Origin of the sequence: Actinacidiphila yeochonensis CN732 (genome assembly GCF_000745345.1) — a bacterium.
GTDB classification, from domain to species: Bacteria; Actinomycetota; Actinomycetes; order Streptomycetales; family Streptomycetaceae; genus Actinacidiphila; species Actinacidiphila yeochonensis.
Map to the genome: position 1 here is coordinate 4,773,498 of NZ_JQNR01000005.1, position 52,152 is coordinate 4,825,649.

At 72.1% G+C, this 52,152-nt stretch carries 32 protein-coding genes; 19 read left to right on the forward strand and 13 right to left on the reverse strand.

From position 1 onward, the window contains the following. Positions 1-833: 833 nt before the first annotated feature. A complete protein-coding gene (locus BS72_RS36925) occupies positions 834-2,054 on the reverse strand; it encodes a hypothetical protein (RefSeq protein WP_157856379.1) in 1,221 nt (406 codons plus the stop codon). On the opposite strand from BS72_RS36925, the gene BS72_RS36930 reads away from it, so the two are divergent. The 6 genes from BS72_RS36930 (at position 2,044) to BS72_RS31515 (ending at position 9,354) form a co-directional block, all read left to right on the forward strand. Then, positions 2,044-2,349, forward strand: coding sequence for a hypothetical protein (locus tag BS72_RS36930; RefSeq protein ID WP_037915387.1), 306 nt, complete (start codon positions 2,044-2,046; stop codon positions 2,347-2,349). The two genes, BS72_RS36925 and BS72_RS36930, sit on opposite strands and share 11 nt — an antisense overlap. A gap of 461 nt (positions 2,350-2,810) precedes the next feature. Continuing rightward, positions 2,811-3,014: a cold-shock protein gene (locus BS72_RS31495; RefSeq protein WP_037915390.1), complete on the forward strand. Its 204-nt coding sequence runs from the start codon at positions 2,811-2,813 to the stop codon at positions 3,012-3,014. Positions 3,015-3,372: 358 nt separating this feature from the next. Continuing rightward, the gene (locus BS72_RS31500) at positions 3,373-4,926 is read left to right on the forward strand and encodes a DEAD/DEAH box helicase (protein ID WP_037915392.1); all 1,554 of its coding nucleotides are present in this window, start codon (positions 3,373-3,375) and stop codon (positions 4,924-4,926) included. 70 nt (positions 4,927-4,996) lie between these two features. Further along, positions 4,997-5,293, forward strand: a complete 297-nt coding sequence (locus tag BS72_RS31505) for an SCO5918 family protein (RefSeq protein ID WP_037915395.1) — start codon at positions 4,997-4,999, stop codon at positions 5,291-5,293. 266 nt (positions 5,294-5,559) lie between these two features. Beyond that, entirely contained in the window at positions 5,560-7,791 is a 2,232-nt protein-coding gene (locus tag BS72_RS31510; RefSeq protein ID WP_157856381.1) for a LamG domain-containing protein, read from the forward strand. A gap of 255 nt (positions 7,792-8,046) precedes the next feature. Next, a complete protein-coding gene (locus tag BS72_RS31515) occupies positions 8,047-9,354 on the forward strand; it encodes a ricin-type beta-trefoil lectin domain protein (protein WP_078901788.1) in 1,308 nt (435 codons plus the stop codon). 342 nt (positions 9,355-9,696) lie between these two features. Here the strand turns inward: BS72_RS31515 and BS72_RS31520 are convergent, their stop codons facing one another. Continuing rightward, positions 9,697-10,767 carry a DUF2786 domain-containing protein gene (locus BS72_RS31520; protein ID WP_037915398.1) on the reverse strand — a complete coding sequence of 357 codons (1,071 nt, stop codon included), beginning with the start codon at positions 10,765-10,767 and terminating at the stop codon, positions 9,697-9,699. A gap of 188 nt (positions 10,768-10,955) precedes the next feature. Between BS72_RS31520 and BS72_RS31525 the strand changes: the two genes are divergently transcribed. Together BS72_RS31525 and BS72_RS31530 are read left to right on the forward strand one after the other, a co-directional pair. Further along, entirely contained in the window at positions 10,956-11,642 is a 687-nt protein-coding gene (locus tag BS72_RS31525; RefSeq protein ID WP_037915402.1) for an alpha/beta fold hydrolase, read from the forward strand. 74 nt (positions 11,643-11,716) lie between these two features. Beyond that, positions 11,717-12,187 (forward strand): nuclear transport factor 2 family protein, encoded by a 471-nt coding sequence (locus BS72_RS31530; RefSeq protein WP_051951892.1) that lies wholly within the window; start codon positions 11,717-11,719, stop codon positions 12,185-12,187. A gap of 97 nt (positions 12,188-12,284) precedes the next feature. Here BS72_RS31530 and BS72_RS31535 read toward each other — a convergent pair whose 3' ends face one another. Genes BS72_RS31535 through BS72_RS31545 form a run of 3 tightly spaced genes read right to left on the reverse strand, consistent with a single transcriptional unit; the run spans position 12,285 to position 15,447 of the window. After that, entirely contained in the window at positions 12,285-13,097 is an 813-nt protein-coding gene (locus BS72_RS31535; protein ID WP_037915404.1) for a carbohydrate ABC transporter permease, read from the reverse strand. Continuing rightward, the gene (locus BS72_RS31540) at positions 13,097-14,074 is read right to left on the reverse strand and encodes a carbohydrate ABC transporter permease (RefSeq protein WP_051951893.1); all 978 of its coding nucleotides are present in this window, start codon (positions 14,072-14,074) and stop codon (positions 13,097-13,099) included. The genes BS72_RS31535 and BS72_RS31540 overlap by 1 nt, the downstream gene beginning before the upstream one ends. Continuing rightward, on the reverse strand, positions 14,071-15,447 hold the full coding sequence (locus BS72_RS31545) for an ABC transporter substrate-binding protein (RefSeq protein WP_037915407.1): 1,377 nt from the start codon (positions 15,445-15,447) through the stop codon (positions 14,071-14,073). Before BS72_RS31545 ends, BS72_RS31540 begins: the two co-directional genes overlap by 4 nt. 147 nt (positions 15,448-15,594) lie before the next feature. Here BS72_RS31545 and BS72_RS31550 point away from each other — a divergent pair, with 147 nt between their 5' ends. Next, positions 15,595-16,335 carry a GntR family transcriptional regulator gene (locus BS72_RS31550; RefSeq protein ID WP_037915411.1) on the forward strand — a complete coding sequence of 247 codons (741 nt, stop codon included), beginning with the start codon at positions 15,595-15,597 and terminating at the stop codon, positions 16,333-16,335. 252 nt (positions 16,336-16,587) lie between these two features. Here the strand turns inward: BS72_RS31550 and BS72_RS31555 are convergent, their stop codons facing one another. The 5 genes from BS72_RS31555 to BS72_RS31575 form a co-directional block, all read right to left on the reverse strand. Continuing rightward, the gene (locus tag BS72_RS31555) at positions 16,588-17,646 is read right to left on the reverse strand and encodes a BadF/BadG/BcrA/BcrD ATPase family protein (RefSeq protein WP_037915412.1); all 1,059 of its coding nucleotides are present in this window, start codon (positions 17,644-17,646) and stop codon (positions 16,588-16,590) included. Next, positions 17,643-18,944 carry a family 4 glycosyl hydrolase gene (locus BS72_RS31560; RefSeq protein WP_037915413.1) on the reverse strand — a complete coding sequence of 434 codons (1,302 nt, stop codon included), beginning with the start codon at positions 18,942-18,944 and terminating at the stop codon, positions 17,643-17,645. Before BS72_RS31560 ends, BS72_RS31555 begins: the two co-directional genes overlap by 4 nt. A 123-nt stretch (positions 18,945-19,067) precedes the next feature. Next, on the reverse strand, positions 19,068-19,886 hold the full coding sequence (locus BS72_RS31565) for a 6-phosphogluconolactonase (protein ID WP_232792599.1): 819 nt from the start codon (positions 19,884-19,886) through the stop codon (positions 19,068-19,070). An 805-nt stretch (positions 19,887-20,691) separates the two neighbouring features. Then, positions 20,692-24,777, reverse strand: a complete 4,086-nt coding sequence (locus tag BS72_RS31570; protein WP_051951895.1) for a Kelch repeat-containing protein — start codon at positions 24,775-24,777, stop codon at positions 20,692-20,694. A 427-nt stretch (positions 24,778-25,204) separates the two neighbouring features. Further along, a complete protein-coding gene (locus BS72_RS31575) occupies positions 25,205-28,279 on the reverse strand; it encodes an ATP-binding protein (protein WP_078901790.1) in 3,075 nt (1,024 codons plus the stop codon). Positions 28,280-28,387: 108 nt separating this feature from the next. Here BS72_RS31575 and BS72_RS32960 point away from each other — a divergent pair, with 108 nt between their 5' ends. The 4 genes from BS72_RS32960 to BS72_RS31595 all read left to right on the forward strand — a co-directional run bounded on the left by BS72_RS32960 (position 28,388) and on the right by BS72_RS31595 (position 33,030). After that, positions 28,388-28,576: a hypothetical protein gene (locus BS72_RS32960; protein WP_232792600.1), complete on the forward strand. Its 189-nt coding sequence runs from the start codon at positions 28,388-28,390 to the stop codon at positions 28,574-28,576. Between the two features lie 408 nt (positions 28,577-28,984). Next, positions 28,985-29,143: a hypothetical protein gene (locus BS72_RS31585; RefSeq protein WP_157856383.1), complete on the forward strand. Its 159-nt coding sequence runs from the start codon at positions 28,985-28,987 to the stop codon at positions 29,141-29,143. 244 nt (positions 29,144-29,387) lie between these two features. Continuing rightward, positions 29,388-31,703, forward strand: coding sequence for a hypothetical protein (locus tag BS72_RS31590; protein ID WP_157856384.1), 2,316 nt, complete (start codon positions 29,388-29,390; stop codon positions 31,701-31,703). Between the two features lie 31 nt (positions 31,704-31,734). Beyond that, on the forward strand, positions 31,735-33,030 hold the full coding sequence (locus tag BS72_RS31595) for a S53 family peptidase (RefSeq protein ID WP_037915425.1): 1,296 nt from the start codon (positions 31,735-31,737) through the stop codon (positions 33,028-33,030). A 241-nt stretch (positions 33,031-33,271) separates the two neighbouring features. Here BS72_RS31595 and BS72_RS31600 read toward each other — a convergent pair whose 3' ends face one another. The 3 genes from BS72_RS31600 to BS72_RS31610 form a co-directional block, all read right to left on the reverse strand. Then, positions 33,272-34,645, reverse strand: a complete 1,374-nt coding sequence (locus BS72_RS31600) for a family 43 glycosylhydrolase (protein WP_037915428.1) — start codon at positions 34,643-34,645, stop codon at positions 33,272-33,274. A gap of 392 nt (positions 34,646-35,037) precedes the next feature. Then, complete coding sequence (locus tag BS72_RS31605; protein ID WP_037915430.1) at positions 35,038-36,432, reverse strand: GH1 family beta-glucosidase; 1,395 nt, start codon at positions 36,430-36,432, stop codon at positions 35,038-35,040. A 459-nt stretch (positions 36,433-36,891) separates the two neighbouring features. Next, positions 36,892-37,914 carry an LLM class flavin-dependent oxidoreductase gene (locus BS72_RS31610; RefSeq protein WP_037915433.1) on the reverse strand — a complete coding sequence of 341 codons (1,023 nt, stop codon included), beginning with the start codon at positions 37,912-37,914 and terminating at the stop codon, positions 36,892-36,894. Positions 37,915-38,670: 756 nt separating this feature from the next. Here BS72_RS31610 and BS72_RS31615 point away from each other — a divergent pair. The 6 genes from BS72_RS31615 to BS72_RS32970 form a co-directional block, all read left to right on the forward strand. Further along, positions 38,671-39,399 (forward strand): transglycosylase SLT domain-containing protein, encoded by a 729-nt coding sequence (locus BS72_RS31615; RefSeq protein WP_063836174.1) that lies wholly within the window; start codon positions 38,671-38,673, stop codon positions 39,397-39,399. A 484-nt stretch (positions 39,400-39,883) separates the two neighbouring features. Beyond that, complete coding sequence (locus tag BS72_RS39380; RefSeq protein WP_157856385.1) at positions 39,884-48,541, forward strand: FG-GAP-like repeat-containing protein; 8,658 nt, start codon at positions 39,884-39,886, stop codon at positions 48,539-48,541. Between the two features lie 112 nt (positions 48,542-48,653). After that, entirely contained in the window at positions 48,654-49,511 is an 858-nt protein-coding gene (locus BS72_RS35000; protein ID WP_157856387.1) for a DNA/RNA non-specific endonuclease, read from the forward strand. Next, complete coding sequence (locus BS72_RS35005) at positions 49,505-50,035, forward strand: hypothetical protein (protein ID WP_051951899.1); 531 nt, start codon at positions 49,505-49,507, stop codon at positions 50,033-50,035. The genes BS72_RS35000 and BS72_RS35005 overlap by 7 nt, the downstream gene beginning before the upstream one ends. A gap of 150 nt (positions 50,036-50,185) precedes the next feature. Next, on the forward strand, positions 50,186-50,833 hold the full coding sequence (locus BS72_RS31630) for a Type 1 glutamine amidotransferase-like domain-containing protein (protein ID WP_037915437.1): 648 nt from the start codon (positions 50,186-50,188) through the stop codon (positions 50,831-50,833). A gap of 644 nt (positions 50,834-51,477) precedes the next feature. Continuing rightward, positions 51,478-52,152: sugar phosphate nucleotidyltransferase (locus tag BS72_RS32970; RefSeq protein WP_051951900.1), on the forward strand; the 675-nt coding region annotated here is incomplete at its 3' end.

The window sequence follows — 52,152 nt, forward strand, 5'->3', positions numbered from 1 at the left end:
CCGCGCGCCGCAGGGGCCGACACCGTTCGGGCGCTGCGGCGCGGTTCGGCGCAGGCCCCCTGACCCGGACGGTGGGCCGGCGCGCGGCTGCGACCCGCCGCCCGCCGAGCATGCGGGGCTGCCGCGCCGTGGGCAAAGTCGGCTGGACGCGGGGGCGTTCAGCGGCACGGGCAGGGTGGCAGTACCCTCGTGACCTCACACGCCTCGTCGCCGCGTACTCCCCGTAGCGGCGCCCACCCGGCGGAGGCGGGCGTGCGAGCTCCCGGCGGTTCGGCCCGGCCGTCGGCGGTACCGGGAACGGCATGGGGGACGGGCCTACCACAGGAACTTCCGCACAACTGTGCGGCGCGAGGGGCGGATCAGGTGGACGAGCACGACGGCACTGGCATATCCGGTGACGACCACGGAACGGCGGAGGCTGAGGCCCAGCCGACCGCACAGCGGCACAGGGGCCCGGCGGACGCCGCCGCGGCCCGCGAGGACGCGGCAGCGCCCGCTGAGGGCGGACGACCGGCGCGGCCGGTCCCGCCGGGGAACGCGGACCCGCGGGCCGTACCCGGGGAGCCGGCATCGCCGACACGGCGTCAGGGACGGGGCACCGTCGGTTCGGCGCCGACCGGACCCGCTGTCACCCCGGGGGAGTCCCCCGTAGCGGCGGGGGAGACCGCGGAGCCCGCGGCCGAAGGCGAGGAGGCGGCGCGGCCGAGCGCGGCCGACCCGAGCACGGCGGGCACAGGGACGGGCACGGCGCCGGATGCGGGTACGACTGCCGCACAGGGGAGTTCGTCCGGTCCCGGAGGGGCGCGTGCGGCAGGGACACCCGTGACGGCCGGTCAGCCCGGCGGGTCGGGCACGCCGGTGACGCCCGACGGCCAGGCAGGCCGGGAGGCCGCTCCGGCCCCCACCGATGCGTCCCCCGAGGCGGGGGAGCCTGAGGCGACCGCACCCGGACCGACGGCGCCGGCGCGGCCGAAGAGGCCGGCGAAGCGCGCCACAACCGGGAAGCCGGCCGCCTCCGCGTCGGCCGCCAGGCCGGTGAAGAGCACCCCCGCCGCGGCAGCCGCCCCCGCTGCGAAGCCCGTCGAGGCGAGTGCTCCGGCCCAGCCCGCGGCGCCCGCGGCCCCCGCCGGAGTCGATGCGAAGCCGCAGCCGGCGGCCGGCGCCTCGGCCGCTGTCCCGGTGGCCGAGGAAGGAGCCGCGTCGGCGGAGCCGGTGGCCGAGCCCGCGGCCGCCCCGTCCGAGGCCCGGATCGCCCCGCCCGCCGGGACGGCCGCCGCCAAGGCCGGGACTGCCGGCGGGACCACCGCCGCGGCGCAACCCGCCGAGCCCGACACGGCCGAGACAGTGGACGAGGCCGATGCGGCCCAGTCCGCCGCCTCCGAGTCGGCCGCCGCGTCCGACGGAGCCCCCTCCGACGGAGCCGCCTCCGAGGAAGCGCAGCCCGTCGAGCCCGCTGCCGAGGGGACACCGTCGGAGCATTCGGAGCATTCGGCCGAAGCCGCCCCCGACCCCGCTGCGTCCCAGCTTCCGCCCCCCGTGGCCCGCTTGGCCTTGGCGGGACGGGGCGGGGCGCCGACGGACGGTCCCGGCGGCGGCTCGGGGGACGGGGACGGCGACGGCGGCGGTCGGCGGTGGAGCCGCCGCCGAACGGTCGCGGTGTCGGCCGGTGCCGGGGCCGTGGTCGTCGCGATCGTGCTCGGGATCACAGCTGTGACCTCAGGAAACGGGCAGGGAAGTGCCGCCGCGGAGCCCTCCGCGGCGGCGACGAAGGACCGGGCCGCCGTCCAGCCCACCACCAGCACCCCGGACAGCCCCGCTGCGTCGCCCTCCGCGACCACCTCGTCGCCGGCCGTCCCGACCACGCCCGCCGCCACGAGCGCGGCGCCCACCACGTCGAGCGCGTCCGTGCCCGACAGCCCGACGAGCGCTCCGGCGCAGCCGGCCACCACCGCGCCGGCCACCACCGCACCGGCCACCACGCCCCCGGCGAGTCCGACGGCCAGTCCTGGACCCGGGACCGGACCGCGGGTCTCCTCCGTCGCCGTGACCGGCATCACCTGCGCCAGGGGCGCGAGCCACAAGGCGGTCGCGACCGTCGTGGTGCGCTACGACGGAAGCGCCGCGGGGACCCTGCGGCTCACCTGGTGGCGCGGCGCCACCCGGAACCCGCAGGGCGCTGCCACGACGGCTCAGCAGACCGCGACGTTCCCCAAGGGCGCGACAAGCTACACCCTCACCGACACGTACACCTTCACCTCCGGCGTCGGCCGCACGTACGTCGGCCTGACCGTCTCCAGCGCCCCGGCCGCCGCCGCCGGCGAGAGCTCCATGGCCGTCGACTGCCGTTGACGCGGGCGGGCACGGTGTGAGGCCGTGCCCCACAGGGGGCGCCCTGCCCGTCGCCGCAACGGCGCCGGCAGAACGGCAGGGCGCCCCCCTGGCCTCCGTACCGCTCGCTGAGGAGGCCAGGAGGGCCGAAGTGAACCCGGTGCCAAGGCGGACGCGCCTCGCGTCTGCGACCGTGTGAATATCTGGTGCCGCGAGGGGAGAAATATTCGCCTGCGCGGCAGGGTTTTCGCGGGCGCTCCGCGAAAAAAGTCAAGCCGTCGCCCCGCATGCCGGCCCGCACTGTGCTAGCGTTGGTACCAGTTGCAGTTGTGGTTCCCATGAGCTTCAAGTGCCCTCGCTGAGCTTTCTGTCCCAGCGGGAGCATTTTTGTTTTCCCGGTTGTTTCCGGATGGGGTGATCATCACGGCGACGCTGCGCCCGCATGGTGCGGGTGCAGGGCACCGCCCCGAAGGAGATACAACATGGCTACTGGCACCGTGAAGTGGTTCAACGCGGAAAAGGGCTTCGGCTTCATCGAGCAGGACGGTGGCGGCGCTGACGTGTTCGCCCACTACTCGAACATCGCCACCCAGGGCTTCCGCGAGCTTCAGGAAGGCCAGAAGGTGAGCTTCGACGTCACCCAGGGCCAGAAGGGCCCGCAGGCGGAGAACATCGTTCCGGCCTGACGCTTGACGCGTACAACGTGAGCTGGGGCCCGCACCTGAAGGGTGCGGGCCCCAGCTTGTGTGTTTCATCGAGTTCCTCCCGCAACAGCCTCCGCCTGCGGCAACGGCCTCGCGGACGGCGGGAGCCGGTCCGTACGGACGGCATTTCGCTCCGGCGTGTCGCGACACGGCAAGGCCACTCCGGTCCTTCGGCCCGATATTCGAATCCCGTCGGCCGGGAGCTGCGCTTGCCGGCGCAAATGGGAAGGCGCGTTCTTCCCTGTTTCGTTTTTTTCTTCGGCTCGTACTTGCGACTCTCTGTGCGGCTCACCGCTGCCGGAAACTCCTCGATACGTGCCCGCATCGAGGAAGGTTCTGCATGAACCGCACCACTCGCACGAACGACCGCTACTCCCGCACCGGCGGCTCCGCCGGCTCGGCCGGCTCCTCAAGGGGCGGCGGGTTCCGTTCGCGGTCCTCGCGCCCCTCGGGCGGCGGCCGCTCCGGTGCCTCCGGCCGTTCCGGCGGCGGCAACGGGCGTCGCCCCGCGCAGCAGGGGGAGTTCGCGCTGCCGGTGACCGTCACGCCGGCGCTTCCCGCGGTCGCGGCGTTCAGCGATCTCGACATGCCCGCCCCGCTGCTGGCGGCACTCAGCGCCCAGGGTGTGGCTGAGCCGTTCCCGATCCAGGCGGCGACCCTCCCGAACACGCTGGCCGGCCGGGACGTGCTGGGCAGGGGCCGTACCGGTTCCGGCAAGACGCTCGCCTTCGGCCTGGCGCTCCTGGCCCGTACCGCCGGCCGCCGCGCCGAGCCCCGGCAGCCGCTGGCCCTGGTCCTCGTGCCCACCCGGGAACTGGCCCAGCAGGTCACCGACGCGCTCACCCCCTACGCCCGGCCGCTGGGGCTGCGGATGGCCACGGTGGTCGGCGGCATGTCGATCAACCGGCAGGCCGGAGCCCTGCGCGGGGGCGCCGAGGTCGTCGTCGCCACCCCCGGACGGCTCAAGGACCTCATCGAACGCGGCGACTGCCGCCTGGGCCAGGTCGACATCACCGTGCTGGACGAGGCCGACCAGATGGCCGACATGGGCTTCATGCCGCAGGTCACCGAACTCCTCGACCAGGTGCGCCAGGGCGGCCAGCGCATGCTGTTCTCCGCCACCCTGGACCGCAACGTCGACCTGCTGGTGCGCCGCTACCTGACCGACCCGGTGGTCCACTCGGTCGACCCCTCCGTGGCGACGGTCACGACGATGGAACACCACGTGCTGCACGTCAACGTCGCCGACAAGCACGCCACCACCATCGAGATCGGCGCGCGCGACGGCCGGGTGATCATGTTCCTGGACACCAAGCACGCGGTCGACCGGCTGACCAAGGACCTCCTGCGCAGCGGTGTGCGGGCCGCGGCGCTGCACGGCGGCAAGTCCCAGCCCCAGCGGACCCGTACCCTCGAACAGTTCAAGACCGGGCACGTCACCGCGCTGGTGGCCACGAACGTCGCCGCCCGCGGCATCCACGTCGACAACCTCGACCTGGTGGTCAACGTCGATCCGCCGAGCGACCACAAGGACTACCTGCACCGCGGCGGCCGGACCGCCCGGGCCGGCGAGTCCGGCAGCGTCGTGACCCTGGTGCTGCCCAACCAGCGGCGTGACATGACCCGCCTGATGGCCGACGCGGGCATCACGCCGCAGACCACGCAGGTGCGCTCCGGGGAGGCGGAACTGACCCGCATCACCGGCGCCCAGGCACCGTCGGGCGTCCCCGTCACCATCGCCGCGCCCCCGGTCGCGGAGCGCCCGAAGCGCCGGTCCTCGTCCTCGTCCCGCGGCCGTCGCAGCGGCAGCGCCCAGGCGCGACGGGCCGCCGGCACCCCGCGGACGACGCCCGGCTCCTCCGGTCGGCAGTCCTCCCCCCGCACCTCCGCCTGAGCGGCGGGCCACAGGCCCATCCGACTCGGCCCCCCGCGGTCAACGGCTCCCCGCCAACCTGTGAGGCATCATGCGTTGTGTCATCGCCCGTTTCGCCTTCAACCTCGTCAAGAGCGAAGTGCTGGAAGCGATGAAGGGCATCAAACCCGAACCCGTCACCGGTGAGTCCGTGATCATCGGCCGCCGCACCTACCCCGTCAAGCAGGTCGGCCAGGTGCTCACCGGGCAGGACCGCCGTGACTTCTCCGCCGCCGAGGTCACGCGGGCGATGAGCGGCCTCGGCTTCACCTGCCGCCCCGCGCCCGCGCCCGCCCTCACCACGCTCGACACGGCGGCAGCCATGCTCGGAACTCCGACACCGGCGTAACCGGCCCCGGCGCGCCCGAGCCCACGACGGGGGAGGGGCGCGACCGGGCCGGTCGGAGCACGGTGACGAGGCCGGGTTCCGCCGCCGCCCCCGCTCTCAGCGGGGGCGGCGGTCTCCTGGAGGTCCTCCGTCGGGGCGTGGGGGTGCGGCGACGCGGTGGAAAACCAGTACGCCCCGGCAGCGCGAACTACTAGCTTGATCCACACAAGCGTTCGCGCAAGCTAGGGGTGGGGATCTTGAGGCGTAGACGACCGCACGCGTTCGGCGTGCCCAAAATCCGGTTCAAACGACGGTTGGCGGCGCTCGCCGTGGGCGTGCTGCTCGCGGCGCTGCCGATGACGGCGACCAGCGCGCAGGCGGCCGGGGGATCGGAGCCGGCGGTGCCGACCGCGCAGGGCTTCGTGGCATCGGGCAAACCGACCTGCTCGACGGACAGTTCCGCACCGACCCTGCTCGGGGACACGACTCCGGACCTGACGGCGGTGGTGCACCTCGCGGCCGGCGGATCACCGTCGGGGTACCTGCGGGCGCACTTCGACGTACAGGCCCGCGCGGCGGATCAGACGTGGAACGAGAAAGAGAGCGAACTGGTCCCGTCCAGTGGATTCGTGACGGACGGCCAGGTCGTCACCACCTCGGTCAGGGACCCGCTGACCGAGGGCACGTTGTACCGGATGGCGGCCTCGACCTGGTCGTACGCCACTGACGGTACCGAGTACGTCTCCTCGCCCAGCACCGCTTCCACCAGCGGCTGGTGCTACTTCACCGTGGACCCGACGGGTCCGCTCGCGCCGGTCGTGACCTCCGGCGGGCCGTACACCCTGTGCACGGCCGACGACTGTGCGGCCCACGGCGGCCCCGGCGTCCCGGGCACCTTCACCTTCGCTCCGGGCGAGGGCGACTCCGGGGTGGTGGCGTACCAGTACCGGTTCGCCGATTCGGCCTGGGCTCAGGTGTCCGGCTCCCCGGCGACGGTGACGCTCACCCCGCGGGACAGTGGCCAGCCGCTGCTGGTGGTGCAGGCCCAGGACGCGACCGGTGGCTGGGGCGCGCAGACCCAGGTCTTCTTCAAGGTGGCGCCGCCCGCGCCCTCCGTGGGCCTGTGGCACTTCGACCACGGGCAGCCCGGGGACACGTCGACGGCCGCGTCCGACACCGCCACCGGCGCCGGCGACCGCCACGCGGCGGCCCTCTCCGGCACGGGCGCGGACTGGACGGCGCTGGGCCGGCGCGGCGACGGCGACCAGGCACTCACCCTTGACGGCAGCGCAGGCTACGCCGCGACAAGCGGCCCGGTGCTGGACCCGGCGGCGTCCTTCGCCGTGTCGGCGTGGGTCTTCCCGACCGACCTGGCCCAGGACCGTACGGTCCTCTCCCAGACCGGCGACGACGGTTCGGGCTTCGCCCTGCGATACGCGGCCGGCGACCGGACGTGGCAGTTCTCGTACGCCTGGAACGACAGCGCCGGCACGCGGCACGTCGCCTACGCCGAGGCGCCGGGCGGCGCGGACCACGTCTGGACGCAGCTCGCGGGGGCCTACGACTCCGCCGCGCACACCCTCACCCTCTACGTGAACGGCCGGCCGCAGGGCTCACCTGTCGCCCTCCCCGATGCGGCGACCGCCCGGACCGCCTCTGGAGACCTGGAGTTCGGGCGGGCCGCGACCGCCGACGGCGCCGGCTCCTCCGCCGGCTACTGGAAGGGCCTGCTGGACGAAGTGCAGGTCTGGCAGCGGACGCTTTCGGCCTCGGAGGCCCTTCAGGACGCCAAGCTGGAGAGTCCCGACAACGGATGGCCCGGTGTCGCGAACGTCGCCGCCTGGAACGCGTCCGGTGCCGGCGGTGCGACCTTGCCGGACACCAGCGGGTACGGCCACACCCTCACCACCGAAGGCGGCGCCCTGCTGGACGGGAACGCGATCGTGCTGGACGGGACGGACGGCGCGGCCAGTACGCCGGGCACCGTGGTCGACGACACGGGATCGTTCACCGTGACCGCCCTCGTCCAGCCCGACATGTCGGTGATCAGCGGCAAACCGGACGGGTGGACCGCCCAGGTGGTCGGTCAGCGCTCGGCGGACGGCTCGGCCTGGGGCATCTGGTACCGGGTCGCCGGCCACGACGACGACTACGACCCCGGCGCGGACGACCCCGCGCCCGTGCCCGCCACCGAATGGCTCTTCGGGCGGGTCGGGACAGACGGCGCGTTCACCGGCGCGGTCAGCCAGGAGGTCACGATCTGGACCCCGGGCACAGCGGACAACCCCGTACAGGTGACGGGCGTCTTCGACGCCCAGGCGGGCACCGCCTCGCTCTACACCGGTTCCGACGAGCAGGGCACCGTGCCCTTCACGCCGGTCCCGGGCTCCGGTGACCTGACGGTCGGCAAGGCTGACCTCGACGGGACGGGGGGCTCCTACTTCCCGGGACGAGTCACTTCCCTGGGGTTGTGGGCGGGCGCCATGGGCTCCAACGGGATCTCCGGCCTGAACGGCTGACCCTCGCCCTGCTCTCCGGCCGCCCAGCTCTCCGGCCACCCTGCTCTCCGGCCGCCCGGGCCCCAAGCCCTGGGCGGCCGGAGAGTTGTCCGGCGGGGGCCCTTCACCCGAGCTGATCATGCCCGGGTACTGTGCGCGTGTGCTTGGCCTGTGATATATCGCCAGCTATGTTGTGAACACGACAATGTTGTCATTGGTCGGGTTACGCGCCCGGGCACGCCTCCGGGGGCGGCCCAGGTTTCGCGGAGGTGTCCGATGCCGGATCGGCTCACGAGTACAGGAACGGCTCGCCGCGGCAGGCGGGCCCTGGGACGGGCACTGCTCGCTCTCGCCGCCGCGGCGGCCGTGACACTGCTCGCGGGCAGCGCGTTCGCCGGGACCGCGGCAGCGTCGGACGCCGCCGGGGGCGGCTCGGGGCTGGACTACGTCGCCATGGGCAGCTCGTACGCCGCCGGGCCGGGGATTCCGCCCGCGCAGACGAGCAGCGGGGCCGCCACGTGCAAGCGGTCGGACAACAACTACGCGAGCATCGTGGCCCGGGAGATCGGCGCCGATCTGACGGACGCGTCCTGTTACGGAGCGACGACGGCGAACGTGCTGACCGACGCGCAGTCGGGACAGCCGCCACAGGTCCAGGCCGTGACGAGCGCGACCGACGCGGTGACCGTGACCATCGGCGGCAACGACGTGGACTACCTGGGGAGCATCGACACGTACTCCTGCCTGACCGGCGGGGGCTCCAACTGCGGCTCGGTGGACCAGGCCGCGATCAACCAGGCCTTCGGGCAGCTGGCCGGGCGGCTCGAGAACGTGGTGAACGCCGTGCACAGCGCCTCACCGCTGGCGCACGTCTACCTGGTCGACTACTTCACGATCCTGCCGGACTCGGGGGTGTGCGCGAACGTGCCGCTCACCGACAGCCAGGCGGCGTTCGAGCGGAGCATCGCCACCCGGCTGGCCGCGGCGACAGCCACCGCGGCGAGCACGGCGGGGGCCACACTGGTGGACCTGGCCTCGGCGAGCCACGGGCACGACGCCTGCGCGGCCACGCCGTGGGTGGAGACCTACCGGCCGGCGGCGGGTCGTACCCCGTACCACCCGAACGAGGCGGGGATGCGCGCGGCGGCCTCGCTGGTGGAGGCCGCTCTGCTGACCTCCGGGCAGCAGAGCACCGTGGTGGCCCACTCCGGCGTCGCCGGCAAGTGCCTGGACGTGGCCGGGGCGAACACGGCGAACGGCACGCCCGTGCAGATCTACGGGTGCAACGGCAGCGGGGCGCAGCGCTGGACCTACACGCCCACGGACGGCGGCACGCTGCGGGCGCTGGGCGGCTGCCTGGACGTGAGCAACAGCGGGACCGCCGACAAGACGAAGGTCCAGCTCTGGCAGTGCAACGGCAGCGGGGCCCAGCGCTGGACGGTCGGCGCCGGCAACCTGCTGATCAACCCGGAGTCCGGGCGCTGCCTGGACGATCCGGCCGGCTCCAGCACCGACGCCACCCAGCTGCAGATCTACGACTGCAACGGCAGCGCCGCCCAGCGGTGGACGCTTTCAGCCAGCTGACCAGCTGACCGTCCGACCAGCTGACCGTCCGACCAGCTGACCTGACGGCCCCGCGCCGACCTCGCCCGCATGGCCGTCAGGGGGGCGCGGCCGTGCGTCGCGCGACACCGTCGGCGCCTCCCCCAACGGGGAGACGCCGACGCCTCACAGCCCGAGTGCGCTCTTCGCCGCGCCCGCGGGCACCCGGCGCCGCCGCGACGACGCCGGGTGCCCGCGGGGCTCGGGGTGCCCGGGAGCGCGTCGTCCTCCCGCCGTGGCGACGGTGGAGCCGTCGACGGACAGGGCGGGTCCGCGTGAGGCGAGTGCGAGGACGCGAGATGCGGTGGCGGCGGCGAGCGAGGGTCAGCGGGTGGGGCTGCGCGTGCCGCCGCTCGGGAGGGTGGCGCGGTCGGCGGCCTCCCGGCCGTGCGCCCAGCCCGCAGGGTCGCGGCCCTTGAGCCGCGAGGAGGTGGTGTGCGGGAAGAGCCGGCGGGTGGCGGCGCGGACCGCGAGGTCGCGGGCGGCGAGGACGGGCAGCAGCTCGGCCTCCGGGGTGTCGGCCCCGGCGACCGCGGCGTCCCTGGCGACGGTGAGGCGTTCGCGGACGCGGCTCGCGTAGGAGATCAGGAAGGATTCCCGGAAGTCCCGCGAGCGGGCCGACCGCCCGCCGTGCAGCGCGCGGTCGGCCTGGACCAGCAACGAGGTGTAGAGCACCTCGACGGCTTCGAGGTCGGCCTGGTGCCCGACGACCGTGGAGAAGCCGAAGTCCGCCGACCAGACGGACGTGCAGGCGTTGGCTGTCGCGACGGCGTCGAGCAGCAGCGCCTTGGCGCCCTCGTAGGGGCGGTCCACACCGATCCGGCGGGCGCCCGGCCCCGTCCCGCCCTCTGCGCCCGAGGCGGCCACCAGGGCGTCGTCGATGCTGTGCTTGGCCATGAGGTGCTGGGCCTTCGCCGACAGGGCCTCGGCTTCTTCGGGGAAACCGGTGGACTCCGCCTTCGCCAGCAGGGTGCGGACCCGGGCGAGCATCTTGGAGTCCCCAGCGCGGGACGGAGCGGGCGGCTCGGCGGTGAGCGCGGGAATCCGCGGAAGGGTCATCCACAGGCAGAGCAGTTCCACGCACGCGGAAGCCGTGGAGAAGCGGTCGAGCCGCTCTCCGGCGGCGAACGCCGCGGCCGCGTCCTCCAGATCCCCCTCCGCCGTCAGCGCCTCGGCAAGCCGGCGGTGCCGCGGTTCGAGGTCGCGCCCGGCCATCCTCGCCAGGTCCGCGCCCTGCCACCCCCGGGTACCGCACTCGCGTACGACCCTCGCCGCCGCGGCGGCGGCCACCCGCGCCCAGTCCGACCGCGCGGCGGCCAGTGAAGCGGCCGTGTCCCGGTCCCGCTCGTCCCCGCTGGCCGCGGCCCTGGCCAGCGCCGTCTCGAACTCCTCCATCCCACCATTGTCCCTGTCCGGGCCTGCGTGGCGGCCGGGGGCACAGCCGGTGCCGACACCCCGGTGGCGGCGGATCGGGGCACCCCTCGGCCCGGCGGCGAGCGGTACTCGCGGCAGCCACATAGGGTGATCTCAGGAATGCCAGGCGTAGCGATCGCCCAGGCCTGGCGTCTACCGAGGAGGACGTCATGGCTGGCAAGGCCAGTGTCGTATTCGCCCACGGCCTCTGGGCTGACGGCTCGTGCTTCAACAAGCTCATCCCCACGCTCCAGGCCGAGGGCCACGAGGTCCTCAGCTCGCAGCACGGCCTGGACTCCCTCGAAGGGGACGTCGCCTGCGTCACCCGCGCCATCAACCACGTGCCCGGCCCGGTCGTGCTCGTCGGCCACTCCTACGGCGGGACCCTGATCACCAAGGCGGGCCTCCACGACCGCGTGGGCGCCCTGGTCTACATCGCCGCGCTCGGCCCGGACGAGGACGAGACCTCGCAGGGCGAGCAGGACAAGTTCCCCCGCACGCCCGTGTTCGAGCACGTCGAGATCGCCGACGGCCGCGTCTGGCTCCGGGAGTCGGGCATCGGCGACTTCTGCGGCGACCTGCCGGCGGCGGAGCAGAAGCTCGTGCTCTCGACGGGCGCCGTTCCGGTCGCCGATCTGTTCGACCAGCAGGTCCCCGGCACCGCCTGGCGCACGAAGCCGAGCTGGTACATCGTCGCGAACAACGACCGCACTGTGAACCCGGACCTGGAACGGGCCGCCGCCGCGCGCATGGGTGCGAAGACCTACGACATCGACAGCAGCCACGTGCCCATGCTCTCGCACCCCGAGTACGTCCTCGACGTCATCCGCGACGCGGCGAAGTCGCTGGAGGGGTGACCCGAGGCGAACCGGACCCGGGCGCCGGGCAGCCGGCAACCCCGGCTGCCGGCCGGCGAGTGAACGGAGGCCCAGTGCCCGAACATACTCCGACCCTGTCCCCGGAGGCCGCCGACAGGATCGCCCTCCGCGAGCTGGTCGACGCCTACGCGCACTGCGCCGACCGCAGGGACGCGCGGGGGCAGGCGGCTCTGTTCACCGAGGACACCCGCTTCCTGGTCTTCATGGACGCCACCGCCTCCGAACCCACCCAGGAACTGAACGGCAGAGCCAGCCTCGCTCCGGTGTTCGACAACCTGAACACCTACGCGGCCACCACCCACTTCAACGGTCAGAGCGTGATCGCTCTCGACGGCGACCGCGCCACGGGCGAGACCTACTGTCTGGCTCATCACGTCTCTCGTGACCAGCCGCCGAACCGTACGATCATGATCGCTTCCATCCGCTATCTCGACCGGTTCGTCAGACTCGACGGCGGCGGCTGGTACTTCGCCGAACGCCGGCTCATGGTCGACTGGACCGAGACCCGGGTCTGCTCCCCCTGAACGGGGCGACAGCTCCCCTGCCCGACGCACATGGGAGCCCCGTGCGCGGAGGCGGGTCCGTGGCGCGGTGGCGGGGGGCTGCGCGGCGGTCCCCGCGTCAGGCCTTGACCGCGCCGGTGAGCATGCCGTGGATGAACTGGCGCTGGAAGAAGGCGTAAAGGCCCACCACCGGCAGGGAGATGGTCACCGCGGCCGCGGCGAGGAGGTTGACGTGGACCATGTAGCGGCCGGAGAAGGCGCCCAGTCCGAGGGTGAGGGGCTGGTGGGCGGGGTCGGAGACGAGGATGAGGGAGAGGAAGTAGTCGTTCCAGGTCCACATGAAGCTGAGCAGGATCAGCGTCATGACGGCCGGCTTGGCGATGGGCAGGTAGATCCGCCACAGGGAGGTCCAGGTGTTGGCGCCGTCGACCTGCGCCGACTCCCCGATGCTGGCCGGTATGGCACGGAAGGCCGACCGCATCCAGAACGCGCCGAAGCTGATGCCCATGCCGATGTGGGCGAGGATGATCCCCTGGTAGGTGTCGGTGAGTCCGTCGGCCTGGAAGTCGTAGTAGAGCGGGACGATGATCGCCTCGGTCGGGATCATCACGCCGAAGAGCAGGAGCGGGAAGAGCAGCTTCTCGCCGACCACGCCCAGAACCCCGAAGGCGTAGCCGCTGAGGACGGCCAGCACCGTCGAGGCGGCCACCGCGGTGCCGGCGATGATGAGGCTGGACTTGAGGTAGTGGGTGAAACCGGCCTGCTGCCAGGCCTGGGTGAAGTTGGACCAGTTCAGGTGGCCGAGGTCGAGGGTCCCGGAGATGTTGGGACTGAGGGCCACGCCGAGTATCCAGGCGATGGGGAAGAGTACGGCGATGGCGAGCAGGGTGAGGAAGGCGTAGTTGAACGCCTTTTCTCGTGCGGAGATCATCAGTCGTCACCTTCGGAGAGCTTGACCACGATCAGGGAGACGATCAGCGAGACCGCCGCGAGGACGACGCCGATGGCGCAGGCCGCGCCGATGTCCGGGTTGGCGAAGGCGCGTTGGTAGAGGAGCACGGTGGGGGTGATGGTGGAGGTTCCCGGGCCGCCCCGGGTGGTGAGCCAGACGATGTCGAAGACGCGGATGGCGGCCAGCACTGTGAGGGTGAGCACGACGGCCAGCTGGCCGCGCAGGCCCGGAAGGGTGACGGTGAAGAACTCGCGTATCGCGCCGGCCCCGTCCATCCGGGCGGCGTCGTAGAGTTCGGCCGGGATGTTCTGGATGCCGGCGCCGAAGAGCACCATGCACAACCCGTAGGCGCCCCAGGTGCCGGCCAGGCCGATGGCGGGCAGGGCCCAGGTGTAGTCGCCGAGCCAGCCGCGGGTGAGGCCGCCGAGGCCGATCGCGGACAGCACCGTGTTGAGCGGCCCGTCCGGGGCGTAGATGCGCTTCCACACCACGGCGGCGACGGCGGGGGTGAGGACCTGGGGCAGGAAGATGATCCAGCGGTAGACCCCGCCGCCGCGGACGCTCCTGCGTGCGGTGAGCGCCGCGCTGGTCATGCCCAGGACGATCGGCAGGACGGCGAAGAAGACGATGAAGTAAAGGGTGTGGACGACGGCCTGCCGCAGCACCGGGTCGTGCAGGAAGCCGGTGTAGTTGGCGAGTCCGGCCCAGCGGGCGGGGGTGATGCCGTCCCAGTGGTAGAGGGACACCCGCACGCTCTGGCCCGCGGGGTAGAGCACGACGAACGCGTACACCACGAGCCCGGGCGCGAGGTAGGCCAGCCCCAGCCAGCGGCGGCGTCGCCGGTGGGCGGCGGGCCGGTGCTGCCCGGTGCGGCGGGCGGGGCGGTCGGTGCCGGCGGCGGGGCGGGGTGCGGCGCCGCGGCGGGCACGGCTGTGGCTGAGCGTGGACAAGGTCACCTCGCCAGGGTCTTGAGGAAGGCGGCGTCGTTCTTCTCGGCGGCGGTGACCACCGAGGCGGGGGTGGACTTCCCGGCCAGCATGTTCTGCAGCGCGGCGTTGAGGGTGTCCAGCAGCGTCGGAGTGGCCCAGTCCAGGTAGGGGACGGAGGTGCCGTCCTCGGATACCTGCCGGGCGATGGCGACGTCGTCGGTGAACAGCGGGTCACCCGCGGGGGCTCGCACGTCCGGGTGGAGCAGCGGCATCGTCTGGTTGGCGACGGCGAGTTCGGCGGCCCGGGTGCTGGCGGCGAAGTCGAGGAAGGCGGCGGCGGCGTCGGCGTGCTTGGACTTGGCGGCCACGGAGAAGTTGGCGGCGGAGGACGCGGTGGCCACGGGCTTGCCGCCGTCGGCGCGGGGCAGCACGAAGGAGCCGAAGTCCTTGGACTGGCCCGGCTTGAGGGGCAGCGAGCCGGAGTAGTCGAAGTGGAACAGGCCCTGGCCGTTCACGAAGTCCTGGGCGGCGTCGGCGGCGGCGACTCCGGCGTAGTCCTTGGTCAGGTAGCCCTTGTCGGACCACTGCTTGAGGCTGGACACCGCCTGCGGGAGGCCGGTGGCGGCGACCTCCGCCGTGCCCTGGGAGTAGATGAAGTCCGAGATGGCGGTGGGTGAGCCGAGGGAGTTCATCAGCGAGTAGAACGGCTCGGTGAGCCCGGCCTGCTCCACGTTGCCCAGCGAGATCGGGGTGATTCCGGCCTTCTTGGCCTTCGCCAGGTCGGCTTGGAAGTCGGCGAAGGAGCGCGGGACGCCGGCGCCGATCTTCTTGAGCAGGGCCCGGTTGTAGTAGACCTCGATCAGCGAGGCGCGGGCGACGGGGACGCCGAACATCGATCCCGTGCCCATCTCGGTGCCGTCGGGGCTGAACTCGTGCTCGCTGAGGATCGACTGGGGGAAGGAGTGCTTCCACCCGTACGCCTTGGCGTAGTTGTCCAGGTCGAGTACCAGTCCGCCGCGGACGAGGGTGCCCAGGGACTGCCAGCCGTTGTTGGCCGGCACGATGTCCGGCGGGTTCGCCGACTTCAGCTTCAGCGGCAGGGCGGACATCACGTCGCCCCACGGCAGCGAGGTCCGCTTGATGGTGATGTTGGGGTACTTCTTCTCGAAGGCCGAGACGACGGCGGACATCCACGCGTTGTCGGTGCCGCCGGAGAAGGCGTCCAGCACCTGGAGCGTGACGTCGCCCATCCGGGCCGGGTCCGTCGCGACCGGCCCCGCCGTGCCGCTGTTCGCGGCGGCGCCGGCGTCGGTACCCGGCATGCAGCCGGCGAGCAGCGCCGCCGTTGCGACCGGAACCAGCGTGGCACCGATCCGCCCTGTTGTCCTGCGCGAGACCACGATGTCTCCTGTCGTCGGTGGACCGTTTGGTGTCCCGGGGGTACGGCGAGCTTAGGACTGGCAGACCAATTAGTCCAGATGTACGGCAGCTGGTTTGAAATCATCGATCTGGCACGCCTGGTTCGCTCGGCTTGCTATCGTGGACGTATGACGACCATCGGCGAGGAGACCGGAGCAGGGGCAGCGGTCACGCAGACCTACCGCAGGCTGAGCGAGGCGTTGCGCCGCGGCGCGTTCCCGGCGGGCGGACGGCTGCCCGGCGAGCGCGACCTCGCGGGAAGCCTGGGGGTGAGCCGTTCGACGCTCCGCCAGGCGCTGGGGCGGCTGGCCGAGGAGGGCAAGCTCGAACGCTCCTCGCAGCGCGGCTGGTTCGTGCGCGGGAACGTGGTCGGTGAGCCGCCCAGCACCCTGCAGAGCTTCTCGGAGATGGCCCGGGCCCGCGGACTGCAGGCGCGGGCGACGGTCCTGGAGAGCCGTTCCCGCGCCGCCACGTTCGAGGAGGCCGAGCAGCTGGGCATCGCGCCGGCCGCCCGCGTACTGGACCTGCGGCGGCTGCGCAGCCTGGACGGGGTTCCGGTGTGCGTGGACCGCAGCATCGTGGTGCTCGGCCTGGCCGGCGGGCTGGACTCCATGGACCTCACCGACCGCTCGCTCTACGAGACCCTGGAGCGGGAGTGCGGCCTGCGCGTCGCGCGCAGCTCGTACTCGGTACGGGCGGAGGCCGCCGACGACGCCACCGCCGAACTGCTGCTGATCGAGCCGGGGGCACCGGTGCTGATCGGCGAGGAGACCACGTACACCGATGACGGCGCCGTGGTGCTGATCGGCCGGATGACCTACCGAAGCGACGCCTACCGCTTCCAGGCGGACCTGTTCCGCGCCCTGTGAGCCGTCCGGCCTGTGAGGCGCCCCCGGCGCGCGAGGCGTCCTCCATGGGACGTCCTCGGTGGGGCGCCCTGTGAGCCGTTCGGAGGCCAGGAGCCGAAGAACCCGGGGCCGGACGGCCCGGTTGTCTGACGACCCGGCCGGAACGTCCAAGGCCCCCGGGCCGCCCCTGCCAAGGGATGCGGCCCGGGGGCCCTTTCCGCGGTTCCGCCCCCGCGCCGCGCCCTGAGAGCGGCCCGGATGCGGCCCCGTCCTTCAGGTGGCCAGGAAGTCCGCCGGCGGCATGGTGCCGGCCACCCTCGCCACCACGTCCGGCGTCACCGCCACGCCGTTCTCGGCGAGGGCGTCCAGCAGTGCCCCGGCCACCGGCGGCAGCACGCCGCGGTGCGCCGCCGCGTGCGGCACGTGCGCCGGCAGCTCCTCCAGCAGGGCCGCCAAGACCGGTGAGCCCGGCGCCGTGAGCACGGAGCCGGAGAGGACCACGCTCACCGGGGCCCCGGTGCCGCCCAGGCCGGTCTCGCGCGCGGCGACCCCCGCGTACATGGCCAGCCTGCGGCCCTGCTCGCGGACGATCCCCACCGCCACCGGGTCGCCGCTGTCGGCCACCGCGGTGACCGTTCTGGCACAACTGGTGCGGTCCCGGGGGCCGGCGCCGCCCTCGCGGCGGGTCAGCCAGTGGTTGAGCTCCGCGACCGACGCCTTGCCGTAGTGGGTGAGCAGCGCGCGGGTCAGCCCGGTCTCGGGGGCGAGGCCGAGCTCGGCGAGGAACACCGCCTTCAGGGCCTCGCCCGCCAGGCCGGTCGCGCCCATGGCGTGCTGGCCCCACCAGCCCATGTCCCAGCAGCGGCCGGCGGGCCCGCGGGCCGCGATCGCCGCGGCCGTGCCGCCCGCGACGGCGATGCCGACGCCGCTGGGCTCGCCGCAGCGGATCGCGGCGTACCCGTCGTTGAGGACGGTACGGCGCAGCAGCGCGGGCTGCCGCGCGCGCAGGGCCCCGTCCCAGTACTCCGCGTCCTCGGGCCAGTCCACGCCGGCCAGCCGGAAGGCCGCGCCGGCCACGGCCGGGGGAGCGGACGGCGAGGGCTGCCGGGACAGCTCCGCCGGGTCGCCCCCGGCCTCGGCCAGCGCGGCCCCGATCGCGGCCAGCACCTCGTCGACGGCCGCCTCCGGTGTGGGGGCGCCGTAGATGTCGCCGCAGCCGGAGCGCCCGGCGCCCACCACCTCGCCGGAGGCGGTGGACACCAGGGCGGCGGTCTTGCTGTTGCCCGCGTCGACGCCCAGGAAGAGCGTGCTCGCGGTGGCCGGGCGCGTCACGGGAGCAGCCGCTCCGGCAGCCAGGCGGACTGGGCGGTGGCCAGCTCGGCGTACAGCGCCTCGGCGACGGACAGCGAGGGCACCAGCGGGTTGGCCATCAGCGCGCGGACGGCGTCGGCGGCGGTCCCCTCCCACGCGGCCTTGGCGGTGAGGATCTGGTACTCCGCCAGCTGCTGGGTGATGCCCAGCACCGAGTGCGGCAGCGGCTTCTGCGCCTCGGGGTGGAAGCCCTTGCCGTCCACCGTGCCCCACAGCTCGACCACCGTGGAGTCGGCGAACCCGGGCAGCCAGCCCTCGGTGTTGGTGATGTTGAACGGCAGCCGCGCCGGCGCGTCGTTGTAGTACGCGCTGATGGCGTCGATGGCCAGCTCCAGCTCGTGGATGCCGCCGCGCGAGCGGTCCTGCTCCAGCTGCGGCGCGTCGGAGACCGCCTGCTCGCGGTAGTGCTCCCAGTAGCCGGGCAGCGAGTCCATGATGACCTCGGAGCGCGTCTTGGCCGCCAGCTGCCGCTCCCGCAGGATCTCGTCGCGGAAGTAGTAGTAGTTGAAGTAGTCCGACGGGATGGACTCCATCGCCACCGCCAGGTGCAGCGCGCGCAGGCCGTTGACGTCGTCGGTGGGCTTGTCCTTGAGCGCCTCGTAGCGCTCGCGCAGGATCGGGAAGGCGTCCTGCCCGTCGTAGGTGGCCTCGTTGGACCAGCAGTTGTGGTTGATGCCGACCAGGTTGGCCTTGAGCTTCTCCGGGTCCAGGCCGGCCGCCTTGGCGACCACCGGCGGGAAGACGATCGGGCCCTCGCAGAAGGACGCGATCGGGATGTCGGTGTAGTCCGAGACGGCCTGGGAGACGATGTTGACCGGGTTGGTGTAGTTGAAGATGCGGGCGTTCGGCGCCACCTCGCCGAGGTTGGCGCACAGCTCCTTGATCACCTGCACCGAGCGCAGCGCCATCATCATGCCGCCGGGCCCCTGCGTCTCCTGGCCGATGACGCCGTACTTCAGCGGGATGCGCTCGTCGATCGCGCGGGCGCCGAAGCCGCCGGGACGGAAGCTGGAGAGCACCGCGTCGACGTCCCGCAGGCCCTCGCGCTGGTTGGTGGTGGCCGTGACGGTGATGTCCAGCCCGGCGTTGCGGGCCAGCCGCTCCGTGAGCGTCCTGACCACTTCGAGGTGGTCGGGGTCGAGGTCGATCAGCACGAACTCGGAGCCGTCGAACTCCGCACCGTGGTGCATGAACGACGCCATGGTGCCGGGAGCGCGCGAGGAGCCGCCACCGAGGTAGGCAATCTTGACGCGGGCCATGGATCCTCCAGGATCTCATCGGGTTCGGACATCAGGGTGTCCGGTCGGGTTGGCGGTACGCGTGCCGCCGCGGCGGCCGGGGCGGGTCGGCCGGGGCCGGGGTGGTCCGGGCCGAACCGGCTGTCAGGTCGAGGCCGTCAGGGCCTCTGCGGCTTGCAGGGCTGCCCGGTCGACGTAGAGGCGCGGCTGGGCGCAGTCGGTGAAGACGGTGGCCGGCCAGTCGGGCTGGTAGCGGTCGGCTCCGGCGAGCCGGCTGACCGCCTTGGCCTTGTCCGTGCCGTGCGCCACCATCACCACGCGCCTGGAGTGCTCGCGGATGGTGCCGACGCCCACGGTGACCCCGTGCAGGGGGACGTCGGCCAGGCCGCGCAGGCTCGGGAAGGTCGCCAGGTTGTCCCGGCGGGTCTGCTCGGTCAGCGCCACCACGTGGGTGCCGGCGTCGGACCGGGTGCCGACGGGGTTGAAGGCGATGTGCCCGTCGCCGGAGCCGGAGGCGAGCAGGAAGAGGTCGATGCCGCCGAGGGCCGCGATCCGCTCGTCGTAGGCGCCGGGATCGGCCGGGTCGGGCACCAGGAAGTGGTCGGCGGCGATGCCGCGTCCCGGACCGGCCGCCGCGTCGAGCGGCTGGACGATCTCCTCCCGGCCGAACCGCACGCAGCTGTGCCGGAGTGCGGGGTCGATCCGCCGGAACGCGGCGGTGTCCCGGTCCTGTTCGACGTACTCGTCCATCATGACGACCACGACGTGCCCGAGGTCCAGGCCGCGCGCGGCGACCTCGTCGGCGAGTGCGCGGTACGTGCTGTGCGCGCTGCGGCCGCCGGGACACCCCAGGACATACCGCCGCCCGTCGTGCGCTGCGCCGTCGATCTCGTCCGCGATCTCAGCGGCGAGCGCGCGCCCCAGCGCCTCGGCGTCATGGAACACAGTGGGTGCGACACGCACAGAGTCAACTCCTTCATGGACCAGATATGCCATTGACCTTACCCTGGTCTGACTGGTCTACGCAACGGTCTGTGCGGTACCCGCAGAGCGCGCCGCCCGACCGCCCGGCATGGCGTCACTGCGGTCCGCGGAGCACACGGCGACGCCCCCGTCCCGCCCGGGTGGACCCGGGTAGGGCGGGGGCGTGGAGCGCGCGGACGGCGAGAGCCGAAGGGCAACCGGGAGCACCTCGCCGCGCGTTGGCGTATCTGTACACGAGTCGGCGGTGCGTCAGCCGCCGCGGTGACCCGCCTCCCGGCGGTCGGGGCATCCACCGCCCGGAAGGGGAGCCCGGACGTCATGGGCATCGGCGTGGCGGAGGGAGAGGCTGAGGAAGAGGCGGAGGAAGAGCGGAGAAACGGCTTCCGCGGGGGGAAGCCCCCGCCGGACCGAGGAGCCGGTGCCGGAATCGGTGCGACGGCGCCGTCGCCGGCGCCGTCGCCGGCTTCGCGCAGGCGGAGGACCAGGGGCGCCGGGGTGCTCGGACCCGATGGCGCCCCGCGTGGCGGCGAGCGCGGGGGCCTCTCCGGGACCCGGCCGGGGCTCCCGCCGGCCCGCGCGAGGACGACGCCGCTCTCGCGGCGCAGGAGGCACGTCGGCGAGGTCGGCCGGGACCGGCTCGACCTCCCTTCCCCGCCGTCGTCGCCCGGCCGCACCGGCGAGGAGAACGCGGTGCGACCAGGCGGGCGAGCCCTCCGTCCGCCGTGGTTCGGAATGGCGGACGGAGGGCGGCCCAGCGGGTCCTGACGTCAGGTTCTGTGCCCTGTCAGCCGAGGACCTCGTCCTGGGCGGGACGTCGAGCGGTACCGCCGTCACCCTGGTGGAGGCCGCTGCGGCTTCCGGAAGCGGGGCCGGCGCCGTGCGTGGTGGAGCCCCGGTGCTTCGAGGGCTTCACCGTCAGCGTCACCGGGACCGACGGAACGTGGTACGGCGTGCTGGTGGAGACCAGCAACTCGGCCCGGTAGGTGCCGGGCTGGGGCGTGCCGGTGGTCGGCGAGGCGCTCATGGAGAGGGTGACGGTGGCGTGCTCACCCGGCCGGAGCGTCAGCTTCCCGGCACTCTCGCGGAGCCAGTCGGCGCCGGTGTCGCTCGGCTGGTCATAGCCGGGCAGCAGCTCCACGGACGAGGTCGGCGTCGTGATGGACGTACCGCCGCCGATCTTGTACAGGCCGGGGGCCGCGGCCGCGCCGTAGGTGGCGGTGTTGGCGTTGGGCAGGCTGCTCCACGCATCGGTCTTCGGGTCGTAGGCGTACCCCCTGTTGGTGATGGCGCCGCCGGAGACACCGGTGCTGAGCAGAAGCTGCCCGTTGGCGGCGCTGCCGGCCGCGCCCCACATCGGTGCGGGCAGGTCGGCGATGGCCGTCCAGGTGTTTTTCTTGGGGTCGTAGACGTAGGAGTGCGCCACCTCGCCCTCGTCGTTGTCACCGCCGGCGCAGTAGAGCTTGCCGTTGATGGCGGCGCAGGACGGAGAGGCGACCGGCTCCGGGTACCGCGCCGCGGCCGTCCAGGAGTCGGTGGTCGGGTCGTAGACCTGCACGTCGGTGATGTCGCAGGTGCCGCCGCCGCAGCCGCCGACGACATACAGCTTGCCGTCGACCACTCCGCTGCCGCTGCTGTAGTACGCCTCGGGGCTGGAGGCTCCGGTGGACCAGGAGTCGGTGGCCGGGTCGTAGATCTCCAGTTTGGCGTCCGGGCCGATCGGGCCCCAGCCGCCGACGACGTAGAGCCTGCCGTCGATGAACCCGTAGGCGGGGGTCTCCCGGGTGTCGGCCGCGGACGCCTTCTTCGTCCAGGTGCCGGACGCGGGGTCGAGGGCCCACATGTCGGCGGTGTCCGTCTTCCCGTTCCACCCGAACGCCGAGTAGATCGTGCCGTCGTTCTCCGCGACGGCGTTGTCCATGATCGTGGTCGGGGCGTCGGGGCCGCTCTGCCACGCCGTCCCGGTGGACGCGGTCGTGGTCGGCTGCGGCGTTCCCTTCCCGTCCTTGGCCGCCTGGGCCGAGTCCGCCACGGCCGGCGAGGCGTCGACCTTGGTCTCCTGGAGCGGTGCCCCGGTCCCGGCCGCGCTGAAGTCCCCCGACTGCTCGGTGAGCTGGACGGTGGCGGGGGCACTGCCGGTGTTGGTGACGGTGACCTTCCTCGACGTGGTGCCGCCCAGGGTGGACGACGCGTCGACGGAGCCGGGCCCGACCGTGATCCGGCCGGCCTTCAGCGTGTAGTCCTGGCGCACCACCGAGTCGGCGGTGACGTGCGCTGTGGCGGAGGCGGAGGTGTACCCGCCCTTGGCGGCGGTGACCTTGTGCGCGCCCGTGCTCGGCGAGAACAGGCTGTAGAGGCCGTTGCCGACGGCCGGGTCGCCCGGAGTGGCGATGGAGACCGTCTTCGCGGAGCTGCCGGAGGCGGTGACCGCGGCGCCGTCCACCCCGCTGCCGTCGTTGCCGTCCTTGACGGCGCCGATGATCAGCCCGCCTGGCACCGCTTGCGGGACGAGCTCGCCGACCTGGACGTCGTCGACCTCCCAGTACAGGTCATCCGCCGAGATGTTCACGGAGTCGAAGCGCAGCTTCACCGACGCCTTCCCGGCGTAGTCGGGCAGCGGGATGCTGACGTGCGAGTCGGCGTCCAGCGTGCTCACCGTGTACCAGACGGTCTTCCAGTTCTTGCCCCCGTCGGTGGAGGCGTCGAGCGACACGAGCCCGCTGGTCACCACGAAGTCGGTGTCGAAGTCGATCTCGGGCGACGAGACTCCGGTGAGGTCGTAGGACGGTGTGCTCAGCGTGCTGTCGGTGAAGCTGTAGCCTCCGGTGGAGGGCATGTCGACGATGGCGAAGCCGCCGCTGCCGCCGGTGTGGTTGCCCCGGCCGTTCGGGTCGTCGAACTTCCAACCGACGTCGCTGTAGCTGGTGGTGGAGACGCTCCAGCCGTCCGGGGTGGCGGGGGCGGCGTCGAACGTCTCGACGGGCGCGTCGTCCTTGATCCGGTAGCCCGGTGTGGACGCGGCGTAGGGGTCGACCGGAACGGAGACGTTCAGCTTCTGGTCGCTCAGCCCGACCGAGATCGTCTTCTGCACTGCCCTGTAGCCGGAGTAGGCGGTGGTGAAGTGCAGGGTGTAGTCGCTGTTCTCGGGTAGCTTCACCGTGTAGGCGCCGGTGACCGGATTGGTGAAGACGCTCAGCGGGGAGCCCTTCACGGTGATCTTCGCGTAGAGCGGCCAGCCGTGGCCCGAGCCGTCGGTCACCTTCCCGGAGACGGTGTGGGAGGGCACGGACTTCAGCGCGTAGTCGCGGGTGACGGTCGCGCCGTCGTCGACGGCCACGTCCTGACCCCCGCTGGTGGCGTAGCCGAACGCCTTGACGGCGACGTCATGGCTCCCGGCGACCACCGTCACGTCGTAGCTGCCGTCGGCGGCGGTGGTGGTGGTGAAGTCGCCCACCGCCACCTGGGCGCCCGCGAGGGGCTTGCCGGTGGCCGCGTCGGTCACGGTGCCGCGGACATCGCCGTGCGGCCCGCTGCGGAACGCCGCCAGGCCGTCGGGCGTGCCCAGCCCGGTCGGGCCGTCGTAGCCCTTCTCCGCGGTGCACAGGTAGTCCGGGGCGCAGACGCCGTTGTCGCCGGAGGTGACATCGTTGATGCCGGCGCCGCCCGCCATGTAGGGGTAGGAGTTGGGATAGGTGCCCGCGGCGGGGGTGCCGGCGTCCGCGTAGACCCCTGTGATGATCGGCGAGGCCGCGCTCGTGCCGCCGAACTGGCCCCAGCCGGAGGCCCCGTAGGTCTGGTAGACGGCCACCCCGGTCTCCGGGTCGGCCACCGCGGAGACGTCGGCGACCGCCCGGTTGTCGCAGCCGGTGTCGTTCTGGAAGGCGGGCTTGGGCTCGTAGACCGAGCACCCGGAGCCGGCCCCGCCCTCGGCGTCGTTCCACACACTCTCGCTCCAGCCGCGCGGGGAAGTGCTGTCGCGGACGAGCGAGGTGCCGCCGACGGAGGTCACGTACGGCGAGGCGGCCGGGTAGGTCACACCGTAGGCGGAGTCCCCAGAGGAGGCGACGACGGCCACGCCCGGGTGGTTGTAGTGGACGTCTATTTCCGTCGTGTCGGTAGCGTGCTCGCCGCTTCCGGCTTGGCTGTCGTACGCGTCGCCGTAGGAGTTGGAGACGAACTTGGCGCCGAGTTCCACCGCGGTGTCCACCGACAGCGCGAGGTTCAGATCGTCGGCGGTGTCCGCCTCCACCAACAGGATCTTGGCGTTGGGCGCGACGGCCGAGACCATGTCGACGTCGAGGGATATCTCTCCGGCCCAGCCCGTGTTCGGCGCCGGGTAGTCGCTGCCGCCGCGCTGGTCGACCTTGGTGAAGCAGCCGTTGGCGGTGGTGCAGGCGGGGAGCCCGTACTGCGCCCGGTAGACGCCCAGGTCGGCCTCGGCGTCGGGGTCGTCGAAGGCGTCGACGATGGCGATCGTCTGGCCGGCGCCGCCGTCCGAGGGCAGGTTGTAGGCGCTGGTCAGGTCGCTGGGACCGTAGCCGCCCGGGGTCGCGGCCTCGGCCTGCACGCCCTTCCTCGCCTTGAGACCGGTGCGGTGCAGCGCGTAGCAGGCGAACGCGCCCTTCGCGGGCGCGCCGCAGCTGGGCTGGAAGGCGGCGTTGCCGACGTTGGCGGACGGCGTGGAGGCTGACGGACCGGACGTGCTCGTGGCCGGGGACGCCGCGGTGGAGGTGGCCTGGGAGGTCGTGGCCGGGGACGCCGCGTGTGCCTGGGCGGGGAGACCCAGTACAGCCAGCGCGACGGCTCCGAGCCCGGCGATTCCGGCGGCCAGTCTTCGCCGTACGGCGACGCCGGTCCTGGTGGCAGATGGCAAAGCTCGACTCCTGTGGGTGAGGGCAGGGGGGGTGCCCGGTGTTCTCTTCACCGGGGGACGGCGACGCGGGTGATCGCCGAGCCCATTGGCCGCCCGCCTGCGAGTCCTGTCAACGCGTTCGGCCTCGTCCGGACGTTGTTTAGGTCACCTGACCTAACGCCGGCCTCCCGGCGGAACGCGCATGCTGGACGAATGGTGCGTGGCGCACCCGTTCCGGCGGCGCACCCGCCGCACGCCCTCCCGACTGCGGATACGCGTGCTCCGGCGCACCGTCGGGGAGCCCCCGCGGCGTGCCCGGCGGCAGGGGAAACGGAGCCGGCCGCTCGCCTCCCCGGCAGCCGCGTCCGGCGCCGCGGCGGCAGCACGTGGCCGCCCTCCCGGCCGCCCTCCCGCCGCGAGGTGTGCCCACCGCGCCGGGGCCGCTCGCTCAGTCCGGAGCTGAGCCGGGCGGGCCGTCCCCGTAGCCGCGCTGGGCGATCCTCACCGCCAGTGCCGTACGGGAGGAAACGCCGTGTTTACGCATCGCTGAATTCACCTGTGTGGCCACCGTCTTCGGCGACCGGGACAGGATCTCGGCAATCTGACGATTCGTCAGCCCCCGTACCACCAGGCGCACGACCTCCTGTTCACGTGGTGAGAGGCGGTCGCCGTAACCGCGGCGCCCGGCTCGCCGCTCCCCTTCACGCTCACCCAGCTCCGCCAGCGCCCGCCGCGCCCGCTCGGCGTCGTGCCGGGCGCCGAGTGCGGTGAACTCCTCCAGCGCCGCTCGCAGTTCACGAACAGCGGCCCCGGGTTGCCCGGCCGCGAGCAGCCAGCGCGCGGCGTGCTCCCGCGCGAGAGCGGCGTGGTACGGACGCGGCAGTGCCAGCCACGCCTCGGCGGCTGCCTGCCAGGCGGCAGCCGACAGGGCCGCCCGGCCGCCGCCCTCGGCGAGCAGGGCCCGGCAGCTGGCCAGGGTCGCCGTGAGCACCGGGATCTCCCGGCCGCGCGCGCCCTCCGCGAAAGTCGCGGTGAGAGCCTCGGCCTCCGCGCGGTGGCCGAGCGCGAGCAGGGCCCCGAGGTGTGGTGGGAGCAGATCGGCCGCCCACAGCCAGACACCCTTGCGGACCATCCGGCGCACCGGCTCCTTCGTCGCCTCCAGTGTCTTCGCCGGGTGGCCGGCGACTCGCCCGAGCGCCCCGGCCGATTCCACGAACACGTTCATCGCGCCGCGCCGGGCGCTCTCCTCGCGCACCGTGCCCAGCATCCGCAGGACCTCGCTGTCCGGCCCGCTACGGGCGGACCGCAGCATCGCGGCGACCTGCTGGGAGTCCATCCGGATCAACGGCTCTTCGCCCACCTCCCCCCAGGAGGCGACCCGTTCGTCCAGGCCGTCCCAGGCACCGGTGAACCAGTCCAGATGGTCCCGGGTGACCAGGGCCATGTCCCGCAGCCGCAGGTAGCCATGGCGCTCCGCGATCTCGACGGCGCCGGCCAGGTGGCGCCGGGCGTCCTCGTAGCGCCCCCAGTTCACGGACTGGCTGCCCAGGTTGAGGAGCAGGCGGGCGACCTGGCGGCCGGTCCGCGGATTCGACGGGTCCGCGTCGAAGCGCCTCGCCAGCTCCCAGCCCGACCGTTCGCCGAGGTCGAGCAGGGCGGTCGCCCGGTCCACATGGAGGGTCCGCGCCTCGTCGGCGGAGACGGTGCCGGCCGACGCGACGGACTCGGCACGCTTCAGCCAGCGCAGATGGGTCGCGATCGGCCACGACTCGTGCACGGGGATGCCGAGCAGGGCCATCGTCGAGGCGACCGCGTATCCGCCGTGGGCGAGGTCGGGGATGGCCAGTTCGAGTTCGGCCGCGCCTCGGGTGTGTTCCCCCGTGACGACGAGCAGCCGGCCGAGCTGGGCCCGGACGGCGGCGCGCTCGTGCACGTCGAGCCCCTCCGACGCCAGCACCGACCGCAGGCTCTGGATGATCTCACGCTGCCGGGGATCGCCGGTGGAGGTGTACAGCGGCAGCCTGCCGGTGAGCGCCGCGGCCTCGGCGGGGGGCAGGGCGGGGTCCGTGATCAGGGCGTGCAGCAGCGTCATCGCGGTGGTGGGGTTGCCCGAGACCAGCGCGAGATCGACGGCCTGCCGGGCGTAGCCGGACCAGCGGTCGAACTCCCCGGCCAGCCTGAAGTGGTGGGCGAGCCGGACGACCGGGGGCGGCGTCGTGGCCTCCAGGACTTCGCCGGCCCGGCGGTGCGCGCCCCTGCGCTCGTGGGCGGGCGCCTGTTCATAGACGGCTCTGGCGGCGAGCACGTGGCGGTAGAAGAACCGCCCGTGGCTCGCCGGTGTCCCGTTGTGGGCGTCCTGGGTGTCGTCGAGGAGCCCGCTGGCCAGGGCCTGCCCGAGGGCGGCCAACCAGCGGGCCGGTGGCAGGGCGGAGACGGCGGCCAGGGTCCGCTCGTCCACGGGGTCGGCGAGTACGGCGGCCGCCAGGAGCACGTGCCGCGCGTCGGGGGCCAGGCGGGCGACCCGCTCGCCGACCGCGTCGCGGATGGTGGCCGGCACGGCGATCTCGTTCTGGCACCGCCGGGTCCACTCGCCGTCCCGCAGGGCCAGGTCGTTCCGGTCGCGCAACAGGCGGACGCACTCCTCCAGGGCCAGCGGCACGCCCTCGGTGCGGTCGTGCAGGTAGCCGGCGAGTTCAGCCGACGCGCGCCCGCCGTCCAGCATCGAGGACACCAGGGCGGCGCTCTCGGACAGCGGCAGGCCCTCCAGAACGACGCGGGCCCGGCTGACGCCGTCGGCCGGGCGGGAGGTCAGCCGCCGCAACGGTGAGCCGGGCGGCACCTCGCTGGGACGACAGGTCAGCACCAGGCCCGGGGGCCGGGGTCGGCGGGTGCTGAGGTGGACCAGGAAGTCCAGCGTGGCGGCGTCGGCCCAGTGCACGTCCTCGACGACGAGAACGCGGACGCCGAGACGGTCCACCAGGTCGGCGAGCGCCCGGATGAGCTGATGGCGCACGGCGTCGGGGTCCGCCGGCTGCTGCGGGGCGGGCGGCAGGGCGTCGGCCCACTCGGGGAACAACGGGCGCAGGACGCCGGAGAGGGCGGAGAGTCCTAGGCCGGCGATGTCCGGCGCGGCCTGCCGGACGGCGTCCACCAGGGGCCCCAGCGTGAACCCCTCGACGAAGGGCGGGCACTGCGCGTACAGCGTGCGGACGTCCTCGGGATCGACGGCCCGGATCGCCTCGCGCACCAGCCGGCTCTTGCCGATGCCGCCCTCTCCCTCGACCAGCACGAAAGCTGGAGGGAGCGCCAATACCTCCACAATTCGGGCGAGTTCGGCGTCACGTCCGACGAACCGCGTCCGCCGCAACCCGCGTTCAGCTATCCACACGACCGTCCCTCCCGTCCCGCCTGCGCAACCGGTCGATTCTCGTCCACTCTCGGGGCCCACGCCACCTTCGTCGTCGGGCCGCCGGAGGCCGCCGGGGACGCGTCGGGCACGCAGGCGCGGATGGCCGTGCGGCATCGTGTCCCAGCCCCAAGGGCGTCCGCCGGCCGCGCGAAGGCCCCACGTCGGCGTCGGGACGGAGCGGTAGCGCTCCGGACTGCCCGCTGGGGCCGTATGGTCGGGACGGTGACCGACTGTGTACCGTCCGGTGGCTCCGTCCTCGACGCCGCTGAACTGGAGGCTCGGTGGGCGGATGCCTGGCGGCCGGAGCAGGTCGCGGAGCGGCTGGCCGGGATCGGTACGCCCTGGTGCGTTGCGGCGGGGTGGGCGCTGGATCTCTTCCGCGGACAGCGGTCCAGGCCCATGGGGGAGTGAAGCGATGGTTGAGGAATCCGCCGTCCAACTCCGCGTCTGATTCTGGTAGGTGACACATCGACGCTACGGCCGTCACGTCGACCGCGTTCGCGGAGTCTTTGTCCAGCATACGTGATGGGTCATCAAAAGCTTTTTGCAGCCTGCCTGTTGGGCAGGCCGATGAATCGTCACCTCAGTAGTGCCCGTTGATCCGCCGGTGATCTTCCCGATGGTGCTCCAGGTCAGATGAGGTGAACAGAGGCTGTACACGGGTGAGGTGGCGGAGGTGCGGTGGGATCGGGGTGGTGCCCGGGTGGCGTCGTGGCCTTGGTGGGGGAGGTGGCCCAGTGGCTCGGGGAGCGAACGCAAACGGAGGTGATCGACAAGTAGAGGGTGGGACTGTCGTTCGACGGTCGGGACGGAGGTTCCGTGGAACCGGAACACGACGCGCGTGGTGACCGTGGCGGTGACGTCCAACTGCCCGCGGTCGCCTACGACCGGGCGGTAGTCACGCCCGGTCGGGGGGTGCGCGGCGGCCCTGAGCGGCTGCCGCGTGCGGCGGTCGGCCCGGCCGACACGATCGGCTGACAGAGGGCAGGGAACAGCGCGCGGCCCCGACGGCCGTGCGCTGCCGCTGCTGGTTCTCCGTCCCCGCCCTGCCGGGCGCGGACGGAGAACACCCACCGACACGCTCCCGAGACCAGAGGTTTGAATGAAACTGACTCCCATGCCCTCCGGCGGGTCCGCCGGAGGGGCGCCCTCCTCGCGCCGGTCGCGAGGCCGGCTCCTCGCGTCGGTCGTGGCGCTGGGCGTTGTCGCGTCCGGTGCCGCGGTGACGGCCGGATCGCCGGCCGCCGCCGACTCCTCGGCCGACTCCTCGGCCGCGCCGAGCGGTGCGACGCACACGGACAGCCGCCTGGTCACCCTGGTGACGGGTGACCAGGTCGTGGTCACCGACCGGAACGGTCGTGAGGGCTTCGTCATACGCCCGTCGTCCGGGTCCGACTCCGGCTCCAGTGCCTTCGCGTCCTTCCAGGACGCCTCGGGCGACCACTACGTGATCCCGGCGGCAGCCCAGCCGTACGTCGGCACCGAGCTGGACCTGTCCCTGTTCGACGTGACCGCCCTGGCCAAACAGGCGTCCGGCTCGTCCGGCAGCCAGGCGGCGCCCGACCAGTCGTCGACCTCCGCCGCCCCCAGCGTCCCGGTGACCGTGTCGTTCGCACGGGGCACGCAGCCGAGCGCGCCGACCGGTACGACGCTGACCTCGACCAGCGGATCGTCGGCGCGCGGCTACGTGACAGCGGCGTCCGGCCGGAAGCTGGCGCGGCTGCTGCGGAAGCGGATCGGCGCCGACGTCAAGGCCAAGCGCAAGCCGGGCAGCACCCCGTTGTTCGCCGGGGTGACCGCGATCAGCCTGACCGGTGCGGCCGGCCACACCGCCCCAGCGGTCAGCGCGGCCGGTGCGGCCGAGGACACCGCCACCGCGGGCAGCGCGGCCGCGACCAGTCAGTACAAGCTGCACATCCTGCAGATCAACGCCGAGGACGAGAACGGCGCGGCGGCCGAGGGCATGGTCCTGCTGACCAACACCGACGACATGACCGCGATGACGGCGATCCTCCCGGTCGACGGCGGCATCGAGCGGGTCGCCCTCCCCGCCGGGCACTACAGCGCGGCCATGCCCATGGCCGACTTCGACACGGCGGGCAACGTCACCTCGCAGCACCTCGTCTCGCTGAGCGACCTCACCGTGGCCGACAGCGCCACCGGCACCACTACCGTGGACCTGGACGGACGTACCGCCACTGAGCAGGTCACGGCGTCCACACCACGCCAGGCCACCCAGGACTTCGTCGGTGCCACCTGGGGACGCTCCGACGCGACCGGTGTGCCGATCGGCTACGCGCCCACCGCCAGCGCGATCTCCGACGACACCACACCGGTCTACGTCAACCCGCAACCCGCGGCCGCGGTCGGCACGATCGGCTACTTCGTGCAGTGGTCCGGGCACGCGCCCGACGCCGCCGACAACTACCGCTACGACCTGACCGGCGCCGTCACGGACGACGTGCCGGCCGACCAGACGCTGGCGTTCGCCGCGCACCAGCTCGCCGCCGTTCAGGAGCACTACTCCGGGGACCCGGCCAGCCCGACGGACGCCGCCTTCGTGGCCAACGCACCGGACTTCACGGGCCTGCCTTTCAGCGGTTCGTCCGACGCGGCGCAGCTCATGCCGGCCGACGTGACGGACTACCTGAGCACCAACCAGGACGGGATCTGGACGCAGCAGGTCTTCCAGGGCTCCGGCCTCGGCTTCTACTCCAACCGCGCATTCGCCCCGGGCCACACCTACACGGCCGACTGGGGGCACGGACCGCTCGCACCCGGGTTCGGCCAGTACACCGTCCAGGGCTCGGACTACGTCGCGTGTGACGCGTGCGTCGCGGGCGGCACCCTGTACCTCAACACCGAGCTCAACGACAGCGACTCCGACCACTGGGGCACGCCCACCATCTACGACGCCTACCCGAGCACGACCACGAGCAGCCTTTACCAGGACGGCACCCTCGTGGACAGCGAGCCGTACGCCAGCTCCTACGTCACCGACCAGCCGGACTCCGGCGCCGACTACCGCTTCGTGGTGGACGAGGACCAGACCGCCAACCCGACGATCAGCCAGTCCACCGTCAGCCACACCGAAGTGACCTTCCGGACCCCGGCGTCGACCGACACCAGCTTCCCCGTCCTGCCGGCCGGCATCGACTGCGCCAAGCCCGCGGACGACACGCCCTGCTACATCCTGCCCGTGCTCACCGCGCACTACCAGCTCGACACCGACGGGTACAACACCAGCCACCGGCAAGCCCAGACCATGGGCCTGAACATCGGCCACCTGAGCTACAACGGCATCGGCTCGACGAACGCCATCACCTCCGCCACCGTGCAGGTCTCCTTCGACGACGGCCAGACCTGGCAGAAGGCGTCCGTCCACGGAGCCGCCGGCCACTACCTCGCCGGCTGGACCAACCCGGCCTCGGCGCGCGGCACCAGCCCGTCGCTCCGCGTCACCGCGACCGACGCCGCAGGCGGCACGTTCACCCAGACCATCACGCACGCCTACACGCTCGCCGCCGCGACCTCGTGAGCGCCGCGCACAGGAGAGGACCGATCCCCGTATGACCAGAGACAAACGTCTGATACGCGGCGCGCGGACCGCCGCGAGCGCCCTGCTCACCCTGTTCTTGGGCGTGTTCGCGGGCATGTACCCCGGGGCGGACGCCGCCCAGGCCGCCGCTCCGGCGAGCACCGCGGCCGCGCACACCGCCACCCCGTCGAACGTGCAGCATGCCTGCGGAGCGGTCGGTGAGGGGCAGGCCCGCTGCCTGGCCCTCGTCCGTACCGACGTCCACGGCGGCCGCGGCGTGCGAGGCCGGGCGGCCAAGGCCGCCGGGCTGAGCGCCTCGGACCAGACGCTGCCCGACGGCTACGGCCCCGCGGACCTGCGCTCGGCGTACAACCTGCCGTCGACCGGCGGCCAGGACCAGACGATCGCGCTCGTCGACGCCTACGACGACGCGTCGGCGGAGGCGGACCTGGCCGTGTACCGTGCGACCTACGGGCTGCCCGCCTGTACCACGGACAACGGCTGCTTCCGCAAGGTCGACCAGCGCGGCGCGGCCGACCCGCTGCCGCCCCAGGAGGCGGAACTCGGCTGGGGCACCGAGGTCGCGCTCGACCTGGACATGGCATCCGCCGCCTGCCCGCAGTGCCACATCCTGCTCGTCGAGGCCGACAACGAGACCGACAGCAACCTGGCCGCGTCGGTGGACACCGCCGTCGCGCTCGGTGCGACCGAGGTGTCCAACAGCTACGGCGTCACCGAGTCCCACCGCAGCCTCGGATTCGCCAAGGACTACACCCACCCGGGCGTGGCGATCGTGGCCTCCTCCGGCGACTTCGGCTACACCGTCCCCACGGAGCCGGCGGTGTACCCCAGCGTCGTCTCGGTCGGCGGCACCTCCCTCACCCGCGCCGCCACCTCACGCGGCTGGCAGGAGAGCGCCTGGTCGAACGCGAACAGCGGCTGCTCGGCGTGGTTCGACAAGCCGTCCTGGCAGCAGGACGAGGACTGCCCGGGCCGTACGGTTGCCGACGTCTCCGCCGACGCCGACCCGGACACCCCCCTCGCCATCTACGACACGTCGTCGCCGCGCCGCGGCGGAGGAGGCTGGGGGGAGTCGGGCGGCACCAGCGCCTCGGCCCCCTTCGTCGCCGGCGTGATCGCGCTGGCCGGCAACCCCTCCGCGTTCCCCGACGCGTCCCGCCTCTACTCCGCCACCGCCGCCTCCGGCCTCAACGACGTCGTCGGCGGCTCCAACGGCAACTGCGCGGGCGACTACCTGTGCACCGCCGTCCCGGGCTACGACGCCCCCACCGGCAACGGCACGCCGAACGGACTCTCGGCCTTCTGAGGCCGCCGGGCCCGCACGGCTGGTCGGTCCGGGCCCGGCCGCTTCACCCCGCCGGCTCCCTCGGCGGGGCGAAGCGCCCATGTAGAGGTAGAGGCGGAGTGCCGGACTCCCTGCGTGCGGGTCCCGGAGGGGGGCTGGACCCGGAGCGCGGGGGACGGCCCCCGTCCCGTCCCGCCCTGTACCGGACGGAGCCCGCGAGGCCGGCCGGGCGGGGAAGCGGCCTCGCGGTCCTGACGAGAGGTCAGTCGGACTGGCTCCGGCCGTGGCCGATGTCGCGGCGCTTGACGTACAGGCGGTTGCCGTCGGGACCGGTCCACTCCAACTGCGCGACACCGGGAACCGAGGCGTCGGCGACGTGTGCCGGGTCCGCCCAGTAGCCGGAGGTGGCGGTGCGGAAGAACGTGGTCCACGGGCGGCCGTGGTGGTCGAGGAAGACGTTGTTGTGGCCGGCGCCGACGCCTACCGTCCAGCGCTCGGAGTACGGGCCCTGGAAGGTGTCCGAGACGGCGGCGACGACGTCGTACTGGTACTTGACCGCGCCCGCCGCGCCGGGGGTGTAGGCGTTGTGCGGGCTGCCGTAGGCGTCGACCGACGCCAGGTCCCACACGGCCTGGAGGAGGTAGTACTTGCCGCCGTACTTGAACACGTAGACGCCCTCGCGGTACGGCTCGGGCGAGTAGCTCCTCTGCTGGAAGGCCGGGAGGCCCGTCGTGGGGACGATGTCCTCCATGTCGCTTCGGAACCTGGCGTAGAGGTCGTTGTGCAGCACGAGCCAGGCGTCGTCGCCCTCGGCGAAGAAGCTGCCGTCGATGTGGAAGTAGGACCCTGCCTTGGCGACCGCGGGCCCGCCGGCGACCGGGTCGCCGAAGGGCTTGTCGGCGTTGCCCTCGATGAGCCGGTAGGGTCCCTCGACCCCGCCCTCGCTCACCAGCATGAACGAGCCGACCTTCTGGGAGTGGTCCCCCATGCAGGCGACGATGTACCACTTCCCGCGGAAGCGGTGCACCTCCGGGGCCCAGACCTCGCCGCGCTTGCCGAACTGGGTGTCGTACCAGTACTGCTGCCAGGGCGCCACGACGGTGCGCCCGGGGGTGTTCTCGTCGGCGAACTCGGGCGACCACACCTTGCCCTTCGCCGCGCCGGGCCGGACGCCGGTGGTGTCGGCGAGCTTCCACGGTCCTTCGAGCGCGGGGGCCACCCACACCCAGATACCGTCGTTCCAGGGACTGGCCGCGGCGAGCCCGGCCGCCCGGGTCGTGCCTGTGGCGACGTAGAGGGGGCGGCCGTCGACCACGAAGCAGTTGACGTAGAAGTCCCGTATCCACACGCGGCCCAGTTCCTCGTCCTGGGGACGCGGTTCCAGCGGGAGGACGAAGGAGTTGTCGTCGCGCGGCCACAGGTCCCTGCGGGTGTCAGCCGCGCCGTACGGCGCGGTGGCGGGCCAGTTCGGCGGGTAGGAACGCCTGGACGCGGCTGCCGCGGTGTGCTCGGGAGCAGCGTCGGCCCGCCCGGATGCCGCATGCGTTGCGACGGTGGTCAGGGCGGCCGCCACTCCCGCGCCGGCGGCACCCGTCAGCAGGGACCGACGGCCCAGTCCTATGCCTTTGCTGGTCATCGGTCGTGTTCTCCTTCGTCGGCGGCGGGGCGGCAGCGAGTCGGCAAAGGGCGGCGGCGGGTCGGCGGAGGCCGCGGCAGACGCCGCCGTCCGCGGCCGGTCGTGGCCACGAGTCGCCGACTCCCCGCGTAGCGGCGGCAGTTCGGGCTCCGGCAGCCTGGGTGCGCTGCCGCGTCCTGTGCCGCTCACCCATGTCCGTCATCCTCCCCGCCGCACCACCCGCCACACCACCCTCCACCGGGACCGCCCGTGGCGCGAGAGCGGCGGGTCCGCCGCCCCGGTCGACGCCGAGGAGGACGCTTCCCCCTTTTGTGCCGTCGCCCGTCTCTGCGGGAAGGAACCGCCCCGCTACGGCGTCAACCACCGTACGGCGCCGGTGCGAAGTGGAGCGTTCAGCTCTCGTGTGCGGTGTGCTCCGCGGCGATGAGGCTCTGGTACCAGCGGTAGCTGTCCTTGGGCGTGCGCTTGAGGGTGTCGTAGTCGACGCGGACGATGCCGAAGCGGCGGTCGTAGCCGAAGGCCCACTCGAAGTTGTCGAGCAGCGACCATACGTAGTAGGCGCGCACGTCGACGCCCTCGGCGACGGCCTGGGCGAGGGCGTCGAGGTGGTCGCGGAGGTAGTCGACGCGGTCGGTGTCGTGGACGGTGCCGTCGGCCTCGGCGACGTCGGCCTCGGCCGAGCCGTTCTCGGTGATGACGATGGGCGGCAGGTCAGGGTAGCGGTGAGTCAGGTCGACGAGCAGGTCCCGGAACGCGGAGGGGACGACGGGCCAGCCCATGGTGGTGCGGCGGGCGGAGTCGTCGCCCCAGGTCTCCTCCGCGCGGATGTCGACGGCGGTGCGCAGGGCCGGGTCGGCCTCGCGCCAGGGGGCGTCGGCGACGGTGATGGGCCGGTAGTAGTTGACGCCGCAGAAGTCCAGCGGACGGGAGGCGAGTTCGAGGTCGCCGTCGCGGCGGAACGAGAAGTCGCTGATGTCGCCCCAGACGTCCTTCTCGTCGTCGGGGTAACGGCCCAGGAAGATGGGATCGAACCAGCAGCGGTTGTGGAGGACCTCGGCGCGCGCCACGGCCTGGGCGTCCGCCGGCGAGTCGGTGGCGGGCAGGAGCCGGTCGGGGTTGAGGGCGATGCCGACCTCGCGGGCGCCGGCGGCGCGCAGCGCGTCGACCGCGAGGCCGTGGCCGACGAGCAGGTGGTGCACGACGGCGAGGGCGCCGTTGCCCTCGCGGGTGCCCGGGGCGTGGCGGCCGATGGCGTGGCCGACGAACGCGGTGCAGAACGGCTCGTTGAGGGTCATCCAGCGTCCGGCGCGGTCGGCGAGGCGTTCGGCGACGACGGCCGCGTATGCGGCGAAGGCCTCGGCGGTGTCCCGGACCCGCCAGCCGCCACGGTCCTCAAGGGGCTGTGGCAGGTCCCAGTGGTAGAGGGTGGGGGCCGGTTCGATGCCGGCGGCGAGGAGCTCGTCGACGAGGCGGTCGTAGAAGTCGAGGCCGGCCCGGTTGACCGCTCCGGTGCCCTCGGGAATGATCCGCGGCCAGGCGATGGAGAAGCGGTACGTGTCGGCGCCGAGGTCGCGCAGGAGGGCGACGTCCTCCTTGTACCGGTGGTAGTGGTCGCAGGCGGTGTCGCCGGTGGAGCCCTCGGCGGTGGCACCGGGTATGCGGGAGTAGGTGTCCCAGATACTCACGCCACGACCGTCCTCGCGGGTGGCGCCTTCGATCTGGTAAGCGGCAGTGGCGGCGCCGAACCGGAAGCCGCGCGGAAAACGCGGAGCGGGGGCGGACGTCATGGGGCGGCTCCTCAGGAGGTTCTCTTCTCGCGGCCGCCAGGCTACGGCACGGCTGAGGAAGGTCGGAGCCCGTGGGCGGGCGGCCGGTCGCCGGGTCAGCTCCCGCAACAAGCCCGAACCGTCCGTGCTTTCGTCCGCAGAGCCCTCCCCGACCTTGGGCGGGAGTACGAAAGTGCCTCGCGAACTGCGACGATGAGGCGTGTCGGGGGCCTGCGCCCCGCAGTGAGCAGGCGCGCTCCTCACGACCACGCCCCGGATGTCCCCCTCACCCCCCGGGCCGTCGTACCGGCCGGAGGCCGTGCGGGCGCCCCGACGGGTACGGGCAACCGGCGCGTCACCGGCACAGGGCCGCGGAGCCGGAAGGGCGCCGAGCCGGCTTCCGGCCGCGCTGGACAGCGACGTCCGCGCCTGGTGGGCGGATCGCGTCACGCCGCTGTCCGGCGGGAGGCCCGCGGGTCGTCAGCGCCAGCCGAGTTCGGGGGCGACGTGCGTGAGGATGCTCTCGATGACGTGGGCGTTGTACTCGACGCCGAGCTGGTTGGGGACGGTGAGCAGCAGGGTGTCCGCGGCTGCGACAGCCTCGTCCTGGGCGAGTTGCTTGACCAGGACGTCCGGCTCGCCGGCGTAGGAGCGGCCGAAGATGCTGCGGGTCTGGGCGTCGATGTAGCCGACGTGGTCCTCGGAGTCGCGGTCCCGGCCGAAGTACGCGCGGTCCCGGTCGTCCACCAGGGCGAAGACGCTGCGGCTGACGGACACCCGCGGCTCGCGGCCGTGGCCGGCGGCCCGCCACGCCTCCCGGTACGCCTCGATCTGCTTGCGCTGCTGGACGTGGAGCGGCTCACCGCTCTCGTCGTCCTTCAGCGTGGAGCTCTGGAGGTTCATCCCCGCCTTGGCGGCCCACACGGCGGTGGCGTTCGAGCCCGACCCCCACCAGATGCGGTCGCGCAGCCCCTCGGAGTGCGGCTCGATCCGCAGCAGCCCCGGCGGGTTGGAGAACATCGGGTTGGGGTGCGGTCGCGCGAACCCCTCGCCCTTGAGCACCTCCAGCAGCACCTGGGTGTGGGAGCGGGCCATGTCGGCGTCGGTGCCGTCCTCCGGCGGTGCGTAGCCGAAGTACCGCCAGCCGTCGACCACCTGCTCCGGGGATCCCCGGCTGATGCCGAGCTGGAGCCTGCCGCCCGCGATCAGGTCTGCGGCGCCCGCGTCCTCCGCCATGTACATGGGGTTCTCGTAGCGCATGTCGATCACGCCGGTGCCGATCTCGATCCGGCTGGTCCGCGCCCCGATCGCCGCGAGCAGCGGGAACGGCGAGGCGTACTGGCGGGCGAAGTGGTGCACCCGGAAATACGCGCCGTCCGCCCCCAGCTCCTCGGCGGCCACCGCCAGGTCGATGGCCTGGAGGAGCGCGTCGGACGCGCTCCGTGTCTGCGAGTGCGGTGAGGGTGTCCAGTGCCCGAAGGACAGGAATCCGATCTTCTTCATGCCGCGTACAACACCGCACGGCTCCCGTTCATGCCCCCGACACGCCGGCGCCAAGGCCCTGGCCAGGGCTTTCACGCCGGCTCGGGGCCGTGGCACGGTCAGCCGCGCCCTCGTCGCTTCCACCGGCCGGCTCGCGGCACCGTCGTGCCGGGCTGACCGAGGGTGCGGGGGAGGGGTAGCAGTGGTGTGAGGTGTTCGGGCGCTCTGGGGTGGCCGATTGCCGGCGGGTTGGTGTCGGGGGTTGGTCGGCGGGTTGTGGTCCGCTGTGGTGGTTTCTCTGGCTGGGGTATCGGCGTTGTTCGCTTTCCGCGTGCTGTTTGTGCCGATTGTCTTACGCGCTGTGGCGGCGTGGTTTTGCGAGTTCTTCGGGGATGGGTTTTTGGTGGGTGGTCGTGGTGGGGGCGGGGGTCTGGTTGTTTGGTTGGCGGTGTGTGGGTGTGTGGTCGCTGGGTGTTGTTTCGGTGGTGGTCGGGCTTGTTCTGTTTCCGTTGATTTCGCCGACGGAGCGCACATCTCTGCTTACTCGGTGTCGATTCCGCGGGGGTGGGTTGTGATGCTGCTGGTGTAGTGCCGGTCACGTACGAAGTTCGTCCGTACTGGTTTTTCCGCCGTGTGTCCCGTGGGTGTGGGGATGCGTGGTGGTCTCTCGTTTTCTTCAGGGCTCGTCTACGGGATTGTCCGTAGATGAGCCCTTTGACCGTTGAATCCCGAATATTCAAGACTGTGGGGGTCCCCGAACGGAAGAGGTTTTCCCGTATGCAGCTCCGCACGATGAACCCGATGAAGCTCGGTACCGTTTCTGCTTTCTCCCGGATGTCGGGCAAGCGCAAGGTCGTCACGGCGGGCTCTGCCGCTGCCGCGGCCGCGATGCTGGCCGTCGTGGGCGTGCAGGCGGCCGGAGCGGGATCGGCCGTCGCGGCGGGCGGCTCCTCGGGCTCCTCCGGCTCCGCTGTCTCGGCTGGTGTGCTGAAGCAGGCGGGCACCGGGTCGGGCGTCCAGACGACGGACCTGGGCACGCACCAGGCTGTGACCACCGCCACCCCGCAGGCCATGGCGCTGACCGCCTCGGTGGAGAAGGCCCCGGCGGTGAAGAAGGCCGCCCCGGTGAAGAAGGCGACCACGGTGAAGAAGGCGGCTGTGAAGCACGCGAAGGCCGTGAGCTACCCGAACACCCTGGACGGCTGGATCCGCCAGTCGCTGGCGATCATGCACAAGGACCACATCCCGGGCACCTATGAGGGTATCCACCGCAACATCATCCGGGAGTCCAGCGGTAACCCGAAGGCGATCAACCTGTGGGACATCAACGCCCGCAACGGCATCCCCTCCAAGGGTCTGCTGCAGGTGATCGACCCGACGTTCCAGCGGTTCCACGTGGCCGGCACGTCGTGGAACATCTACAACCCGGTCGCCAACATCACCGCGGCCTGCAACTACGCGGCCGACCGCTACGGCTCGATGGACAACGTCAACTCCGCGTACTGACCGTCGCCCCCGACGGCCCGGGCCGAGCCCGGTGACGTGTGAAAATCCGGCGCGCCCAGCGCGCGCCACCCAGCACCGCCGGAGGGCGGCGGGACCCCTACCCGGGTCCCGCCGCCCTCCGCGCGTTCCCGGGGGCGCCGCAGCATCCCGCTCCCCAACAGCCGCGGTGCGTGAGGGGTCTTGGGTCGGTGAGGGTCCGCAGGTTGCGGAGTGTCCGGGGGTGGTGATTTCTGCCTCGTTCCAGCACTGGACCTGGTGTCTGACGGTCTGTCATGATCACACGGCCTGCGGAGCTCTCGTGGAGATCCGCAGGCCTGTTCGTGCTGGCTCTGTGACGGGGATGTGGATGCGCGCGTGGGGTCGGTGGGTTCGGAGGGTGTCGCTGACGGTCTCTTTGGGGCTGGTCGCGGGGGGCGTGGTTCCAGCCGGAGCCACCTTTGCCCAGGGCGTCGCCACGGCCGCTTCGCGGGTGGTGGCCGGTTCGGTGCCCGCACAGCGTTCGGGGACGGCGGCCGGCCGTAGCCACACAGCGTCGAGCGACGCGACCGCGGCTGCCGACACGCTCGGCGCGAAGGGTGCCGTTCCCTCGCCCGAGGGCGCCCTGCCGCCGGAGCGGGACGCCGAGCCTGTGGCCCTGCCCGGCAAGGCGGCGGCTCAGCCCGACCGCGTGGAGGTGCTGCCCGTCGAGGCGAAGGCGCAGCCGCGCGGATACGACGCGGCCACCAGCCATGAGGTGACCGGTCAGCGGGGGAAGAACGTCCAGACCTTCGCCAACGCCGACGGCACCTACACCACCCGGGTGTACAAGGACCCGACGTTCTACAAGGCGTCCGACGGTTCGTGGGAGCCGGTGGACACCACGGTCAGTGCGCGGTCCGTGGAGCGCAGCGCCTGGACCACCGGCCCGATGACGACCGACTCGGGCTGGGCGGTGGACGACAGCCAGAGTCCGCTGCGCTTCGCCCCGACGGCTGCGGGTGAGTGCGTGGTGACGATGCGTCTGGACGGCTCCCACGCGGTGGGCTACGGCGTGGCCGGGGCGGCGGCCGTCCCGGGCCGCGCCTCCGGGGACACCGTCTCCTACGCCGACGCGCGCCCCGGTGCGGACCTGGCACTCAGGGCGACCGCCGGCGGGGTCAAGGAGGACATCGTCCTGAAGTCGGCGGACGCGCCGGCGGACTGGGTCTTCCCGCTGCGTCTCGAAGGGCTGACCGCGTCCCAGGCGGTTGACGGCTCGGTGGTGTTCAGCGACGAGAGCGGCAAGGAGCGCGCTTCCCTCCCCAAGGGCTGGATGGAGGACTCAGCCGTCGATCCCCGTTCCGGGGACGGTGCGATATCCACTGGTGTGACGCTCTCCCTTGTGACGTACCGGGGTGCGCCCGCGGTGCGGATGCACGCGGACGAGACGTGGCTGCACGACTCGGCGCGGGTCTTCCCGGTGCGGATCGATCCCAGTGTCAGCAGTGCCGACGACAACTCCGACACCTACGTGGAGTCCCCGTACGACCAGGACTTCTCCGGTGACCTCGAGCTGAAGGTCGGCACGTACGACGGGGGCGCCCACAAGGCCAACGCCTTCATGAAGTTCGACAGCGTGAGCACCTCCCTGAAGAACGAGTACGTGCTCGGCGCGCAGCTGTACATGTACAACACGTGGGCCTACTCCTGCACCGCGGCGTCGGTGAGCGCCTACCCGGTCACCCAGTCGTGGACGTCCACCTCCGCCACCAGCTATCCGGGCCCTTCGGTGGGTTCGGCGCTGGGCAGTGCGAGCTTTGCCCGGGGCTGGCGGCCGGACGGGACGACGTCCTCGTCGTGCCCTTCGAAGTGGGAGCCGGTCACCCTGGGCACGGGTGGTCAGAGCCTCGTCGAGGGGTGGACGCACGGCAAGGCCAACTACGGGCTGGCGCTGAAGGCCTCGGCCACGTCGAGTTCCGGCTGGAAGAAGATCGAGAGCGCCAACAACGGCAGCGGCGACCCCTACCTGTCCATCACCTACACCAAGTACGGCGCCTCCTACACGTTGTCCTCCGCTTCGCCGAAGCCGCCGGTCACCGGTTCGCAGGACGGCAAGGTCTCGGTCAAGGTGACCAACCTGGGTACCGACACCTGGACGTCGGGCAACGGCTACAAGCTGGGCTACAAGGTCTACGGCTACTCCAGCGGCAAGCTGGTCGCCACCAACACCGCTGCGGCCGCCATGCCGTCCAGTGTCGCGCCCAACGCGTCGATCACCCTGAACCCCGCGATCAAGGCCCTGCCCCCGGGCAAGTACCTGATCGACTGGGACATGTACGCGGGCAGCACCGCCTTCTCCTCGCAGGGCGTCCCGGTCGGCAAGATGGCGCTGACGGTGCCGGCGGTGGCGCCCACCGTGAGCAACGTGCTTCCGCCGAGCGGCTACTCCGCGCAGACGCTGTCGCCGCAGCTCACGGTCGTCGCGTCCGACAACAACGGCGCGGGCCTGACGTACCGTTTCACCGTGCTGGACGGCACCACCACGGTGGCCGACTCCGGTGCGATCACCGACCACCTGTGGACCGTGCCGCAGACCCGGCTCCAGTGGGGCAGGACCTACACCTGGAAGGTCGTGGTCGCCGACTCCCAGGCGTCGCAGACCATCGGCCCGAGCACACTGCTGACCCAGGTGCCGCAGCCTCCGGTGGCCTCGCACCTGGGCGCCACCGGTGGTGACCACGGCTTCAACGCGGAGGTCGGCAACTTCACGACCTCGGCCACCGACGCCTCCGTCGCCACGGTGGGACCCGATCTGACGGTGGGCCGCACGTACAACAGCCTCGACGCCGGCACCTCCCACGCCTTCGGCGCGGGCTGGTCCTCCCGGTTCGACATGAAGGTGACCGCGGACAACGACGGCTCGGGGAACGAGGTGGTCACCTACCCCAACGGCCAGCAGCAGCGATTCGGCCGCAGTTTCATGACGCTGACGCAGATGTTCGGGCTCGGGGACCTGACGGGCGACGGCGTGAACGACATGGCCGCCGTCGACCCGGTCACCGGTGCGCTCTGGCTCTACCCGGGCCCGGACTTCTCCGGCACCGAGCGGGTCAAGATCGGCAACAGCGGCTGGACCGGCATGACACAGCTGACCGGCGGCGACTTCGACGGCGACGGCATCGGCGACGTCGTCGGCGAGCAGTCCAGCACCGGGATCCTGTACCTGTACAAGGGCCGGTCCGACGGCCAGCTCGGCAGCCGGGTCCAGCTCACCACGGGCTGGGGAGGCTACATCGACACCGTCTCCGGCGACTACAGCGGCGACGGCAAGCGCGACCTCGTCGCCGTGGACAGCGCCACCGGATACCTGTGGCTGTGGCCGGGCACGGGCACGGGAACCTTCGGCACCAAGGCGCAGGTCGGCACCGGCTGGCTGCCCTACCGCCTGGTGACCGGCGGCGACTTCAACGGCGACGGCAAGGCGGACCTGCTCGCCGCGAACAGCACCACCGGCGACCTGTACCTATGGGCGGGGCACGGCGACACGAAGTTCGACGCGAAGCTCCAGACCGGCGACAGCTGGAACACCGTCTCCCAGATCGCCTGGGTCGGCGACCAGACCGGCGACGGCGTGGACGACTTCCTCGCGATGTGGACGAACCAGAACCTCTTCCTCTACCAGGGCCCGGCCTTCCCCGGATACACCGCCAAGGGCGTCATCTACGGCAGCTACGTCTCCCCGGCGGGGCAGTTCGCCAGCCTCGTCGGAACGATCAGCGGCGGCTGGCGGCTCACCGACAAGTCGAAGACGGTCTACACCTTCGACCCCGCCGGCCGGCTGGCGAAGATCACCGACCCCGACCGCGTCAGCCAGACCCTGGGCTACGACGGCTCGGGCAGGCTGGCCACCGTCACCAACACCACCTCGGGCCGGTCCCTGCACGTGGCGTGGGACGGCGCCCACATCGGGACCATCGCCACCGACGCGGTGGACGGGTCACCCCTGACGTGGACGTACCACTACACGGGCGACGACCTCACGCAGGTGTGCTCGCCCACGTCGGCCACCGCCTGCACCTCCTACTCCTACGGGACCGGGTCGCACTACCGCACCGACGTGCTCGACGCCTCCCCGAACACCTACTGGCGGATGGGCGAGTCCGCCGACGACGGCGGCACCGACGCCGGCGACGAGGTGGACGTCAACCAGGGCGCCAAGGACGGCACCTACTCCTCCGTCGCCCTGGGCTCCGCCGGTGCGCTCGCCGGCACCGACGCCACCGCGGCCACGTTCAACGGCACCTCCTCGTCGGTACGGCTCCCCGACGGCGCCGTCCAGAACGGCGGCGCCTACCTGACGGCCGAGCTGTGGTTCAAGACCACGAAGCCCGGGCCGCTGCTGGAGTACGAGGACAAGACGCTGGGCTCGACGACCACACCGACGTCCTACGCCCCGGCCCTGTACATCGGAGCCGACGGCAAGCTGCGCGGCCAGTTCGGCAACGGCGTGGTCGAGCCGATCACCACCAGCCGGACCGTCACCGACGGCGCCTGGCACCACGCGGCACTCACCGGTGAGGGCACGGCGCAGACGCTCTACCTGGACGGCGCGCAGGCCGGCACCCTCGACGACACCCCGATCAAGAGCATCGACAAGCCTTACACCCACGTCGGCGCGGGATGGTTCAACACCGGCTGGCCGTCCACGCCCTACACCGCCAAGTACGGCTACTTCGACGGCCAGATCCAGGACGTGGCCCTCTACTACCACCCGCTCGGCGCGCAGGTCGTCCAGGCCCACTACGCGGCCCGGACCGCCGCCGACGAGCTGACCGCGGTCACCCTGCCGAGCGGCAACACCGCCTGGAGCGTGGACTACGACAACGGCGTGGACAGGGTCTCGGACGTCACCGACATGCAGGGCGGCACCTGGCAGCTCGGCACCACCAGCGTCTCCGGTTCCGGCACGGACCTGACCCGTACCGTCACCATCACCGACCCGTCGGGCAACGAGCAGGCGTTCGACTACGACCCCCTCAACGGCGGGCGGACCACCGGGTACTCCCTCACCGACGGCAGCAGCCGCAGCTACACCTACGACACCGGCGGCTTCCTGGCGACGACCACCGACGAGAACGGGCACAGCGTCACCCAGACCAACGACGCCCGCGGCAACACGCTCTCCCGGACCACGTGCCGGGACGAGTCCGCCACGACCTGCTCCACCAGCTACTCCACGTACTACCTGAACACCGCCGACCCGGTGGACCTGCGCAACGACCAGGTCACCGAGGCGCGGGACGCCCGCTCGGCCAGCGCCACCGACGACACGTACCTGACCAGCTACACCTACACCGCCGACGGCCAGGTCGCCTCGGTGACCGGACCGGCCGGCTCCGGATGCCCCACCGGCTGCAGGACCGACCGGACCTACACCGACGGCACCGAGTCCGCGGTCGGCGGCGGCACCGTGCCCGCCGGCCTGCTGAAGACCGCCACCAACGGCCAGAGCGGCGGCACCACCCGCTACGCGTACGACGCGCAGGGCGACCTGGCGAAGACCACCGACCCGGCCGGGCTGGTCACCACCTACAGCTACGACGAGATCGGCCGCACGCTCACCCAGAGCGTGATCTCCGACTCCGTCCCCGCCGGCGCGACCACCACGTACACCTACGACGCCGACGCGCGGATCACCACCAGGACCGATCCCGCGGCCGCCAACGCGGTGGACGGCACCACCCACCAGGCCCGCACCACGTACACCTACACCGACGACGGGCAGGTGCGGTCCGAAACCGTCACCGACCTCACCGGTGGCGACCAGGCCCGCACCACCACCTACGACTACGACTCCCAGGACCGGGTCAACACCGTCACCGACCCCGCCGGGCTGATCACCAACTACGACTACGACCAGTTCGGCAACCGCACCTCGGTCACCACCGGTGTCGGCAGCGACCAGGAGACCGAGACCGACTACACGTACAACCTGCGCGGCGAGCCGACCAGCACCACCCTCAAGGACTGGACCGGCGACCCCGCCGACCCGTCCGACCCGCGGGACCTGGTACTGGAGTCACGGGCCTACGACCCCGCGGGACGCCTGGCCTCCGTCACCGACGCCATGGGCCGCACCACCGCGTACACCTACTACGCCGACGACACCCAGGCCACCGTCACCGCCACCGGCTACCACGACCCGGACACCGGCACCGTCCGCGACATCACCCTGGAGTCCGACACCTACGACGCGGCCGGCCACCTGGTCAAGCAGATCACCGGCGGCAGCAACGCGGTCGAGACCGACTACACCGTGGACCCGGCCGGACGCACCACCCGCACGGTCGTCGACCCCGGCGGCCTGAACCGGGCGGTGACCAACACCTACGACCCCCTCGGCGACGTGGTCACCGCGACACGAACCGGCGGCGGCGCGACCGAGCAGACCGACGCCACCTACGACGCCCTCGGCCGCGCCCTGTCGACCACCGTCCACAACGGCTCCCAGGACCTCACCACCACCTGGACCCGCGACCGCCGCGGCCTGCCGCTGACCATGGTCGACCCGCTGGGCGACACAGCCGGGAACACCGCGGCCGACCACACGACCAGCTACACCTACGACACCCTGGGACGGCTGACCGCCACCGCCCTGCCCGCCGTCCAGAACGAGACGTACGGCCGGCCGCCCGCCACCACGCACCCGACCGACACCCTCGGCTACGACACCTTCGGCGAGCAGACCCAGACCGCCGACCCCGACGGCAACACCAGCACCACCGACTACGACGCCGACGGGCGCGCGACCAACGTCGCCTCCGCGGCCTACACCGCACCCGGCTCCGACACCCCGGCGCACGTCACGGCGACCACCACCTACGACGCGCTCGGCCAGGTGCACACCACCGCCGACGCCTACGGCAACACCACCACCAACACCTACGACCAACTCGGCAACCTCACCCGGCAGACCCAGCCGGGCCTGCTGAACGACGACGGCACCCGCGAGGACGGCGGCACAGCGTCGTTCAGCTACGACCTCGACGGCGAGCAGCTGACCGCGACCGACCCGACCGGCGCGCAGATCCTGGCGACCTACGACGACCTGGGCCGGCAGATCACCTCCACCCAGGTCGAGCGCTACCCCGCGCCGGGCCGGTACCTGACCAGTACCACGCGCTACGACGACGCGGGCAACCTCGTGCGCTCCGCGCAGCCGGGCATGGACGTCACCCTCGACTCCCAGACCACCGTCACCGCCTACGACGCGCTCGGCGAGGCGACCGGTGTCACCGACCCCGACGGCCGCACCGTCCACTTCGGCTACGACCTGGACGGACGTACCGCCAGCACCACCTTGCCCAGCGGCCTGACCACGACGACCGCGTACGACCCGGCAGGCCGCCAGACCGGCACCACCCAGTCCAAGGACGGCACCACCCTGCGCTCGGCGGCCATCGGCTACGACGCCGACGGCAACACCACGAGCATGACCGACTACGCCACCCCGCCGCACACCACCACCTACCGCTACGACGCGGCCGGCCGCCTGACCCAGCAGGTCGAACCGGGCGACGGCGCCACGCCCGTCACCACGACCTTCGGCTACGACCCGGCCGGAAACCGCACCCGGTTCACCGACGGCCGCGGCAACGACACCTGGTACACCGTCAACACCCTCGGCCTGCCCGAGTCGACCATCGAGCCGGCCACCGCGGCCTCGCCCGACGCCGCCGACCGCACCTGGACCACCACGTACGACAAGGCCGGACAGCCCGTCACCGACACCGAACCGGGCGGCGTGAAGCAGACCACCGCGTACGACGCGCTCGGCCGCGTCACCAGCAGCACCGCCACCGGCGGCGGGACCGCGACCAGCGGCCACCTCTACACCTACGACCTGGCCGGCCGGATGCTGACCGCCGCCGACGACACCCAGGCCACCCCCGACACCTTCACCTACAACGACCGCGGCCAGCTGCTCACCGCCACCGGACCCAGCGGCACCAGCTCCTACACCTACGCCGACACAGGCGACATGGCCGCCGGCACCGACGCCGCCGGCACGGCCACCTACACCTACGACAACGCCGGACAGCTGACCGGGGCCGCCGAACCCCTGACCGGTACCGCCCTCAGCTACCACTACGACCAGGACGGCAACCCGGACACCGTTCACTACGGCGCCGGCAACGACACCCGCACCTTCGGCTACGACAGCCTCGACCGGTTGACCAGCGACACCCTCACCACCCCCGGCGGCGCCACCGTCGCAGCCACCGCCTACGGCTACGACACCAACGACCAGCTCACCACCAGGACCACCACCGGCACCGCCGGAGCCGGCACCGACACGTACACCTACGACCCGTCGGGCCGGCTGTCGTCCTGGACCAACGGCACGACCACCACCGAGTACGGGTGGGACGCCTCCGGCAACCTCGTCAAGAACGGCACCACGACCGCCGCCTACGACGAGCAGAACCGCCGCACCAGCGACAGCACCGGCGCCACGTACACCTACACCGCGCGCGGCACCCTCGCATCCGTCACCGGCGGCGACCATCCCCAGACCTACACCTACGACGCCTTCGACCGCATGACCTCGGCCGGCGGCACCGCCTACGCCTACGACGCCCTCGACCGGCTCACGACCCGCGGTACGACCGCCTTCCAGTACGCCGGCGCCTCCACCCAGATCACCTCCGACGGCGCCTCCGCCTACAGCTACGACCCGGCGGGCCACCTCCTCGCCCTCGACCAGGACGGCACCGGCGTCCTCGCCTACAGCAACACCCACGGCGACATCACCGCGACCTTCACCCCCGACGCCACCACCCCGCCACCTCCACCGCCTACGACCCCCTCGGCGCCGTCACCACCCACACCGGCACCACCCCGACCTCGGCTACCAGGGCGCCTGGACCGACCCCTCGACCGGCCACGTCGACATGAACGCCCGCTGGTACGACCCCGCTTCGGACACCTTCGACTCCCGCGACACCTACCAGCTCGACCCCGGCCCCTCCATCCAGGCCAACCGCTACACCTATGCCAACGGCGACCCGCTGGACATCACGGACCCCTCGGGCCACAAGGGCAAGGGCAAGGGGAAGGGCTCCGGGTCGGAGGGCGGAGACGTCCTGTGCGCCCTCTGGGAGGAGTTCGCCCCCCTGTGTGAGGAACTCGGGGGTCTGACCAAGACGGAGACACTCGACCCTTGCGACTACTTTCCCTGCCCGACGCCCTCGACAGGCAACCCGTACCCCGGATCGCCCGACTACAGCCCGACGGTGCCGGGCGGCACCATGGGCAGCGGCTCCCAGCCCATCGGCGGCGGCGGCCCGGGCACCGCGGACGGCCCCACCGGCGGTGGCGGCCGTACCCAGCCCGTCACCCACCACCCGAAGCCGCCGCCGCCCCCGCGGGACCCCTGCGCCCACCAGCACTGCGTCGTCCCCCCGGGCCCCAAGGGCCTCCCGTACTTCGCCCTGCCGGTAAGCCTGACCTCGGTTTCCGGCGCGGTCGCCGTGGGCGAGGACCTCGCCTTGGACGCCGGCGGCTGGGTCATCGACGAAGCCGTCAACGGCCTGACCGACCTCCTCGGCACCTCCAACGACCCCGAGCCCGAGCCCGAGCCCGAGCCGGAGACCGACACCGGCCCTGATTCACGGCGTTCCGATCCTTGCTCCGCGAAACGAGAAGACCGGTTCAACTACGAGCCGGCTCTGGACGGTGCACCCACCGGCGTGACGGCGCTGCTCTGCCCGCAGGACCTCAAGCCCCCGAACTCGCGGGGACCCAGGAAAGGAAGATGGGAGCCGCCGGGCTACGTCTCGCGAAAGGACCGCGGGGGGAACTGGATATTCAATCGTAGCCACATACTGGGTGACCGATTCCACGGAGACTGGCGGAAGGAGAACATCTTCACCGGGTTCAGGGAGATGAACGACCCTGATATGAAGGCGTGTGAGAACGAGATGGCCGACGCTCTCGCAGCCCGGCAGGAGGTGTATTATTCGGGTCAGCTACTGTACGCAAACGGCCGGAAGAATCTTCCGACGGCCATCCAGATGACCGCAGTCACTTCGAAAGGTATTCTCTTCGACGTGACCGTGAAGAATGCGCCCGGAAAGCAGGTGACGTGTTGAGTCTGAGCGGTCTGGAAGAGGCGGTTCCGGGAATCCTGGCCATCCGCTCCGAGGAGCCTCGGGAGATCGACTGGGAATTCATCGGGGAGGAGTTCGGCGTCTCGCTCCCAGCTGACTTCGTCGCACTGTCCGAAGCCTATCCTCGGTTCAGCGTGGATGACTTCCTGGGACTCAACATTCCATCGCCCGGGGAGGAGAAGTATTTCGTCGCGGGCCTGCGGGATCTCCTGGACAACCTGGCGGATCTGGCAGGGAGCCAGATGTCGCACGGCTATGCACCGTTCCCTGCGCCCGGCGGGCTGCTGCCATGGGGGTCGTCGTGCGAAGGGGACGTCCTTTACTGGCGCACAACCGATGGTGACCCCGACTCCTGGACCGTCGTCGTGAGCAGCCATAACGATGACTGGTTCCACTTCCAGGGGAATCTGACAACTTACCTCACCGCCAAGATGAGAAGGTTCCCGCTACCCGACGGCCTGCCGCCCGATTTCCCTGGGGCGACTCCGGTGATTGAAGCCGACTGAGGTCCTCTCGGTGAACCGTTCCGGGCTCGGGAGAGACTTCATTCCGTGAAAGGATTGAGTCATGGCGCGCCCCTCCGCCTATCCCCATCGAGCTGCGCAGACGAGCGGGAATCCGAGGCCGGAACCCCGGAAGCGCGTTAGGGTCCGTGGATGCGTCTCTACCTGTCGTCCTTCCGTATCGGTGATCATCCCGACCGGCTGCTCAAGCTCCTCGGGGCGGAACCCGGCCGGATCGCTGTCATCGCGAATGCCATGGACTCCGCGCCGGACGACGTCCGCCGGGCCGGAGTCGAACGCGAAACCGATGCTCTGGCCGAGCTCGGTCTCGACGCCCGGGAGCTTGATCTGCGGGAGTTCTTCGACGATCGCAGCGGCAGGGTCGAGGTCGTGCTTGAGGCGTTCGCGGCTGTCTGGGTCCGTGGCGGGAACACGTTCGTGCTCCGTTACGCGATGGCCCGCAGCGGAGCTGACACCGCGCTGACCTCGCGGCTTGGCCAGGACACGATCGTCTACGCGGGCTACAGCGCCGGCCCCTGCGTGCTGGCTCCAAGCCTGCGGGGGCTGGAGCTCAGCGACCGCCCTGGAGACGTCACAAAGACCTGGGGCGATGAGCCGGTTTGGGACGGGTTGGGCATACTCGACCACGCCTTCGTCCCGCACGTCGATTCCCCTTGCCACCCCGGAACCGAGGTCTGCGAGCGGGTCGCGGAGCGCTACCGGGCCGACCACATTCCCCACCGCACCCTGAGGGACGGCCAGGTCCTCGTCATCGACGGCGACGAATCGGGAATCATCTGACCGGCACCTCGCCGACGAAGACCGGTACCTCGCCGAAAAGTTCCGCCGAACGCGCCCTCGGCGGGGCGTTTCACCGACCTCCGGGCGGGCTTCAAAGCCATCACCGCCGCCACCGCGACGGCCGTCGTCGTCACCGTCGTCGCCGCCCGCCGAGACGGCCCTGGCCGCCGTCTGCCGTGCACCGCTGAGAACGGACCCGGCTTCGACACCGCTCTGCTCGCTGTGATCCAGACGACCGGACACGCCGTCACCGAAGGCGCAGTGGCGTGCCTTGTCCGTTGGGCCGGCGGTCAGCTGGGCGCCCGGCGTGACGGCGGCGTCGTGCTGGCCGCGGTCCGCGGCCGGGCCCACCGCCACAGCAGTGGCACCGCTTCCCCGCGCCACTGCTGTGGCCGACGGCATCCGTACCGCCGGGGCGCTGGCCCGAGCCGCCGAACAGATCCTGAACACGCCACACCGGTGACGATCACCCCCCCCGCCCCCACTGACCCACACCCCGGCCAACAGCCGTGCCCGTAGCACCTCCGCCAGCTGCGGGCACGGCTGTTGGCGTCACCACACCAGCGATCCGGCGCTACACCAGGCCAGGGCCATGCGTAGACTGGCACGCCCCCTATGCCCCCTATGCTCGGGAGGGTCCACGCGTGAAGGCCGTCATCGCCGCCGCCGGGATGGGCACCCGCTTCTTCCCCGTCGGCAAGACGATCACCAAGGCCATGCTCCCGGTCCTGGACCGCCCGGTCCTGGCCTACGCCGTCGCCGACTGCGTCGCCGCCGGTGCCCGCGAGATCGCCGTCGTCACCGCCCCCGGCGAAGCCGGACGCCAGATCCGCCACTACCTCAGCCACGACCCGGACCTGGAACGCTACTGCGCGAGCCGCGGCTGGCAGGACAAGTACGCGCCGGTAGCCGACCTCCACCGGCAGGCCGACTTCCACTTCATCACCCAGCCCCGCAACGACCGCTACGGCACCGCGGTCCCCGCGATCCTCGCCGCCGACTTCATCGGCGACGACGACTTCCTCCTCGTCTCCGGCGACGACCTCCTCCTGCGCAGCGACGGCGGCCACGACCTCGCCGACCTCGCCGCCGCCCGGACCGCAGCCGGCACCCCCGGCGCCATCGCCGCCGCCACCGTGCCCGGCACGGCCGCCCACCGCTACGGCATCCTCACCCCTCGCACCACCACCGCGAACGGCCGGCAACTCCTCGCCGGCCTCCTGGAAAAGCCCCCTGCCTACGAGCAGCCATCCGCCTACATCAACACCAGCCGCGCCCTGCTCCCCGGCCGCGCCCTACGCCACTTCGAGAAACTGAAC

Excerpts from the sequence above, each read along its gene's own strand:
- BS72_RS36925 (WP_157856379.1), bottom strand. The coding sequence starts at position 2,054 with ATGCCGGTCACGGCGACGGAGGAGACCCGCGGTCCGGTCCCGGGTCCA.
- BS72_RS31495 (WP_037915390.1), top strand. The coding sequence starts at position 2,811 with ATGGCTACTGGCACCGTGAAGTGGTTCAACGCGGAAAAGGGCTTCGGC.
- BS72_RS31500 (WP_037915392.1), top strand. The coding sequence starts at position 3,373 with ATGAACCGCACCACTCGCACGAACGACCGCTACTCCCGCACCGGCGGC.
- BS72_RS31505 (WP_037915395.1), top strand. The coding sequence starts at position 4,997 with ATGCGTTGTGTCATCGCCCGTTTCGCCTTCAACCTCGTCAAGAGCGAA.
- BS72_RS31515 (WP_078901788.1), top strand. The coding sequence starts at position 8,047 with ATGCCGGATCGGCTCACGAGTACAGGAACGGCTCGCCGCGGCAGGCGG.
- BS72_RS31520 (WP_037915398.1), bottom strand. The coding sequence starts at position 10,767 with ATGGAGGAGTTCGAGACGGCGCTGGCCAGGGCCGCGGCCAGCGGGGAC.
- BS72_RS31525 (WP_037915402.1), top strand. The coding sequence starts at position 10,956 with ATGGCTGGCAAGGCCAGTGTCGTATTCGCCCACGGCCTCTGGGCTGAC.
- BS72_RS31535 (WP_037915404.1), bottom strand. The coding sequence starts at position 13,097 with ATGATCTCCGCACGAGAAAAGGCGTTCAACTACGCCTTCCTCACCCTG.
- BS72_RS31550 (WP_037915411.1), top strand. The coding sequence starts at position 15,595 with ATGACGACCATCGGCGAGGAGACCGGAGCAGGGGCAGCGGTCACGCAG.
- BS72_RS31560 (WP_037915413.1), bottom strand. The coding sequence starts at position 18,944 with ATGGCCCGCGTCAAGATTGCCTACCTCGGTGGCGGCTCCTCGCGCGCT.
- BS72_RS31575 (WP_078901790.1), bottom strand. The coding sequence starts at position 28,279 with ATGCCGCACGGCCATCCGCGCCTGCGTGCCCGACGCGTCCCCGGCGGC.
- BS72_RS31595 (WP_037915425.1), top strand. The coding sequence starts at position 31,735 with ATGACCAGAGACAAACGTCTGATACGCGGCGCGCGGACCGCCGCGAGC.
- BS72_RS31600 (WP_037915428.1), bottom strand. The coding sequence starts at position 34,645 with ATGACCAGCAAAGGCATAGGACTGGGCCGTCGGTCCCTGCTGACGGGT.
- BS72_RS31605 (WP_037915430.1), bottom strand. The coding sequence starts at position 36,432 with ATGACGTCCGCCCCCGCTCCGCGTTTTCCGCGCGGCTTCCGGTTCGGC.
- BS72_RS31610 (WP_037915433.1), bottom strand. The coding sequence starts at position 37,914 with ATGAAGAAGATCGGATTCCTGTCCTTCGGGCACTGGACACCCTCACCG.
- BS72_RS31615 (WP_063836174.1), top strand. The coding sequence starts at position 38,671 with ATGCAGCTCCGCACGATGAACCCGATGAAGCTCGGTACCGTTTCTGCT.
- BS72_RS31630 (WP_037915437.1), top strand. The coding sequence starts at position 50,186 with ATGCGTCTCTACCTGTCGTCCTTCCGTATCGGTGATCATCCCGACCGG.